Genomic DNA, 57,671 nt, shown 5'->3' on the forward strand with positions numbered 1-57,671 from the left:
TGTCATTTTTAACACACTTTTGATATCAAGTCAACTGATGAAAAAATTAATCTTCCATTGTCGAAAGGTCGCCAGCAGGTAAATTCAGCTCCCACGCCTTTAGCACACGTCTCATAATTTTTCCGCTTCTCGTTTTTGGCAGTTTGTCTTTAAACTCAATTTCTCGCGGTGCCGCATGTGCTGCGAGTCCTTTTTTCACAAACGTACGAATCTCTTCTTTCAGCTCATCTGTCGGCTCATATCCGCTTCTGAGCGCAATAAATGCTTTAATAATCTCACCGCGGACCGGATCTGGCTTTCCAATGACACCAGCCTCTGCAATGGCTGGATGTTCGACCAGTTTACTTTCCACCTCAAATGGACCGACCCGCTCTCCTGACGTCATGATGACATCATCGACACGTCCCTGGAACCAAAAGTATCCGTCTTCGTCCATATAAGCTGAATCTCCTGAAACATACCAATCTCCCGGCATAAAGTAAGATTCATATTTTTCAGGATTGTTCCAGATCGTATGCATCATAGAAGGCCAGCCTTTTTTAATCGCAAGGTTGCCCATCCGGTATGGCGGAAGTTCATTTCCTGCATTATCCACAATCGCCGCTTCTACGCCTGGAATTGGTTTTCCCATTGAGCCTGGCTTGATGTCCATGCATGGATAATTACAAATCAGCTGTGCTCCCGTTTCTGTCATCCACCAAGTGTCGTGAATTCGTTTGCCAAAAACAGCATCTCCCCAGCGGATGACTTCTGGATTAAGAGGCTCTCCCACACTTAAGACATGACGGAGCGAGCTGAGGTCATATTTTTGAATGAGGTCATCCCCTGCCCCCATGAGCATTCTAAAGGCTGTCGGGGCACTGTACCAAACGGTTACACCGAGTGATTCAATGGTTTCATACCACGTATCAGGATTAAACCGGCCGCCTAAAATCACATTCGTCGCCCCATTAAACCACGGTGAAAAAATACCGTACACTGTGCCTGTAACCCAGCCTGGATCAGCTGTACACCAGTAAACGTCATCTTCTTTCAAGTCAAGCACCCATTTACCAGTCTGACCTTGCTGCACCATTGCACCATGGACATGAAGCACACCCTTTGGCGTACCAGTAGATCCTGATGTGTAATGAAGCAGGAAGCCGTCTTTTTCATCCATCCATTCAATTTCAAGCTCCTTTGCTGCCTCCTCAAACGCCTCTTCATAGTGAATTGTCCGAACGCCATCGACGTCTTCATTTTCACCGCCGACAATGATGACAGATTCAAGCTTTGGAAGCTCTGCAAATGGAATTCGTTCAAGTAGATCGGGTGTTGTCACGATCACCTTTGCTTCACTATTTTCTAAACGGTCTTTGACGGCACCTTCCATAAATGCCTCAAATAACGGGCCAACGATCGTCCCAATTTTCACTGCGCCTAGCAGAAGAAAATAGAGCTCAGGTGATCTTGGCATAAAGATAAACACGCGATCCCCTTTTTCCACATGTGCCTTTTCTTTGAATAGATTTCCCGCTTTGTTTGTGTTGATTTTCATATCCCTGAACGTATACTTTTCATCCCGCTGTGAATCTTTGTAGTGAAGCGCCACCTTGTTCTGACGAAACGAGTCCGCATGTCTGTCAATCGCTTCATAGGCTGCATTTATTTTTCCTGTTTCATACCAGGAGAAGTTTTTTCTAGCTTCCTCCCATGAAAAATCTTTGTATGCCTGCTCATAATCATTTAAATGATAATCCCCTTTTACTGATGGTAGCGTTTCCAATTTCATCAAACAGTCCCCCTTTGCATACGTTTACAATGACCATTATAGTATAGATGACTTTTTTTCTCAATTTTTAAAAAACTTCTGATGAAACCGTTTTAATTCTTACAAGATTTAAGATAGAATAGAGACGACTCACTAGAATTAGGGGCGGTGGATACGTGGAGCATCCTAAAACTTATTATTCAAAAACCATTGAGCGAGAAACAGGTTCCATCCTGATTGAAGGACCGGTACCTGCATCAGCGCTTGCGAACTATACGTTTCATGAAGGACTAACGGCATTTCGCACGCCTGAGGAACAGAAGCAAGCACTTGTTGAAATAGCAGATCTTCCAGAAGGACGTATTATCATTGCAAGAGTGAATGAGCTTGTCGTAGGCTATGTCACGTATTTGTATCCTGATCCACTTGAGCGCTGGTCAGAGGGCAAAATGGAGAATTTAATTGAGCTTGGCGCAATTGAGGTCGCTCCTCCATATAGAGGGTGCTCACTTGGCAAGCATTTGCTTGATGTGAGCATGATGGATGAGCAAATGGAGAATTACATCATCATTACAACTGAATATTACTGGCATTGGGATTTAAAGGGGACAAAGAAAAACGTTTGGGAGTACCGCAAAATGATGGAGAAAATGATGAACGCAGGCGGTCTTGTCTGGTTTGCAACAGACGAGCCAGAGATTAGCTCACATCCAGCCAATTGTTTAATGGCCAGAATTGGGAAACATGTGAGTCCTGATTCGATCGAGCGTTTCGATCGTCTTCGCTTCCATCAGCGCTTTATGTATTAACGTTCAATTCGTTTTTTTGGCAAAGGGGATTGGTAAACAATGATGATTGAACAAATTATGGAGCGTGATGTGATCACGCTGCGAAAAACCGATACGATTGAAGAAGCCATTCAAAAAATGAGTGCACATCACATCCGGCATATTCCGATCGTATCTGATCAAGGATCTGTCATTGGGATGGTGACAGATCGGGATATTAAAAATGCCAGTCCAAGTATTTTTGAAACAGAGAAAAGAAAGCTCTTTATTCAGCGGCCAGTCGAAGAGATCATGGTATTAGAAACGATCACTGCTCACCCGCTTGATTTCGTTGAGGAGATATCAAGTGTTTTTTTTGAGCACGGAATTGGCTGTCTTCCAGTGGTGAGACGCGGCAAGCTTGTAGGCATTATCACAAAAACAGATCTGCTTCGTACGTTTGTAAGACTGACAGGTGCAGATCAGCCTGGATCACACTTAGAGGTTGAAGTGGAGCAGATGACTGAAGGCCTCGCAGACATTACAGCCATTTTAAAGGAGCAGCATATTCAATTGCTGAGTGTGCTTGTGTATCCTCATGCCAATGAGGCTTCTAAAGTGCTCGTATTCCGCCTTCAAACCATTCATGCAGATCATGTGACGAAGCTGATTCGCGCAAAAGGCTATAAAGTGCTCTGGCCTATGGAGCAGACGATCAAATGAAGGAAGCGACCTTTGTTTTTTCACCATCTTTTCAAACGTACCAATTTAACCAAGATCATCCCTTCAATCAGCTTCGTGTCTACTTAACGTATGATCTTCTTCAAAAAATGAAGGCGTTAACAGAGGATGAAATCGTCGCACCGCGTATGGCTACTCTGGAGGAATTAAAGCTCGTCCATACAGCAGATTATATCCAGGCCGTGCAACGGGCAAGTGAAGGAAAGCTGTCTACAGCAGAGGGGGAACGCTACGGTCTTGGCACAGAGGATACACCGATGTTCGCAGGCATGCATGAGGCGGCATCTCTCCTTGTTGGCGGAACGTTAACAGCAGTTGATCAAGTGATGCTCGGTCATTCCCAGCATGCACTCAATCTTGGCGGCGGGCTTCACCACGGGTTCAAAGGGCGTGCATCTGGCTTTTGTATTTATAATGACAGCTCAGTGGCGATTCAATATATTCAAAAGACGTATGGCGCTAGAATTTTATATATTGATACGGATGCTCATCACGGCGATGGTGTCCAGTTCAGCTTCTATGACGACCCAGAGGTATGTACAGTCTCCATTCATGAAACGGGACGCTACTTGTTCCCTGGAACCGGACAAGTACAGGAAAGAGGCCACGATAAAGGCTATGGCTACGCCTATAATATTCCGCTAGATGCATTTACGGAAGATGAATCGTTCCTCGAAGCATACCGAACAGCAGTGACTGAGATTGCTGCTTTTTTTAAACCAGATGTGATTTTGACGCAAAACGGGGCCGATGCACACTACTATGATCCGTTAACTCATTTATCTGCCACCATGAAAATATATGAGGAAATTCCTAGAATTGCCCATGAGCTTGCGCATCAATATTGTGATGGCAAATGGATCGCTGTTGGCGGAGGGGGATATGATATTTGGCGTGTCGTCCCAAGAGCGTGGAGCCGTATTTGGCTTGAGATGAAAGGCATTACACCGCCAGATGAACTCCCTCGGGATTGGATTCAAGCCTGGAATAAGCAATCGCCTGTTACCCTTCCACCTACGTGGAGAGACCCTGACGATTTATATCCACCGATCCCAAGAAAAGCTGAAATCACAGAAAAGAATGCTCAAACAGTAGAAAAAGCACTCATGCCTGTTAGAAGAGAAAAGAAAAAGGCATAAGAAAAGCAGGCTTTCCCTCATAAGGTAAGCCTGCTTTTTTTGTTTTATTTCGTTGATTGTCTTTCTTCAATTCTGTGCGGAAGCTCAACAATTTGATCGTCCACTTGTTCTTTGTTCATCAGCTTTGTGAGCAGTCTCATGGCAACAGCACCAATATCATATGTCGGCTGAACGACTGTTGTCAGCTGAGGACGCACCATGAGAGAAAGTCTTGTGTTATCGAAGCCAATCACTTCTAAATCTTCAGGAATGGATACCCCTCTGTCTTGTGCTCCGTGAATGACACCTAGCGCCATTTCATCTGTAGCTGCGATAACAGCTGTCGGCTTGTCAGACTGCTCGAGCAGATGAGCGAGTGCTTCAATTCCAGAATCATAAGAGTAATCGCCTTCAGCGACGAGTGCATCGTCAAACGCGATGCCCGCTTCTTCAAGCGCACGCTTATAACCTGCAAGTTTTCTCACGGAATTAATTGGTTCTGACATTGGACCAGAAACAAACGCAATTCGTTTATGTCCTTTTTCAACTAACAGCTGAACGGAATCATAAATGGCCTGCTCATAGTTGATATTGACAGATGGTGTTTGAGCTTGCTCTTCCACAGATGCTGCAAGAACAATCGGTACAGGAGAGCGCTTAAATTCTTCCACATGCACGTCTGTGATGTTTCCGCCCATAAAGACAATTCCGTCTACTTGTTTACCGAGCATCGTATTTAACAAATGAAGCTCTTTATCAGTATTTTGATCTGAGTTGCTCAAAATGATGTTGTATTTGTACATCGTGGCGATATCTTCAATACCGCGTGCTAATTCAGAATAGAAGATACTAGAAATATCAGGGATGATGACCCCAACTGTCGTTGTTTTTTTACTTGCTAGGCCTCGTGCCACTGCATTCGGACGATAGCCAAGGCGATCAATCGCTTCAAGCACCTTTTTTCTTGTTGTTGGTTTTACGTTTGGATTACCATTTACTACGCGTGATACCGTTGCCATACTTACATTTGCTTCTCTTGCTACATCATATATTGTAACATTATTCACATAAATCACTCCTTCAAATACACTTCATATCTATAGCATTCACCAATTGGATAGAGACATGTCAGATACGAGGAAAATAATATCCTATTTGTCATTAAAACGATGAAAAGAGACACATAATTTTTCAATCTACATCAAAATGACATTCTTTTATGAAATTATACACGTTTTTTTGTCATATGAAAACGTTCCCTTTCTTTTTATAACTAAATTAAACAAACTTTAAACAGCTTGTTACCTGTAATTTGAATCATATTTCATAAAAAACCATCGAGAACGCCAGCTATGACAATGATCTTAACAGATTCTATCGATTTTTAAAAATGAAAACATTGTGAACAAGCTCTTTTTGAACTTGCAATGTGCTTTCTTCCTTTCATTCCCAAACTTCATCGTATTTATTCCATAAAAAAACCGCCGGGCAGTCTCCGGCGGCGATTTCTATCTATGATTACGCGTGAATGTTGACAAGTGGTCTTAACGCATCTAACCATTTTTCGAATTGTGGAATGTCCATTTGCTGCGCTGAATCAGATAGAGCAACAGATGGATCTGGATGTACTTCTGCCATAACACCGTCTGCTCCAATCGCAAGAGCTGCTTTTGCTGTTGGAAGGAGAAGATCTCTACGTCCAGTTGAATGTGTCACATCAACGAAGACTGGTAAATGTGTCTCTTGTTTCAAGATTGGCACTGCCGAGATATCTAGTGTATTTCTTGTTGCTGTTTCGTATGTGCGGATACCGCGCTCGCAAAGGATGATTTGATCATTTCCTTGGGCGATGATGTATTCAGCGGCATTGATGAATTCTGAAATGGTCGCTGCAAGGCCGCGTTTTAAAAGAACTGGTTTCTTCACGGAACCGGCTTCTTTTAACAGTTCAAAGTTTTGCATGTTACGTGCCCCAATTTGGATGACATCAATATGCTCAATCGCTTCTTCAATATGAGCAGGATTAACAATTTCACTAATGACAGCAAGACCGTATTCATCCGCTACACGCTTTAGAATCTTAAGACCATCTACACCAAGTCCTTGGAAATCGTATGGACTTGTACGAGGTTTAAATGCGCCTCCGCGTAGTAGTTTTAACCCTTGTTGTTTCGCTGCTGCAGCTACTTCTGCAACTTGCTCGTAGCTTTCAACAGCACATGGTCCAACGATGAAGCGCTGCTTTCCATCACCGATCGCTTCCCCATTGATGTTCACGATTGTGTTTTCTGGTTTTTTCTTACGAGAAACAAGAAGTGCTTTGCTATGGTCATCTTCTTGAAGCTCTAGACCTGCTTTGAAAATCTCTTTGAAAATATGCTGAATGGTTGAGTTTTCAAATGGTCCATCATTTTCTTCAAGAATTTGGTTCAGCATTGTGCGCTCTCTGACAGGATCATAACGGTTGACACCTTGCGCTTCTTTCGCTTTTCCAATTTCTTTTACAATGTTTCCTCTTTCATTGATCAGTTTTAAGATTTGAAGATTTAGTTCATCTGCTTGCTGCCTCAATTTTTCTAGTTCATTGTTGCTCATTTTTGTCATCCTTTCCTCTGCCTGTTCTCGCTTTTTATTTTTTCATTCTTGCATGATAGGGTTTATTATAAACAAAGATTTCGGAATTGTCACGAAAATTTTCTTTATTACCCAAACGCTTTTAAGCGGTAAAGTATTGTATGTAAGATTATAGCATACTTTTCGTTCAAGTAAACCTTTTTTTATAAAAAAAACGTCAGCCGCTGCTGACGTTTCTTTCTTTTACAGATTATGTTCAAGCGCTTCTTTTGTAATGCTTGAGTGGGATGCATGCCACTTCACTTTTCCACCACTAAAGACGAGTGCTTGAGGACTTTCGTGCTTTACACCCGATTTTTCAGCCACGTAGGATGAAAGCTCTCTCGTATTTTGAATTTGCAAGAAATACGTTGGCACGTCTTCGTGTGCAGACGCAAATGCTTCAAACTCATGAAAAGCCGCTTGGCTGATCGGACATGTCAAACTGTGTTTAAAAAAGACAAACGTCCCATCTTGATTAGTTAGTTGATCAAACTGTTCTTCTGTTTCAATGAGTTGTTTTGACATGATGTTCTCCTTCTTCACTTCGAGCTGTGAGGGTTAGCCTTTAGTAGATTGTTCTACTTTTTCTTTGATATCTTTGATGCCGTCTTCAATTTCTGATTTTGCTTCTTGTGCTCGTACTTTTGCTTCATCAGCTACATCTGATGCTTCGCTTGCTAAATCAGCTGCCGCATCTTCTGCTTCACTTTTCACATGATTAGCTTTACCAGCTGCACGGTCTTTTATGTCTTTCACTTTGTCTAAAATCTGATTTGACTGCTCTGCTACAAGCTGAGACAATTCAGACGTTTTATCTTTCGCAATCGTCACATATTCAGTGCCTCTTTCTTTTGCATCTGTTGCGAGTCGATCTGTTTTTTCTTTTAAAACATTCGCTTGGGTGTTCAAATCATCGCGAAGCTCTTTCCCTGACTTCGGTGCTAAAAATAATGCTGTTGTTGCACCAACAATTCCACCAATAAGTGTTCCGATCAAAAAGTCTTTGCTATTGATTCCGTCTTTGCTCATGATTATTCCTCCTATGCGAATATGGTTTATTTTTGGTGTTTACGCTGTTTCCATTTTTTATAAATTTCAAGTGCTGCGTTACTCCAGCTAACCACATCCGTCACTTTTTCTTGATTTCTTTCAACGGATGAAGAAACCGCACCAGCTGCCTGCTTTATGCTTGTATTAAATTGGTTGATCGAGCCACCAATTCCCTGCACCGCATCCACAACTGTGTTAAGTTTTGCCGATTTGTCTTGAATATCTTCAGCAAGCTGATTCGTCTTATGTAGCAACTGTGCTGTCTCTGTGGTGATACCTTGCATCTGACCTTCAAGACCTTCTAAAGTTGATGCAACATTCTTTAATGTCAGCTGTAAGGATTTTAATGTTTTGGACAAATAGATGACAAGAATGAGGAAAGCAATTGCGATCAGTGCAACGCTTAGATATAGAATAATAATCATCTGATACCTCCTTTGCTGCGGGCATATTCAATTCATTACCCTCTCGTTGTATCATTCAAACATCGCCTAGAATGACCGATTGAATAATAATTCTACACTTATTCGCTAATTCCTGTCCACAGCGAACGAAAAAAAGCGGCACATGTTGACACATTTAGCTCTTTTGTCACATTTTATTCAAAATAAAAAAAGTGCCGTTTTACACGGCACTTTTCGTTTAGCATTTATACAGCGACTTTTTCATAAGCACGCAAATATTTTTGAATGTCTCCTGCTCCCATAAAGATCAGAATTGCATCTTCGTGCGCTTTCAGCACAGATGTATCTTCTTCCTCAATCAATTGGGCCTGCGGGATTTTTTCTCTTAAATCTTCAATGCTCAGCTTCCCAATATTTTCGCGGGCTGAACCGAAAATATCACAAAGGTAGACATAGTCGGCTTTCTTTAGACTATCAGCAAATTCACTTAAGAATTGCTGTGTACGTGTGAAGGTATGCGGCTGGAAGACAGCCACAATATCACGGTCCGGATATTTTTGGCGAGCTGCTTCAATTGTGACTTCAATTTCAGTTGGATGATGTGCATAATCATCAATTAAGACCTGCTCACCGACCACTTTTTCATTAAAGCGTCGTTTCACACCGCCAAATGTCTTTAATGCGCCTTTGATAAGCTCTACATCAATGGACTCATAGTGACATAATGCGATAACAGCTAACGAGTTGAGGACATTATGATTTCCGTAGGCAGGAATGTAGAAGGTATCATAAAACGTATTGCGTACAAATACATCAAATGTAGTACCTTCCGTATTTTTCACAACATTGCGAGCTTGGAAATCATTTTCTTCGTTGAAACCGTAGTACACAACAGGTACCTTCGCTTGAATTTTTGGCAAGTGCTCATCATCACCGCAAGCAATAATCGCTTTTTTCACTTGAAGCGCCATGTTTTGAAACGCATCAAATACGTCATCAATATCTGAGAAATAATCAGGGTGATCAAAATCAATATTGGTCATGATCGCATAATCTGGATGATAGCTGAGGAAGTGTCTGCGGTATTCGCATGCTTCAAAGACAAAATACTCGCTGTTTTCTTTCCCCATTCCAGATCCATCACCGATTAAGTACGAAGTAGGTTTTGCTGCCTGCATGACGTGAGCAAGCAGTCCTGTTGTCGATGTTTTGCCATGAGCACCAGTAATCGCAACGTTTGTGAATGAATCCATGTATTCTCCAAGGAATTTATGGTAACGAATGACAGGAATCCCTTCAGAAAGGGCACGTTCAATCTCAGGGTGTGTATCAGGGAATGCATTTCCTGCGATGACCGTCATCCCTGGCTGAATATTATCTGGGTCAAATGGTAGAATTTTAATATTTCGTTCTTCTAATGCTTTTTGTGTAAAGATATGTTTTTCGATATCCGATCCTTGGACAGTATACCCAGTATCATGAAGAATTTGGGCCAGTGGACTCATACCTGTCCCTTTTATTCCAACAAAATGATAAACAGTCATAATTGTACCTCCAACAAACGTCTATCTGACTTACAGTATATGACGCTCATTTCAATTTGCAACTTGTGATTTTTGCCTCTAGCTGATCACAGATCGCAGCTCCAAATAAAGATTTTCCGATCTTCCTATTCTAATCAATATTAACTATGATTAGTATCCGACAACTTTCCCATTTCTAACACCTGTTTCCGCTTATTTTACATAAAAAAGCGTTCTGGCAGACATGCGAAAAGCGTCCAATTACAAAATTGCACCTATGTGCTATCATACCATGTTTATAAAAAAAATGAAGTGGTTTGTTTAGATCAACTGTTCTAAGTCACTCAGCGTCATGAGCACTTCTCTTGGCTTACTGCCTTTCGCACCAGAAATCATGCCCTCACGCTCCATCATGTCAATCAGTCTAGCTGCACGATTGTAGCCAATTCTAAATCTTCGCTGCAAACTTGATGTACTAGCGCTATTCTGCTCGATGGCAAAACGGCAGGCATCCATAAACAATTCATCTTCGTCTGTAATCGCAGAGCCTTGAAGCATTAGTTCCTCCTGTTCAAAAAGGAACACTGGCTTGCGCTGCTTTCTCACATGTGCCACCACTTGATCAATCTCACGGTCTGATACAAAGTTCCCTTGCAGCCTTGTCGGCTTGCCGGAGCCATTTTCTAAGAAGAGCATGTCTCCTTTTCCAAGAAGCTTTTCAGCACCGGCCATGTCAATGATCGTTCTTGAATCAACCTGACTTGAAACAGAAAACGCAATTCTTGTTGGGATATTGGCTTTAATGAGACCTGTGATGACATCAACAGAAGGTCTTTGTGTCGCAATCAATAAGTGAATGCCGCATGCTCTTGCTTTTTGAGCAATTCGGCAGATGCTTTCTTCGACTTCATTTGGTGCGACCATCATTAAATCAGCCAGCTCATCGATCACCACGACGAGATAAGGCAGTTTTTCACCCATTTGTTTTTCTTTTACAAGCTCATTGAATCGTTTAATTTCTCTCACGCCAGAGTGTGCAAATAGTTCATAGCGTCTTTCCATTTCATCCACTACCCATTTCAGAGCAGCTGTTGCTGTCTTGGCATCGGTAATGACAGGACTCACAAGATGCGGAATGTGATTATACGGCGCTAATTCAACCATTTTAGGGTCAATTAAGAGCATTTTCACTTCATCTGGTGATGCTTTAAACATTAAGCTCACTAAAATCGTATTAATGCAGACACTTTTTCCTGAACCAGTTGCTCCAGCAATTAAGCCGTGCGGCATTTTTTGCAGATCAACCACGACAGGCTGGCCTGAGATATCTAATCCAAGTGCTGCTGTTAAAGGAGATGGATTATCTCTAAAAGCACTGCTTCTGATCATTTCTCTTAAGAACACCATTTTACTGTGCAGGTTTGGCACTTCGATCCCGATCGTGTTCTTCCCTGGAATCGGTGCTTCAATTCGAATATCCTTTGCGGACAAACTAAGTTTAATATCATCTGACAGGTTCGTGATTTTGTTCACTTTGACACCTGGTTCTGGATGTACTTCAAACCTTGTCACAGAAGGGCCCTGTGTGACATGAACAACACTTGCTCTTACATTGAAATTTTTAAGCGTCGCATTAAGCAGCTCTGCCCGCTCTTTCACCCATGTTCCGTCCTCTTCTTTTTGAGCTGGCGGTACGTCTAAAAGGGCGAGACTTGGAAAAACATACCCTTGTGTATCGGCTGCTTTCTTTTGCCCTTGCACGCGCTGATCACTTTTTAACATCATGACATTAAACGGAACCGTAGTGGTTTGACCGCTTGCGCGTGGTGGCTGCGGAGATGTCTGTTTTGGTTCTTCTTTCTTGACTTCGTGCGTTTGTTCTTGCTGCTCTGTCTGTTCTATGACCGTTTCTGCAGGTTCAGATGCAGTTTGTTCCTCTGTTACTTGTTCTACTGGCATCACTTGTTCTTCTTCAAATTCAGCTTCTTGAACCAGCTGATCTTCCTGCAGGTCATGTTGGACTGGATCAGCTTCTTCATATGCTGCCGCGGGCGCTTCTTCTTGTTTGTCTTCTATTGGATCAGCTTCTACTTCTTCCACTGGTTCTGCTGACATATTTTCTGTTAACGCCGCTTCTTCTTCTGCTAGAATGTCTGCTTCCATTTCAATCGCTGGCTGCGAAGGTTCCGGTGTTTCGAAGGTCAACATGTCTATTTCCACAGTATGATCTTCAAACTGATGAACAGGCTCGTCTTTTATTTCTTCTTCATCGCTGGTGGCAGCCTGTTCCGGCTCGGACTGTACCACCTGATCCTGATAGACTTCGGCTTGCTGCTTATGTAAATCAGCTTCATGATAATCTTCTGGCTCGTTTTCTTCTAGCTGGAAAGGCTCGTCAGTTAAACGTTCCATCGTCGATTGAACATGATCTTGATAAGCGAGTTCCTCTTCCAATGTATGCGGGGTTACTTCTGGCTCCTTATCCGCTCTCTCTTTTGCTGATGCTGAAACCATTTCCTCGATACGTTTTTCTTTCTGAATAGATGGGATGTTCATTTGCTGCCTGACATTCCGTTCACGCTCTGCCTCTTCTGATAACAATGTGACACGCTGCGCCGTTTCTTCTGCTGCTTTCCTTTGAACTGAACCTACTTCCTCTTTTGCTTCTGCCTTTTTTGGACGCATATCCTGATGATAGCCATAGATCGGTGATGGAATTTGCTCTGGCTTGAATGGCTTTTTATTCATATCAGGCTGAAGCGTTTGTTTAGGCTGATAGGTTGTCTGTCTAGTCTTTGACTGTCTTGGTTTGGCGTGTTTTCTCTCCGGCTTCACTCCGTCACGCAGAGGTTCATCTGGAACGAGCGGAAACCGAAAGTTGCCTTTTGGATATTCATAATACACTTTCGTATCTTCGATTTTTTTATATTCTTTATGCTGTTCAAAAGCTGGCTGCTTTGGTGCAGCTAGATCTTCTTCAGGTCTTACAGCTTTTTCTTCTTTCTTTTCTTCTCCTAAAAATACACTAAAAAATTTATCTAACCAACTCATCATTTATCACTCACTTTAACTCCCCTTACGTTTTCTTGGGCGATTTTTAGTATACCATTGCTTTTTCATGCAGAAAAGCGAGAAAAGTGCCGGTTTATGCTGTTCATGCTGTCTGTAGATGAAAAAAAGTCACTAAGTACGTACTTAGTGACTTTTGGTATAACACATTCTTCGCTCCTATGTGCCCGTTTATGGGAGGTTATGCTTTAAAGGGTTCGCCAGCTTGATGGCTACCATCTAAAACAAGTATCCCTTTTTCAGCAGGTGCGTCTGGAAGATCTAACTCTTTTGCTGAACAAATCATGCCGCTTGATGGAACCCCTCTTAGCTCAGCATCTTTGATGACCATACCGCTTGGCATCACTGCGCCGACCTTCGCCACCACGACATATTGGCCTTGGTCAACGTTTGGTGCACCGCACACGATTTGTAAGGTTTCATCGCCCACATCAACTTGGCAAATGTTTAATTTATCTGCATTCGGATGCTTTTCTTTTTCCTTTACATAGCCGACAACAAATTTTGGTGATAGATCCACAGTCAACGTTTCACTGACACCGTTGCGGTTTAAAATTTCATTGATATCTTGAACAATGGTTTCAGAAAGCGGGACAGATCCGTTTTCTTCAATTTTCATGTAAGTAGATGCATTGAAGATATTAAAGCCTGTTGTTTCTTTTGTTTCTTGATTGAAGATTCGTACAACATCTCCAAACGTCTCATGTCCTACTTCTTCTCTCGTCACATCTTTCAATGAAATAAGGAGTGTGTCGCCTACACCTTCTGCATTATAAAAAACATTCATTCTTCAAAATTCCCTTCTACTGCTGTTTTGGTCTGCTTTTTGCAAGTATAAAGATCGGTTCAAGCTTACCCTCATCATATAAAAATGACAATGCGGTAATCGGAACCGTACCGCTGGCGAAGAAGCTCATCGACATCTGTCCTAAAATATCATAGCCTGAATCATTGCGAACATCTGCAATGATGAATACATCTTGATGAGGAACAGAAATCGCCATTTGTCCTTCTATTTTTTGCGCGTATTCTTGTAATAACGACTCATTTAAAAGTCTGCTGGCGTCATATCCGTCATTTGCACGGAAGAAATAAAACAGGTTGCCTGCCACTTCATCCATTTTCACTACAGTTTCTAGTGAACGAACGTTGAAGCTTGCAGTTTCTCTGATTCGCTCTTTTGTCCAGTTTTCCTTTTGAAGCATCTTTTCATCAATTAATCGGTAGGTGCTTCCAAGGTCAAGTGCATAGTAGATTCTCGTTTCAGCTGTATGCTCATCAAATACGAGCGGAATTCCATCACTTGATGCCTCAGGAAAGGAAGTGGAACGAATGACCGGATAGATATGCTTTTCTTTTCCTGAAATGTGCTGCGCTTCGCCTTTCATGGCACTCAGCGCTTCTTTCACATAATAAACAATCTCATCAATTGTTTCATCAGGCTTTACTTCCCACTTTGCAATAATTGGCGGGAGCTCTAGTGTGATGCCTTTGCCTGTTTGTTTATCTTCAATACGAAGCGTATCTTTTTCCCGATCAAACTGGTGTGACCAGCTGTCGTTCGTCAGACGGCTTTTGAGTTCATTCGCAAGCTGTCTTGATGTCATTTTTGCCATCGTTTTAGACTCTCCTTTCGTTATTTAGAAAGAGAATCTGTTAAAAATGCTTCTATCTCTTCCTTTGTCTTACGATCTTTGCTAACAAAGCGGTTAATCTCTTGTCCGTTTTTAAAGACTAAAAAGCTTGGAATGCCGTAAATTTCCCACTCTGCACAAGTGTCAATGAACTTGTCTCTATCGACATAGAAGTACTCAAATTCTGGGTAGTTTGCTTCAAGCTCTGGCAAGAATGGCTCAATAAATGTGCAGTCCGGGCACCAGTCAGCTGAAAATAGCAATACCGTTAAGTCTTCTTGAATCACTTTTTGTAATTCTTCGTTAGATTCAATTTTTTTCATGTTTCATTCCTCCAGTTTGTATGGTTAAATCTCCGAATTGTATATAGCCTTTCTTTCTCATCCATTCTGATACTACCAAACTAATCACTGCCGGGCCAACGATATGCAAGAGAGCTATCGCCAGAAATACAGATGGATGAAACCCCATGACAGTGAGGGTCATGAGCTGTCCAACAAGCCCGCTCGTTCCCATTCCCGCTCCTGCCGCATTATTGACCATCCCAAAGCCAATAATACCAATTGGCGCGAGAATCAGACCAGCAATCGTCGGCGGAATCAGGATGAGGGGGTTTTTCACAATGTTCGAAAGCTGCAACTTTGACGTCCCAATGCCGACAGCCGCAAGCCCGCCAAAGCGATTTTCTCTAAAACCTGCAGCAGCAAAGCCAACCATTTGGGCACAGCAGCCAATCGTTGCAGCACCAGCAGCTGTTCCGCTTAAGTCAAGCATGAGCGCAAGTGCAGCACTTGAAATCGGAGAACTTAGAGCAAGTCCAACAATGGTCGCTACTAGCATGCCCATGATCAGCGGGCTTTGGTCTGTCCCCCACATGATAAGTCTGCCAAGCCCTGTCATCATCGCCTGAATGCCAGGACCGATGAAAGCAGCAGTGAAAAAGCCAGTGATAATGGTGACAAGCGGCGTTAAAATAATATCAATTCTTGTCTCACCACTAACCAGTTTGCCGAGTTCCACCCCAATTAGAGCAGCCACGAAGCTTCCGGCTGGTCCCCCAAGCTCTGCTCCAGCGGCACCTGAGACAACACTTGCAAAAATGATTAATGGAGAAGCATTTAAGCGATAAGCAACTGCTACACCAATTGCCGGTCCCATCAGACCCATAGCAAGCGTACCCATTTTCACAATGAGAGAAAGTGATAACAGACCACCTGCTGTTTTTAAAATCAGACCTACCACTAATGTAGCAAATAGACCTAAAGCCATATAAGAAAGTGCATCAATGAAATACACCTTTGGCGAAAGGGAGATCCCCTTTCTTTTCAAATAAGTCATCAACGTCGTCTTCCTGCTTTCTCATAGGAAAGACGAAGAGGCCTGTCCTTCCCATTATATGTAGTATTCTTACGATGAAAAATTGTCTCTACCATGAATATCATAATCATATTTTTTTTGCTTTATCAAGCACTTCTTGTGTAACATGAAAAGAAACAGGACAAACCTTTACTAAGTTTGTACAAAAGGAGGAGTTCGTTATGCAATTAACTGTTTATTTAGCTGGAGAAATTCATAGCCAGTGGCGTGATGAAATCAAGGAAAAAAGCCAATCTTTGAAGCTTCCGGTGACATTTGTCGGTCCAATGGAGAATCATGACCGCTCAGATAACATCGGTGAGGATATTTTAGGTGAGCAGCCGAATGCCATTTTCAAAGATGATGCAGCGTCTGATTTGAACAATTTTCGTACTGAAATTTTATTAAACAAAGCAGATGTCGTCATTGCACGCTTTGGTGAGAAATATAAACAGTGGAACACAGCCATGGATGCGTCTGCTGCAATTGCAAAAGGGAAACCTCTGATTTTAATCCGTCCAAAAGAGCTGCACCATCCGCTAAAAGAACTCTCAAACAAAGCAAATATCACTGTGGAAACTGTAAACCAAGCGATCAAGGCGTTATCTTACGTGTTTGAACAGCAATAAGAAAAAAGGCTGCTCTTATTGAAGAAGCAGCCTCAGATTGTTGACAAAGGGCTAAAATGATCTTTATTTTAGCCCTTTGTCTTCTTTTCAGCGTGATAGAAAACCTTTGCAGCCCTAGGAAGGACGAGTACCGGAGCGGAGCGAATTGTACATTCGTGAGCACCGGCACGCAGGACTGACAAAGAATGCGAGGGTTTGTCTACACGCTGAAGCTGCTCTCATTGAAGAAGCAGCCTTTTTCTATTCTATTTATACTTGTTGATAAATAGAATCCACTGTACTTTGATCACAATTTTTCACTAGGCGGACAATTAACTCTTTTGCCGCTGCGTAATCATCCACATGTAACACAGAATGACTTGTATGAATGTAGCGTGCGCATACCCCAATGACAGCAGAAGGCACACCTTGGTTTGAAATATGAACACGTCCAGCGTCCGTACCACCCGGTGATACGAAATATTGATATGGAATGTTGTTTGTCTCAGCAGTATCGAGTACAAAGTCTCTCATTCCGCGGTGCGTAATCATTGTGCGGTCAAAAATACGCAGAAGTGTACCTTTTCCAAGCTGGCCGAACTGTGTTTTATCACCTGTCACATCGTTTGCAGGACTTGCATCTAAAGCGAAGAAAAGATCTGGCTGAATCATGTTTGCAGCTACCTCAGCTCCTCTAAGCCCTACTTCCTCTTGAACAGTTGCTCCTGAATACAACTGGCATGAAAGTGATTCATCTTTTAATTCTTTTAATAATTCAATTGCAAGGCCGCAGCCATAACGGTTATCCCAAGCCTTTGCCAAAATCTTTTTTGGATTCGCCATTGGGGTAAATACCGTTGCAGGAACGATTTGCTGCCCTGGGCGAACGCCAAGCTCTTTTGCCTCTTCTTCACTGTCTGCACCAATATCAATAAGCATATCTGACGGCTTCACAGGTTTGCTTTTTTGTTCTGGCGTCAGAAGATGAGGAGGTGTACTCGAGACGACACCAGGAATTGGCCCGTGATCGGTATGAACGTCCACACGCTGCGCCAGCATGACTTGACTCCACCAGCCGCCAAGTGTTTGAAAACGAATCATTCCGTTTTTCGTGATCGATGAGACCATGAATCCGACTTCATCCATATGACCAGCTACCATAATTTTCGGTGCGTTTTCCGGCCCTTTGCGTACGCCAAACACTCCGCCAAGACGGTCTTGAATGAGTTCATCAGAATATTTCTCAAGTTCCTTTTTCATAAAAGCACGCACATGGTGCTCATTTCCTGGTGTTCCCTGTAATTCTGTTAAATTTCGGAAAAGCGACAATGTTTCTTCGTTCATTCTACAGTTTACCTCGTTTCTATGTAATGACCATATATATTCCTATAAAAATAACACTCACTTTATACTATAAGAATTCTTTCGGTTTTCCAAGTATCTCTCTAGAAATTTTGAATATGCTTTCAATTATTCGGATTCCTTAACATCAATGGACAAGTTTTGTATAATGGAAAAAACAGCAATACGGAGGTGCAGCACGTTGAAGTTAAAACATATTTTGATTGGTGCGAGTATTGGAGTAGCCGCTGCAATTGTTGCAAAGAAAGTATTTTTCCCTACGTATATCTCATCTGAAAAAGCATTAAAAATTGTGAAATCTGCTTTTAAACAGCGCGGCCCGATTGATGGCTCTTGGATTTATACTGTACCAGAACCGTATACCGTAAATGGTGAAACGATTGATGTGTACAAATCTGGCATTACCCGCTCTGCCTTTGGCGAGCTTGAACAGTATGAAGTGATGATTGATGCCAAAACAGGCATGATCGTTGATGTAATTGATTCTGTTGCTTGATCAAGAAAGCTTCGCAAAGACATGTCCTTGCGAAGCTTTTTTTATATGGCTTTGATTTTTTTGTACACAGGATGCCACATCGCGTCCTGCACAGCCTGAATGAGGTCATCAGGCGTTTCTTCTGCTATTCCTTCATCAATTGCTGCCTGCGCCACACGGACGGCCACTGTTGCTGAAACGGTTCGAAGCTGATCGACACTTGGCAGCATCGCTGCACCCGGCTTCCCCACATTGACCATGCTTGCAATGGCTTCAGCACTCGCAACAAACATACTGTCTGTCATCAACCTGGCTTTTGACACAATCGTGCCTAGACCAAGACCTGGGAAGACAAGGGCATTATTCGCTTGTCCAATTTCATATGTGACGCCTCCATATTCAACAGGATCAAATGGGCTTCCCGTTGTCACAAGTGCGCGTCCTTCAGTCCATTCAATCAGATCTTGCGGCTTTGCTTCTGAAAGAGGTGTCGGATTCGACATCGGTAAAATCGCAGGGCGCTCCACGTGTGACGCCATTTCTTTTACAATTTCCTCTGTAAATGCTCCTCCGACCGTCGAGGTGCCAATTAAGATTGTAGGTTTCGCCTGTTTGACGACCTCTAATAGATCAATCGAATGCTTTGGACCATTACGGGCATAATCCTTTACTTCGTCAGAACGTCTTGCATACGGCTTTTGAAATGGCTGAATGTCAGGTGAATCATCTGTGAGCAGCCCCGTTTTATCAATACACCAGAAATGATCATAGGACTCCTCTTCTTTGACTCCGTCTCTGACGATCGCATCACGGATTTGCTCGGCTATGCCAATACCTGCCGTACCCGCTCCAAAAATGACGATACGGTGATCTTTCAGCGGGACCTTCGAAGCTTTTGCACATGCCATAACTGCAGCAAGTGAAACGGCGCCAGTTCCTTGAATGTCATCGTTAAATGTACAAATGCGGTCCTTATATTTTTCCAATATCGCACGGGCATTCTTTGTACCAAAATCTTCCCAGTGAAGAAGTGCATTTGGGAAAGTAGCACGGGCAAGCTCGACATATTGATCAATGAACTGATCATAGCGCTCTCCTCGAACGCGGGAGTGCTGATTTCCAACATAAAGCGGATCATTTAAGAGACTTTCCTGGTTCGTCCCGGCATCAAGCACTACCGCCAGCACGCGGCTAGGATCAATGCCTGCTGCAGCTGTATAAACAGCAAGTTTCCCGACTGAAATGGCAATCCCGCCAACGCCCCAGTCTCCGATGCCTAAAATGCCTTCTGCATCAGTTGCAACGATTAAATCAATTGATTCATCAACACCATAAGAAGCAAAAATTTCTTCCATGCCTTCTAGATCATCAATCGATAAATAAAGCCCTCTCGGCTTTCGATACTCATGGCTATAACGCTGAATAGCCGTTCCTACAGTCGGCGTGTAGACAATCGGAAGCATTTCCGCCAAGTGCTCATTAAGTAATTTGTAAAAAAGCACTTCGTTTCTATCATGAAGTGATGTTAAATACACATTTTTCCCTAGCTCATCCGGCTGTGCCTTGAACTGCTCATATGCACGCTTTGCTTGATCCTCTAAAGTTAAAACCTTAGGCGGAAGAAATCCCTTTAACCCGAGCTCCTTCCGCTCTTCCTTTGTAAATGCAACCCCTTTGTTTAAATAAGGGACTGACATGACTTCCATCCCTCTTAATGGTGTTTCGATCACATCACCATGTACACGATAAAATTGGTTCACCTGCACTCTTCCTTTCACAAGTTCATTTTGTCGTTATTTTGTGTGAAAGGCGAAAAAAACATACAGATGATCTTTTATCTTCCTGTTTCTCTTTTGATTTCGTGTGTAATCTGCCCGTCTTCGTCCCATTTTACAGCACGATAAATGGCATCATGATAAAACAAATACCACGCATTTTTTTCTTCTGCAAATGCCTGCCACTTTTGCTTGGCTGGAATCGACGTCATTGGGTAATCATCATATGCCAAAACCCAGAGTGGATTTTTATGAGCGTGTGTAGGCATGATATCAGCTAAATGAATCGCTGTTTCGCCCTCACTTGTGAGCGTTAAAATACTATGACCATTGCTATGGCCGCCTGTATGGTGGAGCTCGATGCCTTCTATCACTTCAATACTTTCTTCAAATGTGACCACTTGATCTGCCACAGGCTCCCAGTTTTCTTTCCAATATGTATTTCTTGAGCGAATGTTCGGCGCTCTCATTTCATCCCATTCGATTTTCGATGTGATGATTTTTGCCTGCTGAAAAACAGACACGAACTTATCGCCTTCACGTTTTGTTAATCCGCTGGCATGATCAAAGTGCAGGTGTGTCATTAATACGTAATCTATATCTGATGGGCGCAGACCAAGGGCCGCTAGAGATTCTTCCAATTTGGTTTCCTCTGTCACGCCGTAATTGCGTTTTTGTTTATCTGTCAGCTTCCCTGACCCGATACCGGAATCCACTAACAGATGCAGTCCCTTCCACTGAATGAGGATTGGATCACATCGTAATTCAATTTGATTGCGTTCATTAACCGGGTATTTTTTTGACCATAAAGGCTTTGGCACGACACCGAACATTGCACCGCCGTCCATGTGCGTATCTCCCCCGTTTAACCAAAACAGTTCCATTTCACCTATTTTCATTGTCTCCATTGCTGTCATCCCTCCTTTTTCTATCGTAGCAAATACAGCCAAAAATCGCATGCACCAATCTTTTCATAAAAAAAGCTGACTGCAATTTTTTTTGTAGCCAGCTTGGTGTCACTTGTTATTCTGGGAATTTGACTTCTGATCGATAGATGGGTTGTCCCATAGATGAGAATTTCTCTTCATATTCAGTCATCACGTTTCCTTCTAAGCCGTCCTCATGTAAATCTAGGCTGACATACGTTAAAAGAAGGCCATAGGCAGAAAAACTTTTTAAGGAATATTCAAATAACCCGCGGTTATCAGTTTTGAAATGTAATTCACCGCCTGGACGAAGAATATGTTCATATCGCTCTAAAAAGGTTTTAAACGTCAATCTGCGCTTTTCGTGTCTTGCTTTTGGCCACGGATCAGAGAAATTCAAATACACCCGGTCAATCTCATTTTCCGCAAACACATCTGTCAGCGTCTCAGCATTAATGTTCAAAAGCTTTACATTTTCAACATCTGTCTCTTTGATTTTATCTACTGCCGTCACAATGACACTTTTAAATAATTCAATGCCAATATAGTTGATATCAGGATGAAGCTTGCCCATTCCAGCAATAAAGCTCCCTTTTCCTGTCCCAACTTCGATATGGATTGGATGATCATTTCCAAACAGCTCATGCCATTTCCCTTTATATTGCTCGGGACTTGCTAAAGCAATATGAGCATTCTCAGCTAAGTAATCATCAGCCCATGGTTTATGTCGCATTCTCAATTTGATACACCTCTATTTTCTTTACATTTTATCAAGATACCATGAAACATAAAGACCCGCAAGACAGCATCTTCTATGTCCATATAAAAAGACCAGCCCTTCGCTTGAGCTGGTCTGCCGCATGTATAAATTGGGCGCTGATTGCACAGTTTAACCTCATAAATGACACGCAGGAAAGGAGCATTTGTATGGGTTTAAACCGTCAACATCAGCTTCAATTAATCAAAGATATTTTAACCGATCACCAGCTGGATTGCTGCGGGACTGTTGCAGAATATGAACAGGTGGGACGCGTAATTCAATTAATGCTGGCAAAAGAAGATCTGGATCCCGACATTCGTCAGCTGTTAACAGATATTTATGATTACAGCCAAAAGGGCACCTCTGTCAGTTCAATTGATGCACATATCGAGGAGCATCAATCACATCTGTCTGAGTGGGTCGAAAACATTCCACTGTCTTAATGGATGTTTAACCTTTTTAAGAGTGCATTTAGCTCCGCTTGCACTTCTTTTTGGGCCTTTTCATTCCCTTTTCGTTTATGCCAAACGACAAACGATACGGTTTCAGCGAGCACGTACCACGCCATGCGCTTTCGCAAATTATCCGTCAGCGGGGCGCCGTACATAGAGAGCCAGCTTTCCCAGTTCTCTTCCTCAACATAATGGTATAAAAGCGGTCCAAGATCAATCGCTGGGTCTGCAATCATCGCCCCATCCCAATCGATCAAATAGAGCTGGTTTTCATCTGTCAGCAGCCAATTATTATGATTGAGATCACAATGACAGACGACCTTGTCCTCAAAATGGACAGCCTCCACATGCTTCTCTAAATACTGAATGGCAAGCGTGATGTCTTGTGAAACAATTTGCTCGTTTAAAATGGACTGTTTTAGATGCATCAGAATGGATTCTGGATCTAGAGAGTGCTTCTCTAATCGTTTCAGCATATCGAGCAATTCTTTTGATGTATGAATTTTTCTTAGCTGCTCTGCTACAGGACGATCATTCATGTCCTTTGGCTTCAGCTCTCTACCGCTCAGCCAGTGCTGTGCAGTAATTACATCTCCATTTTCCATCCGTTTTGTCCAGACAAGCTTCGGCACAATGCCTTCAGCTGACAAAACCGCAAGAAACGGTGACGTATTGCGTTTTAAAAATAGCTTTTGGTCATTGTGTGTTGCGAAGTACGCATCTCCCGTAGCGCCTCCAGCCGGAGAGATGTGCCATTCGCTACCTAATATTTGTCCCAACCAGTTCATATCAATTTTCAACCCATCATTTCTTAAAATATTTTAAATCTTGCTTTTTTAGTCGACAAAATTCAGCCGATTGAGGATCAATTGGCTGTTTCTTTTTTTTATTTATATGATCATAAAAACAAAAAGGACAGCTATTGAGAATGAGATGCTAAACAATAGCCGTCCTATAGATTTTATCGTTACCTTCTTATACTCGTCAAGCAAAACTAAAAAATCAGGACAAGAACCTTACGAAAAAGAAGCCTTTTTTCATGGTTCTTTGACTGCGGACATAACGCAAGTTATTTAAGCACGTAATTTTAAGGATCGTTCACTTGCCTTCACAAAGACAGGCGTTGCACCGATCACTTCTCCATCTGCGTGAAATAAGATTTTTTCATCTGCTTCTAAGTACGCTTCCTCATGCTGAAACAGGGTAACCCCCTTCATCCCAAGGTGCTTTCGAAACACCATTGCACTTAGAAACAAGAGGACTTTGAATGGATTCAAATCTGTGACAACCATCGTTTGAAAACCTGGCTGCCTTGCACTCACTTCCGGTGCTGCTTCCAGCCCTCCCCCGTAATACGGGTGATTGCATACGATCACAAACCACACTTGTCGAAAGACTTTCTTCTCATTTTCAATAAATAACGCAAGATCAAATGGCTTAAACGACCATAGAGAATGGAGAAATGACAGCGGGTAGATGATAAAGCCAAGCCCCAGCCGTTTCAGCCACTTTTTTCCTCTAAAATGCACCGTTTTCCTCAGCACATGTGCATCAAACCCCACACCGATATGATTGAGAAAAAGAACAGATTGCGGACTTTCGGCATGATCTTGAAAGGAGCCGAGAGAAAATGTTTTGGTGAGCATTCTTTTTTGCTTTCTCACTTCTTTTAGGACATCATGACGATGGATACCGAGACCCTTCGCAGCATCATTCCAATGACCAGCAGGGACAAAACTAAGCTGCACATGATCGATTTCCTTTAAGCCATTCAGCACTTCATGAATCGTTCCGTCACCGCCAATAACAATCAATCGCTTCAGCCTGTCATCCTGCATGGCACTGATTTGTCTTGCCAAAACTTCGGCATGGCCTTCATGCTGGGTGAGGAACGATCGATAAGAGACCTCCACCTTTTGTAATTCTTTCTCTATGCTCCTCCATGTGCGGAGTCCTTTTCCATGTCCTGCTTCTGGATTAACGATAAAGTACCATTCATTCATATATTAGCTCCACTCGGGTCTCATTTTTCGTGACCTTCCATCATGCCTTTAATCGAGCCATTCCTGCCTTCTTTTGCTGTCTGTTTCACCATAAGCAAGCAACACCTTTGTCGCCTTAAATTGCTGATGCTTTGTCGGCGCCGTATTTTTCCGCTGCTTTTCAAACCACTCTTCTGCCTTCTTCTTATCGATAACCTCCATCCCATATGGAACTTCAGGTAAATCAATATAAGAGGTTCGGCTGATGAGAATTTTTTTCACAGGAAGGTCTACACCACTTTGCTGTAAGATCTTTGACACAACGGTGCCAGAACGCAGAAGGCTTGCACAAGGATTTAAGACGGACTGAACAGCTTTCCCAGTCGCCCGTTTTTCCCAAAAACGTTCCTTCGTTCCGATATAGACGCTGTCTGGCTCGGCCTCTAAGAAGGATAAACAGATTACTTCGAGCGGCGTTATGAGTATTGGACATAATTCCATCTCAGCTTTTTGAATGAGCAGCACCGGCTTGTACATCACAAAATAAGAATCTGGAAGCTGCCTCGCCAGCATTCGCAGCTTTTCATCATATCGAATATGATGGGAGACGGTTGAAATATGTGAAATCGTTGAGCTCGCCCATTTTAATTGCACTTCAAAGAGATGATCCTTAAAAAAGTGAATCAGCTTCGTTTCATCGGTAGGGACGTTTCTGAAAACCCCTTGCTCTATATCTGTCGGCTCGTTAAAAAGACTTAGGTCCCGTTCCTTTTTCATATCGGCTTCTTTTTGCTTTCTCTTTAAGGAGAATTTCTTTCTCTTTTCTTCCTCCTGTTCAGGCGCTTGTTGAGGAATTTGGTCAAATGGTTGCTGCGCCTCCTCTTTTGAAGCCTTTTTCAACTCGTCCCATCTTTGTTTTTTCAACCGATTGAATTGATTGATGTAGTGATGCGGGTCTTGTTCATATCGTGATATATAATCTTGAATTTTGATAATTTGCGCCATCTGCTGCTCACTCCAACTTCTAGAATCATTTATGTAATGTAAATTGTTTGATTGCGTGATAACGAGGGGTTTCCTTCGGACGTATTTCAAATAAAGTGATACGCGAAACCTCCATCACATATGGCTCTTTGCGTAAAGGCGCTTGTTCTTCATAAGGGTCATCCGCATTCCATTTGCGTGCAATCGTCATATGCGGATGAAACGGTCTCTTTTCAACAGGGTGTCCTGCTGACAAGACAGCCTCCTTTACCTTTTCTCTTAAATGCATGAGCGGCTCACTTTCATGAGGCTTTGCAAAAAAGACTCTCGGGCGTTCCTTCACACCAAACTGCCCTACCTCATTCAGCTCTAGTGGAAATGCAGATGCTTCATTTGAAAGGAGGTCAAGCAGCTGGATGATCTTTTTTAAACGCTCTTCTGGAATGGCGCCTAAAAAGACAAGGGTTACATGATAATCATGTGGTGCTGTCCATTTTTGATAGAACAGTCCGCTCCTTTGATCAATGTCTTGTTTGATTTGATGCGCAAGTTGTTCAGGGATGTGAATCCCTATAAAATAATGACGGTTTTCTGACACAATATCACCTGTCCTTTTTTAACAAACTTTACGAATCCCCATTGATGATAGTATAACTAAAGAAATGCGGAATGAGAAGAAAGGGTGTCATCTGATGAAAGTTGCACAAAATATAGCTGAGCTGATTGGCGATACACCGCTTGTCAAATTACAGCGGCTCCAGCCAGAAAATGCGGCGGCTGTTTACTTAAAGCTGGAATCATTTAATCCTAGCGGAAGTGTCAAAGACCGCGCGGCTTACAATATGATCGTTGAGGCAGAAAAACAAGGGAAACTCACAAAAGGAGCAACCATTATTGAACCTACGAGCGGGAATACAGGGATTGGTTTAGCCATGAATGCTGCCGCAAGAGGCTACAAAGCTATCCTTGTCATGCCTGATACGATGACAAAGGAAAGAATCAATATTTTGAAGGCATACGGGGCGCAGGTCGTCTTAACCCCAGGAGAAGAAAAAATGCCAGGCTGCATCCGCAAGGCGGAAGAACTGGCTGCTCAAATTCCTCACAGCTTTATTCCGATGCAATTTGACAATAGAGCAAACCCAGATGCACATAGAGGAACAACAGCGGTCGAAATCATGGAAGCTGTGAAACAACTTGGACAGCCCCTTGGCGCCTTTGTCGCAACAGCTGGAACTGGCGGTACTATTACAGGAACTGGAGAGGAATTAAAAAAGGCATTCCCTCATTTAACCATCCGTGTAGCAGAACCTGAGGGATCTCCAGTCTTATCTGGCGGGGAACCTGGCAAACATAAGCTCGTTGGCACAAGCCCAGGATTTATCCCCCACATCTTAAACGAGGATGTCTATGATGAGATCGTGCAAGTAAGCGACGAAGATGCGTACCACATCACACGGGAGCTTGCTATGCTTGAAGGAATTTTAGTAGGCCCATCCTCTGGGGCGGCTTGCTATGCAGCCATTGAAACAGCGAAGCAATTGCCGGCAGATCAAATCGTGATCTGTATGACAGCAGATACGGGTGAACGATACTTATCAAGTGATGTTTTTCAAGATTAAAAAAGGAACAGGGCGATGAATCCCTGTTCCTTTTTCTTCTTTCACGGTTAAGATGCTTAGATAGATTTCACCTCAGCCTGCTCCCCTGTGACGAGTAAAGCCTGTTCATCAGTAAGCGGACATAAATCAAGTGTCTCCTGATACTTCTCTATGATTTGCTCCGCAGCCTCGCCTAAATAGGCATTGTGCATATGCGGTACTGGATAGCGGCTTATTTCATTGAAACCTTGAAATGATGAAAGCTCCGGCGCCTTCTCCTGCTCATCCATCATGGAGATATATTCAATGCTCGGCGCCATAATGATACTCCCCGCAGACTCTCCGATGTACAGCTTGCCTTTGTTGATTTCTTCTTTCAACACGTCATCGAGACGCTGCTTTCTTAACTCCTGCAATAAATAAAAAGTGTTGCCTCCTGAAACATAGATCACATCATTTTGTTTGATCATCTGTGTGATCTCTTCTACGGACTGTTCATCTATCTGCACAGTCTCAAGCTGCATGCCTAATTTCTGAAAGGCTTCCTTCGCTGCATCCACATAGTGCGTGACTTCTTCTACAGCACTTGCCGTTGGAAAGAAAGTCACGCGCTTTCCTTTTAATGATTCACCTGCAAAGTCAGACAAGAGAGAATAGCTGTCTTTGAATGAAGAACTTAAGAACATTTTTTTCACTATGAATCCCCTCTTCTCTTTTCCAATTTCTATTTTGCTAATTCATACATAGCTTGTGCATAAAGAGCTGCTGCTCTTAGTAAGTCATCAATTTCAATATATTCATCCCTTTGATGGGCGCAGTCTGGTCTGCCAGGAAATAGAGGTCCGAAGGCAACGCCAGCTTCTAAAGATCTCGCATACGTTCCTCCCCCAATGGCAATAAGGGTTGCAGGATCTCCCGTTTGCTCCTCATATACCCGCTGCAAGGTTTTCACAAGCGGATGATCTTTTGAGACGTGATGCGGAGGGCTGTCTTCGAATTTTAGAAGGGACGCCCCTTTGATGCTTTCAATTCCTTTTTTGACGTCCTTGCCGTCTGCAGTTACTGGATAGCGGACATTTAACCCTAGCTTTGCTTCCTCATTCTGTTTATAGCGGATTGTTCCAACATTCAATGTCAAATCTCCACTAATATCATCTTCGCAAGCAATCCCCAGCTTTTTCCCTCTTGTATCCTGATCAAATAAAGCGTTGATTTGGGAAGTAAAGGAAAGTCCCTGCTCATCAAATTCATGTCCGCATAAGAAATTCGCCATATGAATGCCCGCATTTGTCCCATGCGCCGGCTCCATGGCATGAACGGATACCCCTTTTAATGTAAAATGCAGTCCATCCGCTGTGCTTTTTACCTCACCAGATAATTGATGATCAGCAAGATAGGCTTCGAAGGCCGTTTTTAATGATTCAGCATCGTGTTCCTGTGCAGCAGTCACAGTAGCAGCTGCCTCATCTGGCACCATATTGAGCCTCATACCCGATGTAAATTGCTTAAGCGTATAGCGCTTTTGATTCGATGGTTGTTGATATGTAAATGACAGGATGGCATCAATAATCCCTTTTTCCGCATGAATAATCGGAAAATCGGCGTCTGGTGCAAATCCAATTTGCGGCATTTCCTCATGCTTGAAATAATGGTCCACACAGCGCCAATCGCTTTCTTCATCTGTTCCAATAATCATTCTGATTTTTTTCGACAGCTGCAGACCAGAATCTTTTAAGATCTTCAGCGCATAGAACGATGCCATGGTTGGGCCTTTGTCATCAATAGCCCCGCGTGCAAAGATTTTATTTTCTCTGATGTCCGCTGAAAATGGCGGGGTTGTCCAGCCGTCGCCAGCAGGCACCACGTCCACATGGCACAGCACACCTACGATGTCTTCGCCTTCCCCGTATTCAATATGACCTGCATAGCCGTCGACATTCTTGACTGTGAAGCCTTCGTCTTCCCCTTTTTTCAGCATATACTTGAGGGCATCATCAACTTTTTCACCAAATGGCTTTCCTTCTTTGCCGCCTTCTTCATCAAGGACACTTTCAATTTGTAAGAAAGATTGTGTGTCCTTGATCAAGTCATCTTTTTTTCGTATTACTTCAGCTTCCCAATTCATTTTTTCCATTCCTCCTTGAAAAAAGGTTGCAATCCACCCTTAAAACGAATATTATATTAATTGTTTTGTAATAATGTTCGTAAATGGAGGATTTTATGTTTCAGTTAAAAGAAAATCAAACCAACATAAAGAAAGAAATCATCGCTGGTATGACGACATTCTTTACCATGGTCTATATTGTTGCCGTCAACCCAGGAATTCTTTCAAAAGCAGGTATTCCTTTTGACCAAGTCTTTACTGCAACAATCATCGCTGCTGTCGTCGGTACGCTCTGGATGGCACTATTTGCAAATTATCCGATTGCCATTGCACCAGGCATGGGGCTGAATGTTTATTTCACCTTTACCGTTGTCGGCGGTGGCGGCATCAGCTATCAAACAGCGTTTAGTGCGGTATTTGTTGCTGGTATACTCTTTATTATTTTATCGTTAACATCCCTTAGAAAACAACTCATTCAAGCCATTCCAGATAATTTAAAGTACGGTATTACAGCAGGAATCGGCCTTTTCATTGCGTTCATCGGCCTCCGTCAGTCTGGAATCATTGCTGCTGATCCAGAAAACCTTGTGAAGCTTGGCAATTTAAGCTCGCCTGTTGTCGTTTTAACGCTTGTCGGCTTAATGATTTCGGTTATATTAATGGTTCTGCAAATAAATGGAGCACTGTTTATCGGCATGTTAGCGACTACATTGATTGCGCTCGCAACAGGCCAGCTTCATTTCCCTAAAATGCTGATGGACGTCCCTGCACTGCCTGAAGGCATGCTGATTACCAATCCAATCGCTGCCTTTGGTGATGTGTTCTCTCATCATTTATATGCTGTCGTCTTCTCCTTCTTACTGGTGACGATTTTTGATACAACAGGCACTATGATCGGCGTTGCCGAACAAGCCGGATTAATGAAAAACGGCCAGCTGCCAAAAGTGCGCAGAGCCCTGCTCGCTGACTCTGCTGCAACGACGGTTGGTTCTATGTTTGGTACAAGCCCAACCACTGCTTATATTGAGTCATCATCAGGCGTTGCTGCTGGCGGAAGAACTGGGCTGACTTCTTTAACGGTCGCTGCACTGTTTATTGTGGCATTATTTTTTGGCCCGCTCGTTCAAGCGATTTCGTCTTTACCATCCATCACATCACCTGTTTTAATCATTGTTGGCTGCTTGATGATGAACTCGGTGTCACGCATTCGCTGGAACGAACTAGACGAGGCATTCCCTGCTTTTCTTGTCATTCTTTCGATGCCGCTGACTTCTAGTATCTCTACAGGAATTTCACTTGGATTTATTTCATATCCGCTTGTGAAATTGGCGAAAGGGAAATGGAGAGAAGTACATGTGCTTGTTCTCATCTTTGCGGTGTTATTTTTCATTCAGCTCTTTTTCTTAGAAGGATAACAGAAACAGAAAAGGCACATCCTTACATGGAATGTGCCTTTTTTGGCCTTCACTGAATTTTTTATTTTGTAAATTTTCTGAGTTTATTTTTCGAACGTTTGAACGTGGCAGCTTCTATCGTATCCCTTATCATTATTGGGTTGTAACCGGATTCAAATCATGATATATACCATATTTCATTTCATGAAGACAAGTTTAAAAACACGTAAAGTTGACTTTTTGGTGGAACTAGATGCATAATAACGTGTATAATAGAATAAAACATTAAGAAACACGAACATTTACCATTGTTGCATGTCCTTATTTCGCAGTTTTAGTGTAGTAAGTTGTGGTTAGTCAAGTCCATCCGATCTTATTGATAGGGAGTGGTTTTTTGAAACCTTCAACAAACCGTATGATGACTCGAATTAAATCAGTTTATATGTTCATTCAAGAGAAAGGTCTTGTGACGACACAAGAGCTGGTTGATGAATTCGGGATCACACCTAGAACCATTCAAAGAGACTTAAACGTGCTTGCCTATAACGATCTTGTTCATAGTCCAAGCAGAGGCAAATGGGAAACAACGAGAAAAAAAGTAAAAATATCATCTTAAGCGTATAATGAATTGTCCATATAACAAAAAGAACCGGCGATATGCCGGTTCTTTTCTTTTGCAGATTGTTGACAAAGAGCTAAAATGATTTTTATTTTAGCTCTTTGTCTTCTTTTCAGCGTGATAGAAAACCTTTGAAGTCTAGGAAGGACGAGTACTGGAGCGGAGCGAATTTAACATTCGTGAGCACCAGCGCGCAGGACTGACAAAGAATGCGAGGGTTTGTCTACACGCTGAAGAACCGGCGATATGCCGTTTCTTTTCTTTTGTTCTTATGTTATTCACGATTCATTAAGCTGTCTAATTCTTCATCCGTCAATTCACGGTACTCTCCAGGTGCTAGATCTTCATCTAATGAGACAGCCCCCATTGTGAGCCTTTTTAAAAAGATCACTTCATTTCCCACCGCTTGGGCCATCAGCTTCACTTGATGGTACTTCCCTTCAGTAATCGTCAATCGGATGCGTGTATCTTCCTCTTCATTCGCATCGACTTCGACCTTCGCCGGCTTCGTGTGATAATCATCTAAGATAACAACACCCTCTTCAAGACGCTTAATGTCTTGATCACCTAAAGGATATTTCAAATGAACTTCATACGTTTTTGGCACATGCTTTTTTGGAGAAAGTAATTGATGAGCAAGCTGTCCATCATTTGTGAGGAGAAGGAGACCGACCGTATCCTTATCCAGTCTCCCCACAGGAAATGGCTCCCTTGCGATATCCTCCGGCTCGAGTAAATCCACAACCGTTTCATCCCGCAGATCTTCAGTTGCTGAAATCACCCCGTCCGGTTTGTTCATCATTAAGTAAATGAATTCTTTATATTCTACACGATCTCCGTGTACGAGCACTTCATCATTTGATGGATCAACATGATCTTTCACCTGCTTCGCCACTTCTCCATTCACTGTGACCGCCCGGGCCTTGACAAGCTTTTTCACATCTTTTCTTGAACCAAAGCCGCTGTTAGCAAGTAATTTATCAAGCCTCATGAATATCTACCTCTTCTTAACTCTTTTTTCTTAAAAATTTCGGCATACGGCTGCCAAGTACACGCTCTAGTAATCCCACCTTATAAGATAAGAACATATACACACCGCCGCCAGTGATCATGGAAATCAAAATGACGATACCCGCTTGTACAATTCCGCCTTCATAAGAAATCACTTGGTTCACAAGCTGACTTGTCATAAATGCCACCACACCCATGATCGCTGTTAAAATGCCAATCAGAATAAAACGTTTGAAAATTCTGCGGAACGAATAGCCGGCATGTCGTTTAATCATGATAAACATATACAAGATAGACGCACTGTAGCCTAATGCTGTTGCCAGTACAGAACCATTTCCTTGCAGCCAGCTGATCAGCGGGATGTTTAGAACCGTTTTAATAATGATCCCTAACAAAAGACTAACGATAGCAAATTTTTGTTTGTTAATCCCTTGCAGAATCGCTGCATTAATGGTGAATAAAGAAAACAATAATGCAACAGGTGCATACCAGAACAAAATGGAGATCCCAATCTCAGGGTGAACCGATGGATAGAAGAACCAATAAACCGGTCCAGCCAATGCCGAGATACCAAATGATGCAGGCAGCACGAAAAATAGAACGCCTTGCATCGTTTGGTCAATTTGTCGGTTTAATAATTTATAATTTCGTGATGTAAAAGATTCTGTGATAGTTGGAATTAATGTTAAACCAAATGCCGTCGCTAATGATACTGGAATCATTACAAGCTTAGGTAAATATAAAGTAACTATAGAAAGTACTGCAGTACTTATATCTTTAAAACCAGCATTAATCATTGCTTTATTAATAGTATTAGTATCAATGTAAGAATATAGAGGAATAGCTAATCCAACAAAAACATATGGAGCAGCATAACTAAATAGCTCAATAAATATTTTTTTATATCCAAGGCCTAAATTTGGCCCAGAATTAGGCTGCATCGCAAGTAATTTATCTTTCCGCTTGATCCAATATACATATAACGTGAATAAACCTCCAAAAGAACCAATCAGAGCAGCAAAAGTAGCATATCCTACTGCGATGACAAGCCCCCCGTTAAGCACCTTTAAAATGACATAAGTTGCCGTCAACAAGAAGATAATTCGGACTATCTGTTCAACAACTTGTGAAACTGCTGTTGGACCCATCATTTGATGCCCTTGGAAAAACCCACGTATAAGACCCATAATCGGGACAACTAAGAGAGCCAAACTCACCATTCTAATTACATATGTCACTTGGTCAACCGTTAGTCCACCAGTTTCGGTTGATCCACCGAGCTGTATCTCAGCAAAAATTGGGGCTGATAAATATAAAATACTAAAAGCAATGATACCTGAAACAAGCATGACAGACATGCCGGCTCTAAACATTTTTCGTGTTGTCTCAAAGTCACCAATCGCATTATATTTTGAAACAAATTTAGACACTGCTGCTGGAAAACCCAGAGTAGCAATGCTAATGAAAATCGTAAACTGATTGTATCCATATTGAAATAGCGCACCACCAGTTGCTCCAACCATTGCGCTAAATGGAATTAAATAAATCATACCAAGAATACGAGAGAGATACGTCCCTATCGTTAAAACCAACGTACCACGAAGCAATTTATTAGACATGCGCTTAACCACCATTTTTCTAATGAATATTCAACTTAACTATTTTACCACATCAATTCAACACACAGGTAACAAATCCAATACTGAAGTCACAAAACCAATCAATTCATATTTCAGCCTTCCCTAATCTTCGTTATAATAGAAAAATGACTGAAAGTAGAAAGAGGAATGTAACATGAAACATTATGATGTCATTGTCATTGGCGGCGGACCTTCTGGACTGATGGCCGCGATTGCATCAGCAGAGCATGGCGCTACTGTTCTGTTAATTGACAAAGGAAACAAACTTGGCAGAAAGCTGGCCATTTCTGGCGGCGGACGGTGTAACGTCACTAATCGCCTTCCAGTAGAAGAAATCATCAAGCATATTCCCGGAAACGGCCGTTTTCTATATAGTGCATTTTCTGAGTTCAACAACGAGGATATTATTTCGTTTTTTGAAAACCTTGGCATTGAACTAAAAGAAGAAGACCATGGACGTATGTTCCCTGTATCAAACAAAGCACAATCTGTTGTGGATGCCCTTCTAGACAGGCTCCGCGCCCTCAATGTCACCATTCGAACGAACGAAAAGATTAAAACGGTTCTGTATCAAGACGGACAAGCAGCTGGAATTGTTACAAATAATGATGAAAAAATTTCAAGTAAGGCTGTCGTCATTGCTGTCGGCGGAAAAAGTGTGCCGCATACCGGCTCTACTGGTGACGGCTATGCATGGGCAGAAGCAGCCGGTCATACCATTACAGAGCTTTTCCCAACAGAGGTACCGGTCACATCAGATGAACGATTTATTAAAGAAAAAGTGCTTCAAGGTCTTTCTTTAAGAAGTGTGGCTGTCAGTGTTTTAAATAAAAAAGGGAAACCCGTCGTCACACATGTCATGGATATGATCTTTACTCACTTTGGTTTATCGGGTCCAGCTGTTCTTAGATGCAGCGGATTTGTTGTGAAAGAATTGAAAAAGCAGCCGGCAGTCCGCCTGCAAATTGACTTATATCCGAAGCTGAATGACGAGGAGCTGTTCCAAAAGCTTCATCGTGACCTAAAAGATGAACCGAAGAAAGCCATTAAAAATGTCCTCAAGTCTTGGATGCAAGAACGCTATTTATTGTTTCTATTAGAACGGAACGGTATTGATCCACAAGACACATTCTCTGGTCTAGCCAAGGATAAACTGCGTGCATTTGCCCATGATTGCAAACATTTTATTGTGCATGCAAATGGTACCCTATCCTTGGACAAAGCGTTCGTGACAGGAGGCGGCGTTTCTGTGAAGGAAATTGAACCGAAGAAAATGGCGTCTAAAAAAATGCCCGGTCTTTATTTCTGCGGAGAAATTCTAGACATCCATGGCTATACAGGCGGCTACAATATCACGTCAGCACTTGTGACAGGCAGGCTTGCCGGCATGAATGCTGCACTAGAAGCAAAGGAGAGAGTTCAATGATCAGACGTGCACTACCGATTGTTCTTGCGGTCGTTATTAGTTTGACAGCCGCTGTTTTCTTGAAGCTGTCGATTTCCCCGTTAAAAATCGCTATTGTTTTGGTGTTTACCATTTTCGCTGTATGTTTAAAAGAATATGTCTACCGTCTTCGCAAACGAATTGAGGAAAAATCGTCTTCCCATATCGATAGTTGATAAATGGAAGCAAAACATGTTACGGTAAAGTAGAGGTCGAGTGAGAAGCTCGCCTCTTTTTGTTTGAAATAAGTTGAGTTAGGGGATATTAAGCTAAGTCCTCTGCTTAAACGTGTAGAACAACAGGAGAGTGAGATGGTGTGAAAAACGTATCAAGTGTATTTTGGATTGTGATTGCGATCACATTTGTTGCCGTGATGTGGGGAGCGTTTTCTCCAGACACATTGCAAAATGTCACAGATCAAATTCAAACATACATTACAAATGACTTTGGCTGGTATTACTTGTTAGTGGTATCACTGCTTGTCGGCTTTTGTCTATTCTTTATCTTTAGCCCAATCGGTAAGATTACGCTAGGAAAACCGGGGGAAGAGCCTGAATTTGGTCTATTTTCTTGGTTTGCTATGCTATTTAGTGCCGGTATGGGAATTGGTCTTGTTTTTTACGGAGCAGCTGAACCGATCAGCCACTATGCTATTCAGTCACCAACAGGGGAGACTGAAACTGCACAGGCCTTCCGCGATTCCCTTCGCTATACATTTTTCCACTGGGGGCTTCATGCATGGGCTATTTATGCCATTGTTGCACTTTGCATTGCTTACTTTAAATTTAGAAAAGATGCACCTGGCTTAATCAGTGCAACGCTGCAGCCTGTTTTAGGAAATAAAACGAATGGATGGATCGGAAAAACCATCGATTGTATTGCGGTATTTGCAACTGTAGTTGGTGTTGCGACAAGCCTAGGATTAGGTGCAGCACAAATAAACGGTGGGTTGAATTATCTTTTTCATATTCCAATTGCCTTTAGCACACAATTGATCATTATTATCATTGTGACGGTGCTTTTCCTTGCATCTGCTTTGAGCGGAATTGGAAAAGGCATTAAATACTTAAGTAATATCAACATGGTATTAGCAGCTGTTCTGATGTTTTTCTTACTTTTGGTAGGTCCAACTGTTTTTATCTTAAATTCATTTACTGACTCGATTGGACAATACTTATCCAATATCGTTCAAATGAGCTTCCGTCTATCTCCTAATGATCCTGAAAAGAGAGAATGGATTAATGGATGGACGATCTTTTATTGGGCATGGTGGATTTCTTGGGCACCATTTGTCGGGATCTTTATCGCTAGAGTGTCACGTGGGCGAACGATTCGCGAATTTTTAGTGGGTGTCTTAGTCGCTCCTTCTATCCTAGTATTCCTATGGTTCTCGATTTTCGGTGTATCTGCAATGGACTTACAGCAAAAGAATATTGTCGATGTTGCAGGTCTATCAACTGAAACGATGCTCTTCGGTGTGCTTAATGAATATCCGCTGGCGATGATTACATCGATACTAGCACTCATATTAATCGCCGTATTCTTTATTACATCGGCTGATTCAGCTACATTTGTGCTTGGAATGCAGACAACCTACGGATCATTGAATCCTTCTGGCAGTGTCAAAGTCAGCTGGGGTATTATCCAATCTGCTGTTGCTGCTGTGCTTTTATTTTCAGGGGGACTCGAAGCCTTGCAAAATACAGCCAAGCTCGCAGCCTTGCCGTTCTCCGTTGTCATCATATTGATGATTGTCTCGCTGTATAAATCACTAAATGATGAACGAAGAATCATCAAACAAGCCAATCAAGTCAATAAACCAAGAAGTCCAAGAGTAAAAAAAGCATAATCGCAAGCAAGAAAAAAGCCGTTCCTCATCCGAACGGCTTTTTTCTATATACACAATTTAAGATTGTCTGGAGCTTGAGGATTCCTTTAAAATAGTATTGAATTATCACTTTCTACATAATGGAGGTTTATATGACGTTACCTACGTTCAAGTACAACCCAGACCCAGTTTTGTTAAACGTGATTAAAAAAGAGCATACGACATGTCCTGTTTGTGAGAAAGAAAGAGATTATGTGTACCATGGCCCTTTTTATGCTGTTGAAGATGTGGAGGGAATTTGTCCTTGGTGCATTAAAGATGGATCAGCGGCTAAAAAATACAATGGAACCTTTCAAGACGATGCGAGCTGTGATGACGTCGATCAAGAGGAATATATCGATGAGCTGATCTTCAGAACGCCAGGCTATCGCGGATGGCAGCAGGAATATTGGTTAAGTCATTGCGGAGATTTTTGCGCAATCGTCCAGTATGTCGGCTGGAAAGAGATTGAACATCTAGAGGAAGAACTCGCCGAGGATATCGAAGACATTTGCAGCGGCGAAGGATTAACGAAAGAGAACCTAAAGCAATGGCTCGTCAACGGAGGAGACTTACAGGGCTACCTCTTCCAATGTGTTCACTGCAACAAGCACCGTTTATATATTGACGCCAGCTAACCAAAGAAAAAGGACCCTTCAAGCAGGTCCTTTTTTTGAAACCGTCTATTTTTTATATAAAATGAGTGCAGAAAAACAGTAGAGCTGTTCCCCTCCCTGCTCACAGATCACCGCTACATTGTACTTGATGTCAATGATTTGGTCGTCATCCATTCCTTTTAAAAAATGATTGATTTCACTCTGCAAATCTTTCTCATGCTCTTCATCAAATACAGCTACCTTTAGCACCTATGCCACTCTCCCTTCTCTCGCTACTCTATCTTTATGCACATAGAGAGAGGCATATGAACAAAAAAACCTTTCATCCTATCGATGAAAGGCCTTCTGTTTACAGCTTCGGTTTTGTTTCTCCTGTCCAAGCAAGCATCCCACCAACAACATTGGTCGCTTGGTAGCCTTGATCTTCTAGGTAATAGCAGACATTTTCACTACGTTTACCAGAGCGGCAAATAATATAATATTCCTGCGTTTGATCGAATGCATCCAGCTTCTCAGGGATATCTCCCATTCGAATGTGGATCGCTTCCGGGATCATCCCTTCTGCTACCTCTTCATCCTCACGTACATCGACAAGCTGAATGGCGTCTTCCTGCTCAAGCTTTTGTTTTAATTCTTCTATTGAAATTTCTTTCACTGACACGAGTCTCATCTCTCCTTTTCATCACGGTGACACCATTATAGCAGATGGTTCACTTCACTGCGTATTCACCCGCTTCGATTGAAGGAAAGACGGCAGCAGCTTCTTCACTTCGGCTGTCTCGTGCTCACTTTCAAACTCTACCTTTTTAAAGACTTGATAGGCCAGCCACATATGACCGTAGGCAAGTATGCTCACACTAAAAAATGGCACGATTCCCGGTAAATAAGCAAACAGAACAAACAGCACAGCCGAGAAAACAAGCATAGAGAGTGTATATTGCAAATATGACACACCCAGCAGAAGAGAGAATTTCAGATAGAGACGTTTTTTCCAATCATAATGAGCAAGCAGCGGAAAAATATAAAATAAGCTCACAATAAACAGAAAACCAAAAATATATATAGCAAAGCGAAGCACATGTAGGGACCAGCTCGTCGGATAAATATAAGCAAGGTCGACATAAATAATCGTTCCAATGATGAACAGCACCACTCCAATCATGTTAGAGCGGACAAACTCCTCCCGGTATACCTTCCAAAAAGTGCGGAATACATTGACCTGCTCATGCCCTTGAATCCACTTTCTCATCACGGAAAATAACGCAGTGGTCGCAGGCATCAAGCCAAAGATCCCAAGCCCTAGGATAGTGAACAAAAGCCATAACAAATTCGTATAGGCGAGTCTCATCACCCACTCACACATCCTCAGCATTCTGCTCATTGAACCATCATGATCCATCTCTTTCCCCTCCTCTCTTTCTCTTTACACCTTCTCTTTATGAAACAATTCATCAATTTCAATTGGGCGTTTTTCTGCGGCAGATCGCCACATGCCTTCCCCAAGAGCAATCGAATAAGCACCAGCCTCTGCACCTGCTAAAATGTCGTAGTGAATCAATGGATCTTTTCCTATAAATAAATCAGCCAAAAGCAGAGGATCTCCTCCTCCATGTCCACCTGGCTGCTTGACGACTTCAATTGTCTCCTTTGATCCAAACATCGGGTAATAAGAAATTGTTTGTTCTGGGAATTGAAAAGGAATTCTTGATGGCACATGAAACTCATTCGTTTCAATACGCCCCTTCGTCCCATTAATAGCCAGACGATAGCCTTCATATGGGGCGGAGAATTGAATCGAATAGCTGAGCAGAGCCCCTTGATCATAAGCGACTGACGCCACATATGTATCCTCAATATCAATTTCCTGATCAAAAATGCACGCATCCGGGCGATAATTTGAGTACTGCTGCGTTTGCTCCTGACCGGATTCAATATGGTCGTCCTCCACCTTTGAGCGCTCAACCCGCGGATTCCACCTTGCTTCATAATGACAAATATCCTTCACATGACATGTTCCGCAAAATCTATTTTCCTCCCCGTGCAAGGGATTCCAGGGGCTTTCGCTGCCGTAATAGTTCAGCGCCCCGTAGGCAAATACTTGCTTCGGCTTTTGATCAATCCACCAGTTGACCAGATCAAAATGATGCGTCGACTTATGAATAGACAGTCCGCCAGAAAATTGACGTGTACGGTTCCACCTTTTGAAATAACTAGCACCATGATACGTATCAATCAGCCAGCTCAGTTCAACGGATGTGACCCTTCCAATTTTCCCGTCTAGAATCAGTTCTTTTATCTTTCGATGGAAGGGATTGTAGCGATAATTAAAGGTGACCGTGACCTTTCCTTTACTTTCCGCCTCTTTTTCCATCACTTTTTTGGCGTCTTTTGCTGTTGTCACCATCGGCTTTTCGGTGATGACATCTAGATCATGGTCAAGTGCCTGCATGATATACGTGACATGTGTATCATCCCTGCCTGCCACAATGACGATATCTGGTTTTGCTTTCTTGACCATCTGATCAAATGCATCTTCATGAAAAAACGAAACGCCTCGGAGTGATGGAAAACGCTCCTGACAAAGTGTATACCGCTGATGATCTATATCTAGGAGCCCTGTAATCTTATACTGCTCAATGAAATCCTCTGTAAGCGGTCGAATAAACATATTGAACGCACGATGACTCAGCCCGCAAATCACGACCCGTTTCACATTCCTCACCCCATTTTCTATTGGTTTTCACGAAGCTGTTTCATGAGAGACAGCGCCTCTTTCGTCTTGTCAGCATACACGGGAATAAAAGCGACCATATCTCGATGTAATTGAAAGGTATAACCGTTGAGTTTTTTCTTTCCTTTATTGATTTGTACCGCATAATCGACCGTTTTCCCTGTCTTTTTGTCCTCGACCGTATATGGTCCTGCTGCTTGATCGCCTATTTCCATCTCTTCCAGCAGCTGAAAGCTTTCAGGATCATCATATGTTCTAAACATTTCTTCTGGGACAAGCATCACGTCCCCCTCTTTTGAGGTAATTTCAACAAGAAGCTTTTCAGGAACCGCCGGAAAGATGTGGACGCTATAAGTCTCTTGTTCCGGCTGAAAAGCCTTCTCCACTAATTGATCCTTCATTCCCTTTGACATATCAGAAAAAATCAGGACATTGATACCGTTTGTTTTCCCCTGACAGGCAGATAAACAAAAGGCAGCGATGAAACTGATAAGCCATACGACGGCACTTTTTTGCCTTCTCATGCCTTTTGAAAAACAGACAGCTTTTCTAGTTCAGTTAACGCCATAATAAAAGCGCCTGCCCCGTGCAAGTCATTTGTGCTCCGCTCTCTTCCAACGTAATAATCATAAAATCCCGCAGATGTTCCAATACAGATATCGTTGATGGTAAAATCACCATTTTCTTTCTCAGCCGTCTTATGCTGAATCAAGCCTTGATATGCTTTGACCACATGATCAACATAATGGAGACCTACATACCCTTCATTCATCGCCTTTGCCATGGCGTACATGAATAAACACGATCCCGAGCTTTCAAGCCAATTGTCACTGTGATCTCCTTTATCAATGATTTGATGCCAGAGACCTGTCGTTTGATCCTGGTACTTTGCCACACTTTCCAGCATGTCTGTCAGTGTTTCCTTCCACACTTTCCGCCTTTCATGTTGCTCGGGCAGGTCTTCGATCATATCTGCTAATGCAAGGACATACCAGCCAAACGATCTTGCCCAAAACTCTGGGGAACAGCCGGTCTTTTGATCAGCCCATGGCATCGTTTTTCGTTCATCCCACGCGTGATAATATAGACCTGTTTGTTCATCTTTCGTATGCTTTCTCATGAGATGCTCTTGATGGATGACCATTTCCACAAGTGACTCTTCACCTTTAAGCTGAGCATACTTTAAGGCAAAAGGACCGCCCATGTAGAGACCATCGAGCCACATTTGATAAGCATAATTATCTTTATGCCAAAATCCGCCCTCAGACGTGCGGTTTAGCGTACGATAAAGTCCGCGCAGCTTCTCCGCAGCGAGCACATACCGCTTCTCTCTCGTTCGTTCGTAAAGAGGGAATAAAATAAGTCCTGCTTGTATGGCATCAAGCTCATCCCTGCGAAATAACAGATTACCGTACTCATCAATAAGTGAGTCTGCATAGTTTTTCACATAATCGAAATACGCCTCGTTCCCTGTTGCCTCATATAGCTTCATGACGCCGCAAAGGAAAACCCCTTGATGATAATGCCATCTTCCAGCTGGCGGCAGCTCAATCGGTGTATACGCTTTCATAATGGTTTGTGCTAATTTCTCTGCATGCTCAAGCGGTGATCCCTTTTCAATCGATAAAGTCATTCTTCCTCATCTCCCTTTTTAATAAATACCTTCTTCCCCGAATTTCTTCGCTAAACGGTTTGCCAGCATGACCAAAATAAGTCCAACGGCTGCTTTAAATAAACCAACAGCAGTACTATAGCTGAATTGTCCTTGCTTAAGACCTGCTGTATAGACATACGTATCAAAAATCTCCGCTACTTCCCGGTTCGTTGCGTTCAGTAATAAATAGACATGCTCAAAGCCAAGCTCAAGCGTATCACCAATTTTCAAAATAAGCAGAACGACAATGACACTTTTGATGGCAGGAAGTGTGATGTGCCACATTTGTCTCAATCTCCCAGCACCATCCATTTTTGCTGCTTCATATAGCTGCGGATCTACAGCTGTAATCGCCGCAAGGTAAATAATCGTCGACCAGCCTGCTTCCCGCCAAATCACCTGTAAAATGTACATTGGTCTAAACCATTCCTGACTAAGAAGGAAGTTAATCTTTTCCCCTCCAAAGAAAGCAATCAATTCATTAATTAACCCGCCATCTACTGTTAACAAAACAAAAGATAAGGACACAACAATGACCCATGACATGAAGTGAGGGATATAAATCATCGTCTGTACAAATTTCTTAAACAATGCCAATCTCACTTCATTTAAAAGAAGGGCTAATAAGATCGGAATTGGAAAGAAAATCACAACATTCATGGCAAATAAAATCAGCGTATTTTTTAATAAGATGAAAAATGTTGGTTCTGTAAACAAGCGAATAAAGTGTTTGAAGCCAACCCACTCACTGCCAAGAATACCGAGAAACGGCTGGTAATCTTGAAAGGCAATGATGAGCCCCCACATTGGCACATATTTAAAAACAAGAAAATAAATGAGCCCCGGCAAAATCATTAAATACAAAAACTTTTGACTAAGCAGTTGATTAAGTAAGCGCTTTCTTTTTTCGTTTTTCAAAGCTGCCGCAGGCACACCCTTGGCAGTGACATCCTCTGTTTTCATTGATAAAGCCTCCCCTCATGCTGATGCATGTGTTAACTGTATCTTAAGGATGAAAAATCCGTCTACAATCATATCAACAGATCATATTTTCATAGGTGAAGCTACTCAAAACGTTACATAAAACATAAGAAAATGATCCTAATCTCAGAAAATGATTATTGACAAACCTACCAGATTTTTGGATTAATAAATTAAGGGGAAAAGATTGTTTCGTTTGAAATGGGGGGTTTTATGAAAAGAAGGCAGTATAAATTTTATTACAAGCTTGTGACGTTTTTTTTCATACTTAGTACGATTCCTGTTATCATTGTCGGTATTTTTTCTTATCAGCATTCGCAAAAAACAGCACTTGAAAATATCTCAAATGAAAAGCTCGACAGCGTCAAACAAACGCAATCCAATATTGAGCATATTTTAAAAACGGTTGATCATTCTCTCACTCACTATGTCAGTTCGACACCTCTCCTTCAAACACTGGCAGAACCTTTAAATCCAGACCAATTCCAGCTTTATAATCAAGTACAGCAGGAACTGAACTACCTGCAAACCTTTGACACCGACCTTTCCAATATTACACTCGTCAGTAAAATGGAAGACTGGTACATGAACAATTCGGGGCTTTATCATGTCACAAGCGAAGACCAAGAAAAAGCGCTGACCTCTTACCTCAATATACCAAGTCACTCCAGCTGGGCACTTGAAGAGAATAATCCACTTGTTGCGACTAAAGAAGGTAAAGCATCCTTTTGCAAGTACAATGTGAATTTAATCAAACAACTGCCTATGAACAGCGTTCAAAAAAAGGGAATCGCTGTCGCCAGCATTCCAAGCTGCGTGATTGCTGATAACATGCCTGACTTCTCTCAATCAGATAGCATGTTTGTCATCGATACAAACGGAAAAGTGCTGCTACATAATCGCAAAGAACAAATTGGTGAATCGCTGAAATATCAAGATTTCGTCAAGCATGTGCTCTCACTTGAAAAACGATCAGGACAATTTGATATGAAGATCGACGAACTCAACTATCAAATCACATTTCAAAAATCTGATTATAATGAATGGACGTACCTATCCTTTGTTTCTATTCCAGAACTTAAGCAGCAAACGAAATCAATCGGGTGGATTACCTTTATTATCTGCACTATTTTGTTAGCGCTTTCATTACTATTTTCATGGTTTGGTTCCAGACACTTTTATAAACCAATCCGCTTATTATACGAGTCATTTGCACGCAATGAATCATTTTTGCAAAAACAGCCTTTTCAAAATGAATTTGAGTTAATTGAATCAAGTATTAAACAAATGAAAGATCAAAACAATGATTTAGAGGAACGGATTGAGCAGCAAGTGACACACTTACAGCAATACTTTATGGTACGGCTGCTGCTTGGAAAGCTGACAGATGAAGAAGTAAACAACCGGTTCCAAAGCTTAGGCTTTCCCCAGGGCTGGTCTCATTTGTCCATGCTTGTGACTCAAATCGATACGTTAAAAGGAACACCTTATGAAAAAAAAGATGCTGATTTGCTTTTATTTGCGATCAATGGACTGATCGAGCAGATTATTCCGCAAGAGGAACACCTTCAGCCAACCGTTGTCAATGAACATCAAACAACGATTATCCTTAACCACTCAAAATTAGACGAAGAGTTTACTGAATATTTAAATCAATTAGCAGAAACCATTCAGCAGCGTATCGAAGAAGAGCTCGGTTTATCGATCAGCATTGGGATCAGCCGCCAGTTTAAGGAGCTTACGATGGCAAAACACGCTTACATTGAAGGAAAAGAAGCCTTAAAATACAGACTCAAAGCAGAGAAAAAATCCATTATCTTATATGAGCATATCCAGCAAGGAAAGACGTTCAAAACCCATTTTCCAAAGCAGCTGCAGCATGATTTATTTGATGCGGTGAAAGCTGGCGATCAAGGCAAAGCGGATCACTATTTACATGTGCTCCTGCAATCCATTTTCTCTAAAAATGCAGGACCGCACGAATACCAGATCGCCCTCGCTCGTTTTTTAAACAATTTAATTGAGCTGATGCATTTGCTGGGTATTGAATTATTTGAGGTAGAAGACAACAAAATGCTCTATGATACGATTTTTGAATTTAAAACCTTTGAAGATACAGAAGCATGGCTGAAACATGAGATCATCCGGCCAATTATTGACCAGCTTGCTGCACGTGAAGACTCACAATACAAAAACATCTCAGAAAAAATCATTCATATTATTCATCAAGAATTCGACTCAGATCTCACCTTGGATGAAATCGCCACACGCCTGCACTACAATCCCAATTATTTAAGCAGTATTTTCAGAAAGGAAATGGATATCTCCTTTAGTGAATATCTCTCTTCCTACAGACACCATGTCGCTAAAAACTGGCTTGTAGAAACCGATATGTCCGTCAAAGAAATTTCGGAAAAACTGAAATATAAAAACCCGCAAAATTTCATCCGATCCTTTAAAAAGCTGGAAGGCACAACTCCTGGTAAATACCGCGACCAGAAAAAAGGCACGTAAGACAAAGAGTCCCGCTCTCACACGAAAGCGGGGCTCTTTTATTTAAACTGTTCATTTAAGATGCTGTCTTCCAGCACTGAAAGCGGCTCTCCATACACACGTTCAATATGAGCTGCTCCCCAATCGCATAGCGCATTGAGAATTCTTTCGAGTGACTGTCCGTATTCACTTAATTCATATTCCACTTTAGGCGGCACCTGTTCATAGACAATCCGGTTAATGACGCCATCACTTTCAAGCTCTCTCAGCTGCTGCGTTAGCATTTTTTGTGTGATGTTTGGCATAAGCCGCTTCAATTCGCTCGTACGTTTTTTCCCGTGTGTCAAATGACATAAAATCACACACTTCCACTTCCCGCCTATGACATCAAGCGTTGCTTCCACAGAGATATTATATTTTTTCTTTTCCATCGAATATTCACTCCTCTTTGTACGAACAGGCACTTTTTAGTACCTATATTACAAAAAAGTACGTACTTTTTTTTTCGTCATCTATGTTAGATAATAACTCTTGCCGATCGGCTTCGTCTATCAAAATGTCATCACAGAAGGATGTGAACTTACTGATGAAGAACAAGCAAAACCATTTTGCTCTGCTCGCACTAGCGATTAGTGCTTTTGCTATAGGAACAACTGAGTTCATTAGTGTCGGTCTTTTGCCAATGATCTCAGAGGACTTTGGAGTGAGCGTCAGTCAGGCGGGCTGGACTGTCTCTTTATATGCACTTGGTGTGACATTTGGAGCGCCTATATTGACTTCCCTTACTTCCACGATGAAAAGAAAGACATTACTTTTGCTCATTATGCTCGTCTTTTTGATTGGTAATACACTTGCCACCATTGCCCCGACTTTTTCAGTGCTGTTAATCGGCCGGGTGATTTCAGCCTTGTCCCATGGAATCTTCATGTCCATTGGCTCTACGATTGCTGCAAGCCTTGTCGTGAAAGAAAAACGGGCAAGCGCCATTGCCTTTATGTTCACTGGTTTAACAGTAGCGACTGTGACAGGTGTGCCATTCGGGACATTTCTTGGTCACGAGTTCGGCTGGCGGACATCATTTGGTGTAATTGTGATCATTGGTCTGATCGCACTGATATCCAACTATTTTCTTGTTCCGTCTCAACTAAAGCAGGGTGTGAAAACATCTTTTAAAGATCAAGCTGTCCTATTAAAAACAAAAAGAATCTTGCTTTTATTTGTCATTACAGCCACAGGGTATGGAGGAACCTTTGTCGTCTTCACATATTTATCTCCTCTCTTGCAGCATGTCACAGGTCTTGCGCCTGGGGCTGTGGCGTTGATCCTGCTTTTATACGGAATCACGATCGCAGCCGGAAATGTCATTGGCGGAAAAGCTGCTAATGAACAGCCAATGAAAGCACTGATCTATATGTTTATTATCCAAAGCATCATCTTGTTTATCCTTAGCTTCACTGCAGGATTCACAGTATTAGGCATTGGAACCGTCATGCTGATGGGGCTGTTTGCTTTCATGAATGTACCTGGACTGCAAGTAGCCGTCGTTGATTTTGCCGAAAGATACACCCCTGGAGCAGTCGACGTCGCATCTGCTATGAATATCGCTGCCTTTAATGCCGGTATTGCCATTGGCTCATTTTTAGGCGGCATCGTAACAGATTCACTTGGTCTTGTGCATACAGGCTGGGTCGGCGGCATCATGGTCCTCATCGCAGCCTTTCTTACGATGATTAGTTATCAAATGGAACAAAAAGAACAAATACAAACCATCTAAAGGAGTTTTTATTATGGAACATTTACAAAGTACAAAAACATTAAACAATGGAGTCCGCATGCCAGGCTTCGGCCTTGGTGTATTCAAAGTAGAAGATGGAGCAGAATTAGTTGATGCTGTCAAAACAGCCATTCAATTAGGCTATCGCAGTATTGATACAGCAGCTATTTATGGAAATGAAGAAGGTGTTGGACGAGGCATACAGCTTGGTTTAGCAGAAACAGGACTGCGCCGCGAGGACATTTTTGTCACATCAAAAGTGTGGAATGCCGATTTAGGATATGAATCAACCCTTCATGCATACGAAGAAAGCTTGAAAAAACTTCAGCTTGACTACCTTGATCTGTATTTAATCCATTGGCCGGTTGAAGGAAAATACAAAGAAGCTTGGCGTGCGCTGGAAACCTTGTATCGTGAAGGAAAGGTCAGAGCCATCGGAGTGAGCAACTTCCAGCCGCATCACTTAGACGAGCTATTAAAAGATGCAGAGATCAAACCAGCTATCAATCAAGTAGAATTTCATCCAAAGCTAACGCAGGAAACACTCTATACGTATTTGAACTCTCATGGCATTCAAATGGAAGCTTGGTCACCGCTGATGCAGGGTGAACTACTGCATCACCCGCTGATCACAGAGCTCGCAGACACATACAGTAAAACACCTGCTCAGATTATATTGCGCTGGGATGTACAAAAAGGTGTCATCACCATCCCAAAATCAACGAAAGCACATCGTTTAAAAGAGAACGCTGATATATTTGATTTTGTCTTAACTGATGAGGATATGAAACGTCTTTCTGACTTAAATGAAAACAAACGTATCGGTCCAGATCCAGACAACTTCGACTTTTAATCAAAACACCCCCGCTTTTTTGCTTTGCGGGGGTGTTCCTATTAATCATTTTGATTTTTTAAAGGAAGCCTCATATTCTTCTATGATTTTATTCCCACCATTTGATTTCCATTTCTCTACATCTTTCTGAAATTGATCTTCACTGATGTCTCCAAGAATGAACTTATACGTCGCATCATCGATGATTTTCTTCAATTCGTTTCCACGCTCTGATGCTGTTTCTGAATACAGGCTTTCAGCAGGATTGGCAACGATGATGTTTTTATTGTCTTCTTCTAGCTCTTCATATTTAGAACGAACTGCATCCCCTTTATTTTTCAAGTAACGTTTATCAATTCCTACAAGACTGACAAGCGGCTGTACATCTGTCTGCCAGCCTTTCACTTGGCTTTCTTCCCTGACAAATGTATTCCCTTCTTCTTTCTTATAATGCTGGCCATCGATACCGTACGTCATGAGACCATATACATCTTCTTCGGCAATGCGGTCAAAGAAGGCCAAAATCCGCTTTAATTCTGCCTCTGATTTCACGCTTGTTTTAGGGAATGCGAAGATGCCATTATGACCACCTGATGCCCACACACGTTCTTTGCCATCTGGGCCTTTGATTCGGTTGATAATATCTACTTTCATGTTTTTATCTGTCGCATCATCTCGCAGGTTCACGGCATCTACCATATTTCCAACATAGATGCCTGCTTTTCCTTGTGAGAATAATTCCTGCTGCTGTGTTTTGCTTGTCACTGGGAAGTCTTTGTTGATATAGCCATTATCACGCAGCTTTTTCATGTATTTCATTGTATTCATATATTCATCTGTCATAAAGTCTGGCGTGAATTTCCCGTTTTCTTCTTTCCAGTCTGTAGGCATACCTTCATATGAACCAAGTGTTTTAAATGCTCCATAAATTAAATCGTTCCGATCCGTAAAGCCAATTGTATCCGCTTTTCCGTTTTGATTCGGGTCTTTTTCAGTAAAGGCTTTGGCTACTTCATATAGATCATCCAATGTTTTTGGTGTATCCAAATTTAAATTTTCAAGCCAATCCTTTCGAATGACAATCCCTTGTCTTGAAAGTGGTCTTTCTCTATAGATGCCATAAAGCTTGCCGTCTATAGAGGCGTTTTTATTAATCAGTTCGTTCATCTTACTTAAATTTGGATAATCCTTTAAATACGGACCGACTTCCCAGAACATGCCTGATCTGAACGCATTAATCGCAGACGAATTTTTAATGTCTTGAATCGTCACAATTTGCGGCAAATTCCCTGCTGCAAGTGCGGAATTTAACCGATCTTCCTTCACAGCATCAGGCACCCATGTAATATCAAGCTCTGTATTTGTGAGCTTCTCAATCTCTTTTAAAACGGAATCCTTCGGCGGCTGCTGATGATATAAAATCGCCATCCATGTCAGCTTTACCTTTTTGTCTAAATCAACCTTCTCATCTGATGAGTTTGCCCCTTTACTTGAACATGCTGACAAAATACCGCTTGCTGCAAATAACAGGACAAACGCAATCAGCCATAATTTCTTTCTCCCCATAAGATCCCTCCGTTGTTCCATCTTTTTAACCCTTTACAGAACCTAGTAATGCCCCTTTGTTGAAATGCTTTTGAATAAATGGATAGACAAGCAGAACCGGAATGGTCGCCACAACAATGACAGCCATTTTAATCGTTTGGTCTGGCGGTGGTGTGGATGAGCCCATATCCGACATATCTCCCTGCATTCCGCTTGAGACAATGACAATCTGTCTCAGCAGCACCTGAATCGGCCATTTCACTGAATCATTTAAATACAGAATGGCGGTCATATACGTATTCCAATACGTCACGGCATAAAAAAGTGAAATGGTTGCAATGGCTGGCAAAGAAAGTGGCAGCACAATTTTAAAGAAAATCCCTAAATCGTTACAGCCGTCCATCTTCGCTGATTCCTCAAGACTTGCCGGTATGTTTTGAAAAAAGTTTTTCAAAATGATTAAATTGAACGCATTGATTGCAACCGGTAAAATAAGTGACCAATACGTATCAAGCAGACCAAGTGTTTTCACCACAATAAACGTCGGAATCATACCTCCGCTAAACAGCATCGTGAAGACAACGAGAAACATCAGTGTTCTCCGGCCTTTTAGCTCCTGGCGAGACAGCCCGTATGCCATAAGCGAGGACAAAAACATGCTGACAGCTGTTCCAACGAGCGTCACAAGAATGGACACAATGAGGCTGCGATACACAATATCTGTAGAAAAAATGTATCGATATGCCTCTAAAGAAAACGTCGTTGGGAACAGGATAAACTTCTTCGTGATGACCTCTTCTACTGTTGCAAAAGAGGCGGCAATGACATGGATGAACGGAAGCACACATATTAATGCGAACATGAGTAGAAAAGAGTAATTAAATAAATTGAACAATCGGCCTTTAATAGAACGATCTATGTTCATCACGCCCTTTCTTTGAAAGCGTTATCATTTCAACTGAAAGTAAGCTGCAGCCTGTGACGATATCGTGATTAAAATGTAACAAACGAGGGAAGAAAGCGTCTATAATCATCTTGACAGTCCAACTGGAAAGATCATGTCAGCCGTGCTTTTATGCTCATGAAACAAAAGAATAGGATCATTAGCTCATGACATGATTATGCCCTATGTCTGATCATTTTCTCCAAGGAGTTCCGCCGTATTGACATCTGGTTTGTAGCCTAACTCCTGCTTCGTTTTCTCAGTAGACCATGGCTTTCCTTCATTCTCTGATACAGCATAATAGGTCCCAAAGGGAATATCCGATTCAATCGCTGCCTTTGTCATACCTGCAAGATCCTCATGTGACAGCAGTGTTCTTTTTGTTCTTTGCTTTTTGTATAATGCCTTCATCTCATCTGTCACAACTGTTCCAATCCGTAAGTTGATGACAGACATTCCCGTTTGATCGTGGAACAAACGCCCCAACTGTTCGGAAGCAAATTTTAAAATGCCATAGACATTTTTAGTCGCAGGCACATCGTCAGTTGTAATCTGCCGTCCAAGTAAGGAGCGTCCATCCTCTTCATAACGATCAGTCACATGGTTGCTGCTTGCAAAAATGACTTTTTGTATGCCAAGCCGCGCGGCTGACCGAAACATATAATAGGTACTCCTCCAAAAAATATCAGTCATTTTTGCAAATTCTTCATGATCCATCACATCATGCGTCATGTCAATGTTTAGAAGATGCAAGATGACATCTGTATCCCGCGGAATTGCCTCATATACATTCTGTTCATTCGCTGCATCGGCTAAAATGACTCCTTCTACACAGCTCGTCAGATCAATAATCGTGACACTGTATTCAGTAGAGAGCGCTTTTGTTAAAAGGCGTCCAATTACACCGCACCCGCCAATGATGGTGATTTTTTTCATCTGTCTCCTCCTTTCTTTTGACGTAGTATGTCCAAGCGTTTTCTTGATTACAGCCACTTTTTCAAAAATCGTGTCGCCTCGTGACGCATAGCGGCTGTTTCAAAATGACCTGCATGAAGATGGGCAAGCTGATATCGTTCTTTCAATGAAGCAGCTTGATAGGTTTGACTCAATACCTTTTGAATCCTTCCAACGCCTTCAGCAGGCGTGAGCTGATCAAGTTTTCCAACTAAGCTTAAATGCGGTCTTGGAAAAATCATTTCTTGAATGTCCGCTGCTGTAAAATACTTTGCTAATCTCGGTACATAGTAATAAAAGCCATGCCTATCCAAATTGTTCGTTTCAATTAATGTATGATGATCCACCTGTGCGCAAAGATCAATACACACACTTACCCTCTCATCAAGTGCAGCCGTCCACCAGGAAAGGAGACCGCCCATTGACATCCCAAAGACAGCTAACCGGTCCGCCAGTACATCAGATCGAGATAGCAAATAATCAATCGCACACATGCTTTCATACAGCATCATGCCCCACATCACTTTTCCTGTTAAAAGCATTTCCTTAAAAATTTCACTTTCTGTTCTTCCCCTTCTCTCACCAAACCCTGCATGATCAATGGCCAGTACACTATATCCTTTTGACGTAAACTCTTTTGCATATGAAGGCGTTTGCAAATAATGAGCACCCTCTAACAGCTCTTCCTTCCCGTTGACATAATTACCGCCATGAGAGTGCTGAAACAGTACTACGGGTCTTTTTTTCACCGTATCCTTCGGTTTCACGAAATAAGCAGGGACTTCCTCTACGCCATTTATGGAGAGAATGAGTGTTTCCACTACATATGATTCACGTTCCTCCATTTTTAACGTATAAGCCTCCACGCGATGACGTTCTGGCATTTCTCCTAACAGACTGAGCAGTTGTTCACGTTTGTTTTCCTTTTCCATTGACGTCACTCCTCATTTTCTTGATCACCTGTTAAAATACGAGACCGATGCAGGAATCACCTTGTTTTCGACAAAATTATGTCCCGGGAAATAAAGAACACCCACCGGTTAAATACCGATGGGTGTCATCATTAGTTCGCAACAATATTGACAAGCTTCCCAGGAACCGCAATCACTTTACGAATGGTTTTCCCTTCCAGCTGTTCTTTTACTCGTGCATCATTTTTCGCAAGCTCTTCTAACTGCTCCCTTGTTGCATCAGCAGGAACGGTTAATTTTGCTTTCACTTTACCGTTAAGCTGTACGACAATTTCTACTTCATCGTCGACAAGCTTTGACTCATCATATTGAGGCCATGCTTCATAAGAAATAGACCCTTCATGACCAAGTTTATTCCAAAGCTCTTCTGCAAGATGCGGTGCAATTGGAGAAAGAAGCTTTACAAAGCCTTCTGCATATTCTTTCGGCAGTGTATCAGCCTTATAGGCATCGTTGATAAACACCATTAATTGTGAAATGCCTGTATTGAAACGCAAGCCTTCATAATGATCAGTTACCTTCATGACGGTTTCATGATAGCTGCGTTCTAATGCGCCGCCAGATTGCTCTGTCACTTTATCACTGAGTGAGCCATCTTCATTTGTAAATAGACGCCATACACGATCAAGGAAACGACGAGCACCATCAAGTCCTGTTTCAGACCAAGCAATTGACGCATCTAAAGGTCCCATGAACATTTCATAAAGTCGTAATGTATCTGCACCATGAGATTCTACGATATCATCCGGGTTGACCACATTTCCTTTTGATTTACTCATTTTTTCATTGTTTTCCCCAAGAATCATGCCTTGGTTGAACAATTTCATGAAAGGTTCTTTTGTTGGAACAACACCGATATCATACAAGAATTTATGCCAGAAGCGTGCATATAGAAGATGCAGTACAGCGTGTTCTGCTCCGCCGATATACACATCAACTGGAAGCCATTTCTTCAGCTTCTCAGGAGATGCAAGCTCTTCAGAGTTATGAGGATCAATATAACGTAAGAAATACCAGCAGCTTCCTGCCCATTGCGGCATTGTATTCGTTTCACGGCGGCCTTTCTTACCTGTTACAGGATCTACAACCTCAACCCAGTCTTTAATATTGGCTAATGGTGATTCACCTGTACCACTTGGCTTAATCTCAGTCGTCTTAGGCAAGATCAGTGGAAGCTCTTCCTCTGAAACAGCTGAAGATGTTCCGTCCTCCCAATGAATGATTGGAATCGGTTCACCCCAGTAGCGCTGGCGGCTAAATAGCCAGTCTCTTAAACGATATGTGACTTTCTTTTCACCCTTTTGATGTTCTTCAAGCCATGCAATCGCTTTTTCAATCGCCTCTTCTTTTCCTAAGCCATTTAGGAAATCAGAGTTAATGTGCTTTCCATCACCTGTGTAGGCTTCTTTTTCGATGTCTCCGCCTTCTACAACTTCTTTGATTGGAAGATCAAAGGTTTTGGCGAATTCATAATCACGTTCATCATGAGCAGGTACGGCCATAATCGCCCCTGTTCCATAAGTGGCTAACACGTAATCTGCAATCCAGATCGGCATTTTTTCACCATTTAACGGATTGATAGCATATGCCCCTGTGAAAATACCCGTTTTCGTTTTGGCAAGATCTGTCCGCTCTAAATCACTCTTCGATTGAATTTCTTTGATATATGCTTCGACTGCTTCTTTTTGAGTAGCTGATGTAATTTTTTCAACTAGTGCATGTTCTGGAGCAAGCACCGCATAAGTTGCACCAAATAGTGTATCAGGACGCGTTGTAAAAACCGTAAACTGTTCGTTATGCCCTTCTACTTCAAAATGAACGTGCGCACCTTCAGAGCGTCCGATCCAGTTACGCTGCATATCTTTGATGCTTTCAGGCCAATCAATGTCCTCTAAATCTTCTAACAGCCTGTCCGCATATGCTGTAATCTTTAGCATCCACTGCTTCATAGGACGTCTTTCAACAGGATGGCCTCCGCGTTCACTTTTTCCATCAATGACTTCTTCGTTTGCAAGCACTGTGCCAAGCGCTGGGCACCAGTTCACTGGTACTTCATCGATATAGGCCAATCCTTTTTCGTACAATTTTAAGAAAATCCATTGTGTCCATTTGTAGTAATTCGGATCTGTCGTGTTGATTTCTCGATCCCAATCATACGAGAACCCTAGTGATTGAATTTGGCGGCGGAAGTTATTGATGTTCTCTTCTGTAAAGGCCGCCGGGTCATTCCCTGTATCAAGTGCATACTGTTCTGCCGGGAGACCAAATGCGTCCCATCCCATTGGATGAAGAACATCATATCCCTGCATACGTTTCATGCGTGATAAAATATCCGTTGCTGTATAGCCCTCAGGGTGCCCGACATGAAGCCCTGCTCCTGATGGATATGGAAACATATCAAGCGCATAAAACTTCGGTTTATCTTCCGAGTCAGATGTGGCGAATGTTTTATGTGTCAGCCAATAATCCTGCCACTTCTTTTCAATTTCCCGATGCTGAAAACTCAATGTGAAAACCTCCTTTAATATGTACGGCTTTATCTGCTTAGATGACCACTGCAAGAATTCAGATTTTTCTAAAATCAACAAAAAACCCTCATCCCTGGAAAGGGACGAGAGATTTTTTGGTTCCCGCGGTACCACCCTTGTTAGCGTAACATGCTGTTCGTACGCTCACTTAATATCTTTAACGCAGACATGCGACAGAAGCTTTAACGCAACTGCAACTCTGAGGCGAGTTCAGAAGCAGATTTGATTGACTTTCACCAGCCGTCAATTCTCTAAAGACAAATACTGCTTTCCTACTACTCCTCTTCACTGTTCTTATCGTAACCGTCATCTAAGTAGTATTTTATAGAATTATGATCATAAGTGCAAGCAGGTTTGTATACAATGGGAATGTACCCTAGACTAGGGTAAAGTAGAGGATATTATTCGTGTGGAGATCGGTTATGACGGCTGGAGTCTGCATCCTGTGAACGCTGATCTCTTACAAAATCAAAGCTTCGCAGAACTGCTTCTCCTCCGTAACCTGAAATAATTGATAAGATGATCAAGTGCAGACTAGATTCGGGATTTGAGGATAAGACAAGCAGTGTAGCGGCAATCATCCCAACGAGCCAATCTTCAATAAACCCTAAGTAAATAAACTTTTTTGTCATTCTGGGCTTCTCTAGCCTGCCTTTTTTCTTTACGTGACCGAGAATGCCCATGACCCCTCCAATGGCGCAAGCAATAATGACTTGTTGCAGCATTTTCATCACCTTCCTAAAGCCCTTAGAATAGTAAAGCGACTTCAGGCTGTCCAGCCCCCTGTAATGCCATTCTGCTGTTCCGTCATAATCCATGTAAAAGGTCTATTCTCTCTAACGAAGAAAAAAAGCTTGTTTCTTCCATTATATGTGAATGACCTAAAAACAATCTTGATGCATTGGAATCATTTTTACCTAATCCATATTAACTATTTTTGTCATTTTATGAATGTTGAGTAATTGATTCCTTCTTTTTCTAATGAAAAGTCTCCTTACTTACTCTATTCTAATGGAGGACAAACTATGATGACAAATTTAACAAAGCGTTTGCAATCGTTGAAACAGAACATATGTTATGTTACGTTTATAAGGATTCATTTGGTTGAAAAGACAACCATTTGATATGTCTTATAGCAGCAAAGGAGGGTAATATGGTCAGCTCGAACATTTTCGGCTTGCAAAAACAGCTTGAACTCATCAAAAAAGCGCTGGATCATGCGCGCATCGGTGTTGTCATTACAGACCCTTCCTTAGAGGATAACCCTATCGTTTATGTGAATCATGGCTTTACACAAATGACTGGATACAAACCAGATGAGATTCTTGGGCGTAATTGTCGATTCCTTCAAGGAAAAGACACGGATCAAAAGCAGCTTGCTTTAATTCGTCATGGAATTCAAAACAAAACACCTATTACCACACAGCTAAAAAATTATAAAAAAGACGGCACTTTTTTTTGGAATGAACTCAATATAGATCCTCTATACATTGAACAAGATGACAAAACATTTTTCATTGGTTTTCAAAAGGATATTACGAAACAGAAAGAATATGAACAGCTCCTAGAAGATTCCTTACAGGAAGTCACCTCTCTTTCGACGCCAATCGTCCCAATCAAAAATGGTGTATCTGCCCTTCCGCTTATCGGGAAATTATCTGAAGAGCGCTTTGATGCCATTGTCGCTAAGTTAACCTGTATATTAGATGATTCAAAGGATGATTATTTAATTGTCGACCTTTCTGGTTTAATAGAAGTCGATGATTCCGTCGCAGCACGCATTTTCAAACTGCATCATCTTCTCAATCTAACGGGAACCGAACTAATCATCACTGGAATCAAACCGCAGCTTGCGATGAAAATGAAAGACCTCGATACAGATTTCCAGAATACGATCACTTATTTGACAGTAAAAGAAGCCATAAAAGGATTACCATTAGCTGAAAACCCTGTGTAAACAGGGTTTTTTTAGTTGAACCGCTTCCCAAAATGGAAAAATGAGGTATGATAGGTGTAAATAGCAATTTAGGGGGGCTGTTAGATATGTTGTTACTCATCATAGGTCTTTTATGTGTCTGTTTTGCCATCGGATATGCCGTCAATTTCTTCTTACTCAAACGCAAGAACGAGCTGATTTTTTCAAAGAAACTATTCTATCCTTTTTTGATCATTGGTCTCTTCTTTTCCATTATGTCATTACCGCTTGCTGCTGCAAATTCACCAAAAGCACAAGCCGATCCATCTTCCGAACAGCTTTTAAAGGATCAAAAGGAGCTCTCAGCTGACATTTCGAGCTTAAAAGCTGATAAAGAGTCGCTTACCTCCTCTTTAGAAGACGCGGAGAAGGAAAAAGAAAAGCTGGAAAAAAAGCTAGAAACGATCACCTCAGAAAAAGAAACGGTCAAACAGCAAGAAAAGACCATTCAATCGCTTGAAGAGAAAATAGACAAGCTTACCTCCAGCAATGAAACACTTAAACAAGAAAACAAGAATAGTAGCAGCGATACGAAATCTTCCACCGTCCAGCGATCTGCTCCTAAAGATGAAGGAAAAAGCACAGGCGGTCATGAATCACAAAAGGAAACAAAAAAAGAATCAGCTGCCTGTAACATTAAA

At 42.0% G+C, this 57,671-nt stretch carries 56 protein-coding genes and 1 other annotated feature (1 of these 57 cut by a window edge); of the genes, 18 read left to right on the forward strand and 38 right to left on the reverse strand.

Annotated features, from left to right (window positions below; all coding sequences use genetic code 11):
- Window positions 1-46 precede the first annotated feature (46 nt).
- Window positions 47-1,771, reverse strand: a complete 1,725-nt coding sequence (acsA, locus tag NST59_RS13575; RefSeq protein ID WP_341040752.1) for an acetate--CoA ligase — start codon at window positions 1,769-1,771, stop codon at window positions 47-49.
- Window positions 1,772-1,926: 155 nt separating this feature from the next.
- On the opposite strand from acsA, the gene NST59_RS13580 reads away from it, so the two are divergent.
- From NST59_RS13580 to NST59_RS13590, 3 genes are read left to right on the forward strand one after another with little or no spacing between them, the layout of a single operon-like run.
- Window positions 1,927-2,559: a GNAT family N-acetyltransferase gene (locus NST59_RS13580; protein ID WP_106025779.1), complete on the forward strand. Its 633-nt coding sequence runs from the start codon at window positions 1,927-1,929 to the stop codon at window positions 2,557-2,559.
- A 39-nt stretch (window positions 2,560-2,598) separates the two neighbouring features.
- Complete coding sequence (locus tag NST59_RS13585; RefSeq protein WP_024424849.1) at window positions 2,599-3,240, forward strand: CBS and ACT domain-containing protein; 642 nt, start codon at window positions 2,599-2,601, stop codon at window positions 3,238-3,240.
- Complete coding sequence (locus NST59_RS13590) at window positions 3,237-4,397, forward strand: acetoin utilization protein AcuC (RefSeq protein ID WP_047203484.1); 1,161 nt, start codon at window positions 3,237-3,239, stop codon at window positions 4,395-4,397. Before NST59_RS13585 ends, NST59_RS13590 begins: the two co-directional genes overlap by 4 nt.
- A gap of 44 nt (window positions 4,398-4,441) precedes the next feature.
- Here NST59_RS13590 and ccpA read toward each other — a convergent pair whose 3' ends face one another.
- The 11 genes from ccpA to NST59_RS13645 all read right to left on the reverse strand — a co-directional run bounded on the left by ccpA (window position 4,442) and on the right by NST59_RS13645 (window position 16,010).
- On the reverse strand, window positions 4,442-5,443 hold the full coding sequence (gene ccpA / locus NST59_RS13595) for a catabolite control protein A (protein WP_024424851.1): 1,002 nt from the start codon (window positions 5,441-5,443) through the stop codon (window positions 4,442-4,444).
- Between the two features lie 451 nt (window positions 5,444-5,894).
- Window positions 5,895-6,971, reverse strand: a complete 1,077-nt coding sequence (locus NST59_RS13600) for a bifunctional 3-deoxy-7-phosphoheptulonate synthase/chorismate mutase (RefSeq protein ID WP_034279528.1) — start codon at window positions 6,969-6,971, stop codon at window positions 5,895-5,897.
- Between the two features lie 222 nt (window positions 6,972-7,193).
- A complete protein-coding gene (gene ytxJ / locus NST59_RS13605; RefSeq protein WP_039180682.1) occupies window positions 7,194-7,517 on the reverse strand; it encodes a bacillithiol system redox-active protein YtxJ in 324 nt (107 codons plus the stop codon).
- 33 nt (window positions 7,518-7,550) lie between these two features.
- Window positions 7,551-8,021 carry a YtxH domain-containing protein gene (locus tag NST59_RS13610; protein ID WP_039180684.1) on the reverse strand — a complete coding sequence of 157 codons (471 nt, stop codon included), beginning with the start codon at window positions 8,019-8,021 and terminating at the stop codon, window positions 7,551-7,553.
- A 26-nt stretch (window positions 8,022-8,047) separates the two neighbouring features.
- Window positions 8,048-8,467, reverse strand: coding sequence for a DUF948 domain-containing protein (locus NST59_RS13615; protein WP_024424855.1), 420 nt, complete (start codon window positions 8,465-8,467; stop codon window positions 8,048-8,050).
- Window positions 8,468-8,691: 224 nt separating this feature from the next.
- Window positions 8,692-9,990 (reverse strand): UDP-N-acetylmuramate--L-alanine ligase, encoded by a 1,299-nt coding sequence (murC, locus tag NST59_RS13620; RefSeq protein WP_039180691.1) that lies wholly within the window; start codon window positions 9,988-9,990, stop codon window positions 8,692-8,694.
- A 300-nt stretch (window positions 9,991-10,290) separates the two neighbouring features.
- Window positions 10,291-13,023 (reverse strand): DNA translocase FtsK, encoded by a 2,733-nt coding sequence (locus NST59_RS13625; RefSeq protein ID WP_151284611.1) that lies wholly within the window; start codon window positions 13,021-13,023, stop codon window positions 10,291-10,293.
- 196 nt (window positions 13,024-13,219) lie between these two features.
- Complete coding sequence (ytpR, locus tag NST59_RS13630) at window positions 13,220-13,825, reverse strand: YtpR family tRNA-binding protein (protein ID WP_024424858.1); 606 nt, start codon at window positions 13,823-13,825, stop codon at window positions 13,220-13,222.
- A gap of 16 nt (window positions 13,826-13,841) precedes the next feature.
- Window positions 13,842-14,654, reverse strand: a complete 813-nt coding sequence (locus NST59_RS13635) for a DUF1444 domain-containing protein (protein WP_064497808.1) — start codon at window positions 14,652-14,654, stop codon at window positions 13,842-13,844.
- Between the two features lie 20 nt (window positions 14,655-14,674).
- Entirely contained in the window at window positions 14,675-14,995 is a 321-nt protein-coding gene (locus NST59_RS13640) for a thioredoxin family protein (RefSeq protein WP_024424860.1), read from the reverse strand.
- The gene (locus tag NST59_RS13645; RefSeq protein WP_058838261.1) at window positions 14,982-16,010 is read right to left on the reverse strand and encodes a PTS transporter subunit IIC; all 1,029 of its coding nucleotides are present in this window, start codon (window positions 16,008-16,010) and stop codon (window positions 14,982-14,984) included. The genes NST59_RS13640 and NST59_RS13645 overlap by 14 nt, the downstream gene beginning before the upstream one ends.
- Window positions 16,011-16,210: 200 nt before the next feature.
- On the opposite strand from NST59_RS13645, the gene NST59_RS13650 reads away from it, so the two are divergent.
- Window positions 16,211-16,657, forward strand: a complete 447-nt coding sequence (locus NST59_RS13650) for a YtoQ family protein (RefSeq protein WP_024426182.1) — start codon at window positions 16,211-16,213, stop codon at window positions 16,655-16,657.
- Between the two features lie 249 nt (window positions 16,658-16,906).
- Here the strand turns inward: NST59_RS13650 and NST59_RS13655 are convergent, their stop codons facing one another.
- Entirely contained in the window at window positions 16,907-17,980 is a 1,074-nt protein-coding gene (locus NST59_RS13655; protein ID WP_059375155.1) for a M42 family metallopeptidase, read from the reverse strand.
- 199 nt (window positions 17,981-18,179) lie between these two features.
- Between NST59_RS13655 and NST59_RS13660 the strand changes: the two genes are divergently transcribed.
- Window positions 18,180-18,494 carry a PepSY domain-containing protein gene (locus NST59_RS13660; RefSeq protein ID WP_058838258.1) on the forward strand — a complete coding sequence of 105 codons (315 nt, stop codon included), beginning with the start codon at window positions 18,180-18,182 and terminating at the stop codon, window positions 18,492-18,494.
- Window positions 18,495-18,535: 41 nt separating this feature from the next.
- Here NST59_RS13660 and NST59_RS13665 read toward each other — a convergent pair whose 3' ends face one another.
- The 3 genes from NST59_RS13665 to trmB all read right to left on the reverse strand — a co-directional run bounded on the left by NST59_RS13665 (window position 18,536) and on the right by trmB (window position 21,913).
- Window positions 18,536-20,233: an NAD-dependent malic enzyme gene (locus NST59_RS13665; RefSeq protein WP_081258405.1), complete on the reverse strand. Its 1,698-nt coding sequence runs from the start codon at window positions 20,231-20,233 to the stop codon at window positions 18,536-18,538.
- 74 nt (window positions 20,234-20,307) lie between these two features.
- Window positions 20,308-21,156 (reverse strand): YtnP family quorum-quenching lactonase, encoded by an 849-nt coding sequence (locus NST59_RS13670; RefSeq protein WP_341040755.1) that lies wholly within the window; start codon window positions 21,154-21,156, stop codon window positions 20,308-20,310.
- A 115-nt stretch (window positions 21,157-21,271) separates the two neighbouring features.
- On the reverse strand, window positions 21,272-21,913 hold the full coding sequence (trmB, locus tag NST59_RS13675) for a tRNA (guanosine(46)-N7)-methyltransferase TrmB (RefSeq protein ID WP_024424866.1): 642 nt from the start codon (window positions 21,911-21,913) through the stop codon (window positions 21,272-21,274).
- Between the two features lie 188 nt (window positions 21,914-22,101).
- Between trmB and NST59_RS13680 the strand changes: the two genes are divergently transcribed.
- A complete protein-coding gene (locus tag NST59_RS13680) occupies window positions 22,102-22,377 on the forward strand; it encodes a YtzH-like family protein (protein WP_025092409.1) in 276 nt (91 codons plus the stop codon).
- Here NST59_RS13680 and NST59_RS13685 read toward each other — a convergent pair.
- From NST59_RS13685 to thpR, 4 genes are all read right to left on the reverse strand, one after another.
- Complete coding sequence (locus NST59_RS13685) at window positions 22,374-23,174, reverse strand: phosphotransferase family protein (RefSeq protein ID WP_039183266.1); 801 nt, start codon at window positions 23,172-23,174, stop codon at window positions 22,374-22,376. The genes NST59_RS13680 and NST59_RS13685 overlap by 4 nt on opposite strands.
- Before the next feature lie 285 nt (window positions 23,175-23,459).
- Window positions 23,460-24,389, reverse strand: coding sequence for a YegS/Rv2252/BmrU family lipid kinase (locus NST59_RS13690; protein WP_039180720.1), 930 nt, complete (start codon window positions 24,387-24,389; stop codon window positions 23,460-23,462).
- Between the two features lie 48 nt (window positions 24,390-24,437).
- Window positions 24,438-25,373: a hypothetical protein gene (locus tag NST59_RS13695; RefSeq protein WP_126681460.1), complete on the reverse strand. Its 936-nt coding sequence runs from the start codon at window positions 25,371-25,373 to the stop codon at window positions 24,438-24,440.
- 25 nt (window positions 25,374-25,398) lie between these two features.
- On the reverse strand, window positions 25,399-25,950 hold the full coding sequence (thpR, locus tag NST59_RS13700) for an RNA 2',3'-cyclic phosphodiesterase (RefSeq protein WP_341040757.1): 552 nt from the start codon (window positions 25,948-25,950) through the stop codon (window positions 25,399-25,401).
- Between the two features lie 94 nt (window positions 25,951-26,044).
- On the opposite strand from thpR, the gene cysK reads away from it, so the two are divergent.
- Window positions 26,045-26,974 carry a cysteine synthase A gene (gene cysK, locus NST59_RS13705; protein WP_144516138.1) on the forward strand — a complete coding sequence of 310 codons (930 nt, stop codon included), beginning with the start codon at window positions 26,045-26,047 and terminating at the stop codon, window positions 26,972-26,974.
- Between the two features lie 56 nt (window positions 26,975-27,030).
- Here the strand turns inward: cysK and NST59_RS13710 are convergent, their stop codons facing one another.
- Together NST59_RS13710 and pepV are read right to left on the reverse strand one after the other, a co-directional pair.
- A complete protein-coding gene (locus tag NST59_RS13710) occupies window positions 27,031-27,648 on the reverse strand; it encodes a Type 1 glutamine amidotransferase-like domain-containing protein (protein WP_341040758.1) in 618 nt (205 codons plus the stop codon).
- A gap of 29 nt (window positions 27,649-27,677) precedes the next feature.
- Window positions 27,678-29,078 (reverse strand): dipeptidase PepV, encoded by a 1,401-nt coding sequence (gene pepV, locus NST59_RS13715; protein ID WP_341040759.1) that lies wholly within the window; start codon window positions 29,076-29,078, stop codon window positions 27,678-27,680.
- Window positions 29,079-29,173: 95 nt separating this feature from the next.
- On the opposite strand from pepV, the gene NST59_RS13720 reads away from it, so the two are divergent.
- Both NST59_RS13720 and NST59_RS13725 read left to right on the forward strand, forming a co-directional pair.
- Complete coding sequence (locus NST59_RS13720) at window positions 29,174-30,472, forward strand: NCS2 family permease (RefSeq protein ID WP_039180738.1); 1,299 nt, start codon at window positions 29,174-29,176, stop codon at window positions 30,470-30,472.
- Window positions 30,473-30,845: 373 nt separating this feature from the next.
- Window positions 30,846-31,067 carry a DeoR family transcriptional regulator gene (locus NST59_RS13725; RefSeq protein WP_008356419.1) on the forward strand — a complete coding sequence of 74 codons (222 nt, stop codon included), beginning with the start codon at window positions 30,846-30,848 and terminating at the stop codon, window positions 31,065-31,067.
- A gap of 277 nt (window positions 31,068-31,344) precedes the next feature.
- Here the strand turns inward: NST59_RS13725 and NST59_RS13730 are convergent, their stop codons facing one another.
- Both NST59_RS13730 and NST59_RS13735 read right to left on the reverse strand, forming a co-directional pair.
- The gene (locus NST59_RS13730; protein WP_341040761.1) at window positions 31,345-32,061 is read right to left on the reverse strand and encodes a pseudouridine synthase; all 717 of its coding nucleotides are present in this window, start codon (window positions 32,059-32,061) and stop codon (window positions 31,345-31,347) included.
- Between the two features lie 16 nt (window positions 32,062-32,077).
- Window positions 32,078-33,700 (reverse strand): putative polysaccharide biosynthesis protein, encoded by a 1,623-nt coding sequence (locus NST59_RS13735; RefSeq protein ID WP_039180744.1) that lies wholly within the window; start codon window positions 33,698-33,700, stop codon window positions 32,078-32,080.
- Between the two features lie 175 nt (window positions 33,701-33,875).
- On the opposite strand from NST59_RS13735, the gene NST59_RS13740 reads away from it, so the two are divergent.
- The 4 genes from NST59_RS13740 to NST59_RS13755 all read left to right on the forward strand — a co-directional run bounded on the left by NST59_RS13740 (window position 33,876) and on the right by NST59_RS13755 (window position 37,670).
- Window positions 33,876-35,147, forward strand: a complete 1,272-nt coding sequence (locus tag NST59_RS13740; protein WP_058838208.1) for an NAD(P)/FAD-dependent oxidoreductase — start codon at window positions 33,876-33,878, stop codon at window positions 35,145-35,147.
- Window positions 35,144-35,341 carry a hypothetical protein gene (locus tag NST59_RS13745; protein WP_099663549.1) on the forward strand — a complete coding sequence of 66 codons (198 nt, stop codon included), beginning with the start codon at window positions 35,144-35,146 and terminating at the stop codon, window positions 35,339-35,341. Before NST59_RS13740 ends, NST59_RS13745 begins: the two co-directional genes overlap by 4 nt.
- 140 nt (window positions 35,342-35,481) lie before the next feature.
- Entirely contained in the window at window positions 35,482-37,014 is a 1,533-nt protein-coding gene (opuD, locus tag NST59_RS13750) for a glycine betaine transporter OpuD (RefSeq protein WP_039180749.1), read from the forward strand.
- Window positions 37,015-37,145: 131 nt separating this feature from the next.
- Window positions 37,146-37,670, forward strand: a complete 525-nt coding sequence (locus tag NST59_RS13755) for a CbrC family protein (protein ID WP_039180751.1) — start codon at window positions 37,146-37,148, stop codon at window positions 37,668-37,670.
- 45 nt (window positions 37,671-37,715) lie between these two features.
- Here NST59_RS13755 and NST59_RS13760 read toward each other — a convergent pair whose 3' ends face one another.
- From NST59_RS13760 to NST59_RS13790, 7 genes are all read right to left on the reverse strand, one after another.
- A complete protein-coding gene (locus NST59_RS13760; protein ID WP_024424881.1) occupies window positions 37,716-37,898 on the reverse strand; it encodes a sporulation protein Cse60 in 183 nt (60 codons plus the stop codon).
- Between the two features lie 100 nt (window positions 37,899-37,998).
- Window positions 37,999-38,310: a rhodanese-like domain-containing protein gene (locus tag NST59_RS13765; protein ID WP_024424882.1), complete on the reverse strand. Its 312-nt coding sequence runs from the start codon at window positions 38,308-38,310 to the stop codon at window positions 37,999-38,001.
- 54 nt (window positions 38,311-38,364) lie between these two features.
- Window positions 38,365-39,048, reverse strand: a complete 684-nt coding sequence (locus NST59_RS13770) for a YesL family protein (RefSeq protein WP_039180757.1) — start codon at window positions 39,046-39,048, stop codon at window positions 38,365-38,367.
- 24 nt (window positions 39,049-39,072) lie between these two features.
- Window positions 39,073-40,362, reverse strand: coding sequence for a Gfo/Idh/MocA family protein (locus NST59_RS13775; protein WP_341040763.1), 1,290 nt, complete (start codon window positions 40,360-40,362; stop codon window positions 39,073-39,075).
- A 17-nt stretch (window positions 40,363-40,379) separates the two neighbouring features.
- Window positions 40,380-40,904: a hypothetical protein gene (locus NST59_RS13780; protein ID WP_064497799.1), complete on the reverse strand. Its 525-nt coding sequence runs from the start codon at window positions 40,902-40,904 to the stop codon at window positions 40,380-40,382.
- Window positions 40,901-42,013, reverse strand: coding sequence for a glycoside hydrolase family 88/105 protein (locus NST59_RS13785; RefSeq protein WP_144490421.1), 1,113 nt, complete (start codon window positions 42,011-42,013; stop codon window positions 40,901-40,903). The genes NST59_RS13780 and NST59_RS13785 overlap by 4 nt, the downstream gene beginning before the upstream one ends.
- Before the next feature lie 18 nt (window positions 42,014-42,031).
- A complete protein-coding gene (locus tag NST59_RS13790; RefSeq protein WP_047203508.1) occupies window positions 42,032-42,997 on the reverse strand; it encodes an ABC transporter permease in 966 nt (321 codons plus the stop codon).
- A 231-nt stretch (window positions 42,998-43,228) separates the two neighbouring features.
- Here NST59_RS13790 and NST59_RS13795 point away from each other — a divergent pair, with 231 nt between their 5' ends.
- A complete protein-coding gene (locus NST59_RS13795; protein WP_144490422.1) occupies window positions 43,229-45,529 on the forward strand; it encodes a helix-turn-helix domain-containing protein in 2,301 nt (766 codons plus the stop codon).
- A 38-nt stretch (window positions 45,530-45,567) separates the two neighbouring features.
- Here NST59_RS13795 and NST59_RS13800 read toward each other — a convergent pair whose 3' ends face one another.
- On the reverse strand, window positions 45,568-45,939 hold the full coding sequence (locus NST59_RS13800) for a winged helix-turn-helix transcriptional regulator (protein WP_034322520.1): 372 nt from the start codon (window positions 45,937-45,939) through the stop codon (window positions 45,568-45,570).
- Between the two features lie 155 nt (window positions 45,940-46,094).
- On the opposite strand from NST59_RS13800, the gene NST59_RS13805 reads away from it, so the two are divergent.
- The gene (locus NST59_RS13805) at window positions 46,095-47,282 is read left to right on the forward strand and encodes an MFS transporter (protein WP_341040764.1); all 1,188 of its coding nucleotides are present in this window, start codon (window positions 46,095-46,097) and stop codon (window positions 47,280-47,282) included.
- A gap of 10 nt (window positions 47,283-47,292) precedes the next feature.
- Window positions 47,293-48,135, forward strand: coding sequence for an aldo/keto reductase (locus tag NST59_RS13810; RefSeq protein ID WP_180272432.1), 843 nt, complete (start codon window positions 47,293-47,295; stop codon window positions 48,133-48,135).
- 45 nt (window positions 48,136-48,180) lie between these two features.
- Here NST59_RS13810 and NST59_RS13815 read toward each other — a convergent pair whose 3' ends face one another.
- The 6 genes from NST59_RS13815 to NST59_RS13840 form a co-directional block, all read right to left on the reverse strand.
- Complete coding sequence (locus tag NST59_RS13815; RefSeq protein WP_039180784.1) at window positions 48,181-49,680, reverse strand: extracellular solute-binding protein; 1,500 nt, start codon at window positions 49,678-49,680, stop codon at window positions 48,181-48,183.
- Between the two features lie 25 nt (window positions 49,681-49,705).
- Complete coding sequence (locus NST59_RS13820) at window positions 49,706-50,566, reverse strand: carbohydrate ABC transporter permease (protein WP_087976618.1); 861 nt, start codon at window positions 50,564-50,566, stop codon at window positions 49,706-49,708.
- A gap of 219 nt (window positions 50,567-50,785) precedes the next feature.
- Complete coding sequence (locus NST59_RS13825; RefSeq protein WP_341040766.1) at window positions 50,786-51,538, reverse strand: NAD-dependent epimerase/dehydratase family protein; 753 nt, start codon at window positions 51,536-51,538, stop codon at window positions 50,786-50,788.
- 47 nt (window positions 51,539-51,585) lie between these two features.
- Window positions 51,586-52,488: a dienelactone hydrolase family protein gene (locus NST59_RS13830; protein ID WP_106025774.1), complete on the reverse strand. Its 903-nt coding sequence runs from the start codon at window positions 52,486-52,488 to the stop codon at window positions 51,586-51,588.
- A gap of 131 nt (window positions 52,489-52,619) precedes the next feature.
- On the reverse strand, window positions 52,620-55,034 hold the full coding sequence (gene leuS / locus NST59_RS13835; RefSeq protein WP_039180797.1) for a leucine--tRNA ligase: 2,415 nt from the start codon (window positions 55,032-55,034) through the stop codon (window positions 52,620-52,622).
- A 97-nt stretch (window positions 55,035-55,131) separates the two neighbouring features.
- Window positions 55,132-55,353 (reverse strand) — a binding site (T-box leader).
- Window positions 55,354-55,456: 103 nt separating this feature from the next.
- Window positions 55,457-55,786: a DUF4257 domain-containing protein gene (locus tag NST59_RS13840; RefSeq protein ID WP_228280384.1), complete on the reverse strand. Its 330-nt coding sequence runs from the start codon at window positions 55,784-55,786 to the stop codon at window positions 55,457-55,459.
- 422 nt (window positions 55,787-56,208) lie between these two features.
- Between NST59_RS13840 and NST59_RS13845 the strand changes: the two genes are divergently transcribed.
- Window positions 56,209-57,012: a PAS domain-containing protein gene (locus tag NST59_RS13845; protein WP_039180805.1), complete on the forward strand. Its 804-nt coding sequence runs from the start codon at window positions 56,209-56,211 to the stop codon at window positions 57,010-57,012.
- 86 nt (window positions 57,013-57,098) lie between these two features.
- Window positions 57,099-57,671: the 5' portion of a sunset domain-containing protein gene (locus tag NST59_RS13850; protein WP_039180808.1), read on the forward strand. The gene runs 126 nt beyond the window's last position; only the first 573 of its 699 coding nucleotides appear in the window; its start codon is at window positions 57,099-57,101; its stop codon lies beyond the right edge, outside the window.

This window comes from Bacillus sp. FSL R5-0439 (genome assembly GCF_038008805.1).
GTDB lineage: Bacteria > Bacillota > Bacilli > Bacillales > Bacillaceae > Bacillus > Bacillus safensis.

What these genes read in the sequence shown, in the direction of transcription:
- acsA (WP_341040752.1), bottom strand. Translation starts at nt 1,771, where the DNA reads ATGAAATTGGAAACGCTACCATCAGTAAAAGGGGATTATCATTTAAAT.
- NST59_RS13585 (WP_024424849.1), top strand. Translation starts at nt 2,599, where the DNA reads ATGATGATTGAACAAATTATGGAGCGTGATGTGATCACGCTGCGAAAA.
- NST59_RS13590 (WP_047203484.1), top strand. Translation starts at nt 3,237, where the DNA reads ATGAAGGAAGCGACCTTTGTTTTTTCACCATCTTTTCAAACGTACCAA.
- NST59_RS13600 (WP_034279528.1), bottom strand. Translation starts at nt 6,971, where the DNA reads ATGAGCAACAATGAACTAGAAAAATTGAGGCAGCAAGCAGATGAACTA.
- ytxJ (WP_039180682.1), bottom strand. Translation starts at nt 7,517, where the DNA reads ATGTCAAAACAACTCATTGAAACAGAAGAACAGTTTGATCAACTAACT.
- NST59_RS13610 (WP_039180684.1), bottom strand. Translation starts at nt 8,021, where the DNA reads ATGAGCAAAGACGGAATCAATAGCAAAGACTTTTTGATCGGAACACTT.
- NST59_RS13615 (WP_024424855.1), bottom strand. Translation starts at nt 8,467, where the DNA reads ATGATTATTATTCTATATCTAAGCGTTGCACTGATCGCAATTGCTTTC.
- murC (WP_039180691.1), bottom strand. Translation starts at nt 9,990, where the DNA reads ATGACTGTTTATCATTTTGTTGGAATAAAAGGGACAGGTATGAGTCCA.
- NST59_RS13625 (WP_151284611.1), bottom strand. Translation starts at nt 13,023, where the DNA reads ATGATGAGTTGGTTAGATAAATTTTTTAGTGTATTTTTAGGAGAAGAA.
- ytpR (WP_024424858.1), bottom strand. Translation starts at nt 13,825, where the DNA reads ATGAATGTTTTTTATAATGCAGAAGGTGTAGGCGACACACTCCTTATT.
- NST59_RS13635 (WP_064497808.1), bottom strand. Translation starts at nt 14,654, where the DNA reads ATGGCAAAAATGACATCAAGACAGCTTGCGAATGAACTCAAAAGCCGT.
- NST59_RS13640 (WP_024424860.1), bottom strand. Translation starts at nt 14,995, where the DNA reads ATGAAAAAAATTGAATCTAACGAAGAATTACAAAAAGTGATTCAAGAA.
- NST59_RS13645 (WP_058838261.1), bottom strand. Translation starts at nt 16,010, where the DNA reads ATGACTTATTTGAAAAGAAAGGGGATCTCCCTTTCGCCAAAGGTGTAT.
- NST59_RS13650 (WP_024426182.1), top strand. Translation starts at nt 16,211, where the DNA reads ATGCAATTAACTGTTTATTTAGCTGGAGAAATTCATAGCCAGTGGCGT.
- NST59_RS13655 (WP_059375155.1), bottom strand. Translation starts at nt 17,980, where the DNA reads ATGAACGAAGAAACATTGTCGCTTTTCCGAAATTTAACAGAATTACAG.
- NST59_RS13670 (WP_341040755.1), bottom strand. Translation starts at nt 21,156, where the DNA reads ATGGAGACAATGAAAATAGGTGAAATGGAACTGTTTTGGTTAAACGGG.
- NST59_RS13680 (WP_025092409.1), top strand. Translation starts at nt 22,102, where the DNA reads ATGGGTTTAAACCGTCAACATCAGCTTCAATTAATCAAAGATATTTTA.
- NST59_RS13685 (WP_039183266.1), bottom strand. Translation starts at nt 23,174, where the DNA reads ATGAACTGGTTGGGACAAATATTAGGTAGCGAATGGCACATCTCTCCG.
- NST59_RS13690 (WP_039180720.1), bottom strand. Translation starts at nt 24,389, where the DNA reads ATGAATGAATGGTACTTTATCGTTAATCCAGAAGCAGGACATGGAAAA.
- NST59_RS13695 (WP_126681460.1), bottom strand. Translation starts at nt 25,373, where the DNA reads ATGGCGCAAATTATCAAAATTCAAGATTATATATCACGATATGAACAA.
- cysK (WP_144516138.1), top strand. Translation starts at nt 26,045, where the DNA reads ATGAAAGTTGCACAAAATATAGCTGAGCTGATTGGCGATACACCGCTT.
- pepV (WP_341040759.1), bottom strand. Translation starts at nt 29,078, where the DNA reads ATGAATTGGGAAGCTGAAGTAATACGAAAAAAAGATGACTTGATCAAG.
- NST59_RS13720 (WP_039180738.1), top strand. Translation starts at nt 29,174, where the DNA reads ATGTTTCAGTTAAAAGAAAATCAAACCAACATAAAGAAAGAAATCATC.
- NST59_RS13730 (WP_341040761.1), bottom strand. Translation starts at nt 32,061, where the DNA reads ATGAGGCTTGATAAATTACTTGCTAACAGCGGCTTTGGTTCAAGAAAA.
- NST59_RS13735 (WP_039180744.1), bottom strand. Translation starts at nt 33,700, where the DNA reads ATGTCTAATAAATTGCTTCGTGGTACGTTGGTTTTAACGATAGGGACG.
- NST59_RS13740 (WP_058838208.1), top strand. Translation starts at nt 33,876, where the DNA reads ATGAAACATTATGATGTCATTGTCATTGGCGGCGGACCTTCTGGACTG.
- NST59_RS13745 (WP_099663549.1), top strand. Translation starts at nt 35,144, where the DNA reads ATGATCAGACGTGCACTACCGATTGTTCTTGCGGTCGTTATTAGTTTG.
- NST59_RS13755 (WP_039180751.1), top strand. Translation starts at nt 37,146, where the DNA reads ATGACGTTACCTACGTTCAAGTACAACCCAGACCCAGTTTTGTTAAAC.
- NST59_RS13770 (WP_039180757.1), bottom strand. Translation starts at nt 39,048, where the DNA reads ATGGATCATGATGGTTCAATGAGCAGAATGCTGAGGATGTGTGAGTGG.
- NST59_RS13780 (WP_064497799.1), bottom strand. Translation starts at nt 40,904, where the DNA reads ATGAGAAGGCAAAAAAGTGCCGTCGTATGGCTTATCAGTTTCATCGCT.
- NST59_RS13785 (WP_144490421.1), bottom strand. Translation starts at nt 42,013, where the DNA reads ATGACTTTATCGATTGAAAAGGGATCACCGCTTGAGCATGCAGAGAAA.
- NST59_RS13790 (WP_047203508.1), bottom strand. Translation starts at nt 42,997, where the DNA reads ATGAAAACAGAGGATGTCACTGCCAAGGGTGTGCCTGCGGCAGCTTTG.
- NST59_RS13795 (WP_144490422.1), top strand. Translation starts at nt 43,229, where the DNA reads ATGAAAAGAAGGCAGTATAAATTTTATTACAAGCTTGTGACGTTTTTT.
- NST59_RS13800 (WP_034322520.1), bottom strand. Translation starts at nt 45,939, where the DNA reads ATGGAAAAGAAAAAATATAATATCTCTGTGGAAGCAACGCTTGATGTC.
- NST59_RS13805 (WP_341040764.1), top strand. Translation starts at nt 46,095, where the DNA reads ATGAAGAACAAGCAAAACCATTTTGCTCTGCTCGCACTAGCGATTAGT.
- NST59_RS13815 (WP_039180784.1), bottom strand. Translation starts at nt 49,680, where the DNA reads ATGGGGAGAAAGAAATTATGGCTGATTGCGTTTGTCCTGTTATTTGCA.
- NST59_RS13825 (WP_341040766.1), bottom strand. Translation starts at nt 51,538, where the DNA reads ATGAAAAAAATCACCATCATTGGCGGGTGCGGTGTAATTGGACGCCTT.
- NST59_RS13830 (WP_106025774.1), bottom strand. Translation starts at nt 52,488, where the DNA reads ATGGAAAAGGAAAACAAACGTGAACAACTGCTCAGTCTGTTAGGAGAA.
- NST59_RS13840 (WP_228280384.1), bottom strand. Translation starts at nt 55,786, where the DNA reads ATGAAAATGCTGCAACAAGTCATTATTGCTTGCGCCATTGGAGGGGTC.
- NST59_RS13845 (WP_039180805.1), top strand. Translation starts at nt 56,209, where the DNA reads ATGGTCAGCTCGAACATTTTCGGCTTGCAAAAACAGCTTGAACTCATC.